We start from the raw sequence: 57,671 nt of genomic DNA on the forward strand, positions 1-57,671 counted from the left end.
CGGGGCTGGAAAAGGAGCTGGAGCAACTGGGCTTCGGCATCGTCGCCTTCGCCTGCACCACCTGCAACGGCATGTCCGGTGCGCTGGACCCGGTGATCCAGCAGGAAATCATCGACCGCGACCTGTACGCCACCGCCGTGCTGTCGGGTAACCGCAACTTCGACGGGCGTATCCACCCTTATGCCAAACAGGCGTTCCTCGCTTCGCCGCCGCTGGTGGTGGCTTACGCGATTGCTGGCACCATCCGCTTCGACATCGAAAAGGACGTGCTGGGCGTAGTCGATGGCAAGGAAATCCGCCTCAAGGACATCTGGCCGAGCGATGAGGAAATCGACGCGGTCGTGCGTGCTGCGGTCAAGCCGGAGCAGTTCCGCAAGATCTATATCCCGATGTTCGCCATCGAGGAAGACCGTGGCCCGAAAGTGGCGCCGCTTTACGAATGGCGCCCGATGAGCACCTACATTCGTCGCCCGCCTTACTGGGAAGGCGCCCTGGCCGGTGAGCGCACCCTGCGTGGCATGCGTCCGCTGGCGGTGCTGCCGGACAACATCACCACCGACCACCTGTCGCCGTCCAACGCCATCCTGCTCGACAGCGCGGCGGGTGAGTACCTGGCGAAAATGGGCCTGCCGGAGGAGGACTTCAACTCCTACGCTACCCACCGTGGCGACCACCTGACCGCCCAGCGTGCCACCTTTGCCAACCCCAAGCTGTTCAACGAGATGGTGCGCAAGGAAGACGGCAGTGTGAAGCAGGGTTCGCTGGCGCGTATCGAGCCGGAAGGCAAGGTGACTCGCATGTGGGAAGCGATCGAGACCTACATGGAGCGCAAGCAGCCGCTGATCATCGTCGCCGGGGCCGACTATGGCCAAGGCTCGTCTCGCGACTGGGCGGCCAAGGGTGTGCGTCTGGCGGGTGTCGAGGCCATTGTCGCCGAAGGTTTCGAACGTATTCACCGCACCAACCTGGTCGGCATGGGTGTGCTGCCGCTGGAGTTCAAGGCCGGCACCGATCGCAAGACCCTGGGGTTGGACGGTAGCGAGACCTATGACGTGCTCGGCCAGCGCAAGCCGCGTGCGACCTTGACGCTGGTGGTGACCCGCGCCAATGGCGAGCGCCTGGAAGTGCCGGTGACCTGCCGTCTGGATACCGCTGAAGAGGTGTCGATCTACGAAGCGGGTGGGGTGTTGCAGCGCTTTGCCCAGGATTTCCTTGAGGCCGCGACGGCCTCGTAAATTGAGTGAGTAGCGTCATGAGAGCTCGTGAAATGCTGCTTAAAAATTGTTGATGCCCGTACTGAACGCCTCGGCAGTCTTGACTTGACCTTTGGCGTTTGATGACCCAGCGATCCTCATCAGGAAACTGACCGTGTTAGAACAATACCTGAATCATGTGCGTGAACGAGCTGTAGACGGTTTGCCTCCATTGGCGCTGAACCCGATGCAAACCTCAGACCTGGTAGAGTTGTTGAAATCACCCCCTAAAGGTCTGGAGCAACAGCTACTGGATCTGATCACTCATCGAGTGCCACCAGGAGTCGATGAGGCCGCCTATGTAAAAGCTGGCTTCCTCTCGGCCATTGCGAAAGGCAAAGCGAACTCGCCGCTCATTGAGCCAAAGCGAGCAGTAGAGCTCTTGGGTACCATGCAAGGTGGCTACAACATCGAAACGCTCGTTGAGCTTCTAGATGATGGAGACCTGGCAGAGACCGCTGCTGGGCAGCTGAAGCACACCTTGCTCATGTTTGACGCATTTCATGATGTCGCCGAACGCGCGAAGGCAGGCAACCGTGCTGCGCAGGAGGTGCTTCAATCTTGGGCCGATGGCGAGTGGTTTACCAAACGTCCTTCTATCGCGGAAAAGTACACGCTGACGGTGTTCAAGGTACCTGGTGAAACTAACACCGATGATTTGTCTCCGGCCCCTGATGCTTGGTCGCGTCCTGACATCCCGTTGCATGCCCGGGCAATGCTCAAGATGAGTAGAGACGGTATTGAGCCTGAACTACCCGGCGAAGTCGGCCCTCTGCAGCAAATTGAGAGAATTCGAGCCAAAGGATATCCGGTTGCTTACGTGGGGGATGTAGTAGGTACGGGGTCCTCTCGTAAGTCCGCCACAAACTCTGTTCTTTGGTTCTTCGGCGATGACATTCCGTACGTGCCTAACAAGCGGGCAGGTGGGTTCTGCTTCGGCAACAAGATCGCTCCAATTTTCTACAACACCATGGAGGATGCTGGGGCGTTGCCGATCGAGTTTGATGTATCGGGTCTCAACATGGGAGATATCATCGACGTGTACCCGCTGGCGGGCAAAGTCTGCCAGCATGGTTCCGATGAAGTATTGGCAAAGTTTAGCCTGAAGACCCCAGTTCTGCTGGATGAGGTGCGCGCTGGAGGCCGCATTCCGTTGATCATTGGTCGAGGATTGACTGAGAAAGCGCGCGTGGAGTTGGGTCTGGATCCATCGACGCTGTTTCATATGCCAGAGCACCCTGCTGATACGGGGAGGGGTTTCACTCTCGCACAGAAAATGGTGGGACGTGCTTGTGGTGTTGTAGGCATACGGCCAGGCACGTATTGTGAACCTAAGATGACGACGGTTGGGTCGCAGGATACCACTGGCCCGATGACGCGTGACGAGCTGAAAGATCTAGCCTGCCTAGGCTTCTCAGCAGATCTCGTGATGCAGTCCTTTTGCCATACCGCAGCGTACCCCAAGCCTGTGGATGTGGTGACTCACCACACGCTCCCGGACTTCATGAAGAACCGAGGCGGCGTATCATTGCAGCCTGGTGACGGCATCATCCATAGCTGGTTGAACCGGATGCTCCTGCCCGACACTGTGGGCACGGGCGGTGACTCGCATACCCGCTTCCCCCTGGGCATTTCATTCCCAGCAGGTTCCGGCCTTGTAGCGTTTGCAGCGGCTACCGGAGTGATGCCACTGGACATGCCTGAGTCCGTCCTGGTGCGTTTCTCCGGTAAGCTTCAGCCCGGGATCACCTTGCGTGACCTCGTCCATGCCATTCCGTACTACGCAATCAAGGAAGGGCTGTTGACCGTCGAGAAGAAAGGCAAGAAGAACGTCTTCTCGGGACGCATTCTAGAGATCGAAGGGCTAGACCACCTGACCGTCGAGCAGGCATTCGAGTTGTCTGATGCCTCCGCGGAGCGCTCTGCTGCCGGCTGTACGATCAAGCTCCCCGAGAAGGCTATTTCGGAATACCTGAGCTCAAACATCACCCTGCTGCGGTGGATGATCACTGAAGGTTACGGTGATGCCCGTTCACTGGAGCGCCGGGCAAAAGCTATGGAGGAGTGGTTGCGTGCGCCTGCTCTGATGTCAGCTGACGCCGATGCCGAATACGCAGCTGTCCTCGAGATCGATCTGAACGCTATTCGAGAACCCATCCTTTGTGCCCCAAACGACCCAGACGATGCCAGGCTGCTGTCAGATGTATTTGGTGGCAGAGTTGATGAAGTGTTTATTGGTTCGTGTATGACTAATATCGGTCACTTCCGTGCCGCAGGTCGTCTATTGGATAGGGTGGTTGGCTCAATTCCGACTCGACTTTGGCTGTCGCCGCCGACCAAAATGGATCAGCATCAACTGATTCAAGAGGGTTTTTATGGGGTGTTCAAGCGTGTCGGCGCGCGCACTGAGATCCCTGGCTGCTCGCTTTGCATGGGGAACCAGGCTCGAGTTGCGTCGAACTCCACTGTGGTGTCGACCTCAACGCGCAACTTCCCGAACCGCCTCGGCGATGGGGCAAACGTATATCTGGCTTCAGCGGAGTTAGCCTCCGTTGCCGCTATTCTTGGCAAGCTACCCAGCTTGGATGAATACATGCATTACGCAGAAATGATCGAAAAAATGTCTGGTGACATCTACAAATATCTCAGCTTCGATCAGATAGCGAGCTTTAAAATCGCCGCTGAAAGGGCGCGTATCGCAGCCGTTTCGGTCTAGCTCTGGAAAAGGACGCAAGCGGCACCGCAGAAGGGGGGCCTGAAGCAGTGCCGCTTTATTACGCGCTACGTGGTGATAGGGGCGACGTCCTTTGCGTTGGTGCAGATGGATGAACTGACAGCGACTCCGGGGCTACGTGCTGTGTCCCGGCGCAATGAAATAGAACTGCAGTCGTGGAGGGGATTGTTCTGTAGCGCACGGCAGGATAGTCGTAATGAGCATCAGAAATCAGTGAATGCATGCGAGGTTTTGGTCGCGGTCACTAAGCGCCATCTCATCTGCGCCTCGGGGATGATCCGCGTTGAAAGCTAAAGCAGGTATGAAACAGGGGTTAAATAGCCTTGATTATAAAAATCAAACTGAGATCTAGTTAAGCCCCTTATAAGGTGGGATGTAGGAAGTATCAGGATTTTTCTGAAAGCATTGATGAGAAAATATCGCCGGGCAATGGTGACTCAGAATGCTCCTGGAGCGCCTCCTCGAGTGTTACTCGCGCTGTTTCTGGCATTGGGATCGATCTTCGTGTTTGAAGGTCAACGTGAACCGTAATTTGGGCATGGGTAGCCGCTAGGGTATTGTCGCTCTGGCGGATCATTTCGTAGTATGTGATCACTTTTTTATGTCTCACCTCGACTATCCTTGCGGTCACGACCAGCGGTTCACCTTCTTTAAGTTCTCGAAGAAATTGAGTTCTGAGGTCTACCGTGAAAAAACCACAGTTGGACTTTTGTTGGTAGTCTTTGCCTAGGCCGTAAAACTTAAGTAGTTTAATTGAGCAGTCATCAAACACTGTCACATAACGTGTGGCAGTCATGTGGCCGTAATTATCCATCCAGCTGGGTTCGACAAAAAAACGAAACTCTAAAAGGTTGCTCATATTGATCCGTCCTCGATCGGTTACTATGCGGATCGTGTCACGATGTGGGTACAAAGGAAAAGGCACAAGCGAATATAACTAATGAGCCTATTAGTTTTCATTAAGGGCGAATGCTGCCGCTCTGTTCGAACATGGAATTAGCACTCGAACGACATGTTGGGGTTAACGAATCAGTCAATCCTTGCCGGATTATTGGGTTTATCAAGGCCGAAAACCTGCCTTTCGAGACAACTTATGAGCACCACGGCCACCACGTTAGAAGGCTCAAGGCCACGGTTTCCGGGCTGCAGTAGCACGCTTGAACGGGTAGATGCATGGGGTATTAGTCTGGTGCTGCAAAAAATCTAATCGGTGGCGCAAAAAATATAGTGTGTCATGTCAGCACCCACTCGATACGTTTGACACAGAGACGCGGTAGCGAACCGTGAATTCAAGTAAGAGCAAACGAGTGAGGGTTTGAAATGAGCGAACAAAAAAAAGTAGCTGTACTCGTTGGAGCGGCAGGCGGTATGGGCCTTGCAACAGTAAAGCGACTGGCGGCTGACGGCTTCAAGATTGCAGCGCTTGATCTGAATACTGCCGCAGTGGAGGAGCTGATTGCTGAGGCTGGTATCGATGGGAAGGCATATCGTATCGATGCCAGCAAGCAAGAAAACTGCAATCAGGTCGTCGAGCAAGTTGTTCGTGACTTTGGAAAAATTGACGTGCTGGTCAATCTGGTTGGCTGGACGTTGACGTCTAAATTCCTCGAAGAGAAGCGGGACTACTGGGAGAAGCTTGTCGGGATTAACTTCTTCCCTGTGCTGTTCATGACGCATGCCGTGGCTCCAATCATGATTGAGAACGGCGGTGGAAAAATCATCTTCGTCACTTCCGATGCGGCAAAAGTAGGCTCGGGCGGTGAAGCTGTATATGCAGGCCTCAAGGGCGGTGTTGTGGCATTTGCGAAAAGCGTGGCGCGTGAATTTGCCCGCTACAATATTAATGTTAACTGCACTGCGCCTGGCCCTACCGATACCCCACTTGAGCATGATCAAGATCCGGAAGTAGTAGCTCGCAGGATTAAAATTATCCCGTTCCGTCGCTGGGCCAAGCCAGAAGAACAAGCAGCTGCAGTTTCTTTCTTTGCGTCCGATAGCTCGGATTATATCACTGGCCAGGTCCTGAGTGTGAGTGGCGGTCTGACGATGTCCTGAGCACCTAACAAGCTTGGTTAGTGGTCGTACATTCAGAATTAGTAATTAGGAGTCAAATAATGAGTAAGCCAATTGATATTCTGGGGCATCTGTTTACGCCTGAATCAATCCAGAAGCACTTTCTGGAGGATGAGGAGGAACGTGCAGTCTTTGAGAACGTCGGTAGGGCATCTTCTCTGAAGGGGATCACCGTAGAAGAGTTCAAAGCCTACGCGGAGCGGGTTGGTTTGGGTCGTACTCATATCGCATCGTTCTACGGTTGGAGCTACCGTAAGCAACATCCGTATTTGCACGTAACCCCTGAAGAAGTATACGAAGTTACTAAGCAACTCCCTGGCGTTGCATATGGCCTCTTCGGTGTTAACCCCTTCGATATGCTGGACGGTGTTCGTCACCTGGAGAAGGCAGTCCGTGAGTATGGGTTCATCGGTATCCATGTGCACCCGCATGGCTTCGATCTCGGCCCTGATCACGCGTTCTATTTCCCCTACTATGCCAAGTGCGTGGAACTGGGGATCCCTGCAGTGTTCTCGATGGGTCATACACTTGACTTCATGCCTATCGAAAATGGTCGTCCGGCACGGCTCGATAAGATTGCTCTCTACTTCCCTGAACTGACCATCGTTTGTACTCATACTGGCTGGCCTTGGGTGGAAGAGGCAATTGCGCTTGCTTCGAAGCACCCGAATGTCTATCTCGGCACCTCGGCTTACGCGCCGAAGTACTGGAAGCCTGAGATGGTGAAATTCATCAACTCGTGGGGCCAAGATAAAGTCCTGTGGGGCTCGGACTTCCCGCTGGTCAAACATGATGAGGCACTTCAGCAAGTAGAAGAGCTTGGGCTCAAGGAAGCTGCAAAAGAGAAGCTTCTTTGGAAAAACGCTGAAAAAATCTTTAAGTACTCGTGATGTTTGTTGGAGGAATTCGTATGTCGTCTACACAAGTAGAATTGACGTGGAAAGGCGCAATTGCCTATATAAGAATCAATAGAGAGAGCCGACGCAATTCACTTGATAATGCCACAATCATCGAGTTCCTCCGACTTTTGGAAGAGGTTCGGCGCTCTGAGACCGTTTGCTTAGTTGTGACTGGCGAGGGTGATCGAGCATTCTGCGCCGGCTCCGATATTAAAGCGCTTGCTTCTTATTCGGCCGCGGATGCGGAATACCATACGTACCTGTTCCAGAAGCTCGCTGAGACGTTGGATGAGATGCCGTGTGCAACAATCGCGGCGATCGAGGGGGCGTGTCTCGGAGGCGGTCTGGAAATCGCACTTGCGTGCGATTATCGAATTGCTGCTAGCAATGCAACCTTCGGCTTCCCTGAAATCACCGTTGGCGCGCTACCCACTGGTGGCGGCACCGTCAGGGCTCCTCGTGCAATTGGTCTGAGCCGCTCTCGTGAACTCATGTTGTTCGGTGATCGAATCCCTGCCGAGCGTGCAGAGTCGATTGGGCTCATTAGCTCTCTCGCACCACCTGGTGAGACCCGGAGTATCGCTCTGGAGCGGGCTAAGGAACTTGCGAGTAAAACCAACCGAGACAGCGTGAAGTTGTTGAAGGCCATTCTTGTTGGAGGCGCAGGAGTTTCCGCGAAAGCCGGCCATCTCATGGCCTACCTAGCCGACGTTTCACTAGTTCGCTCCGAATCGTTCAAACAAGGCGTGTCGAGTTTTGGCGAAACGCCTCAAGCCTCGACATCTCCTAAGGCATAAAGGAACTTGATCATGGCGTTTAAAGCAGTAGTAGTTAATAAATCCGAAGCAGGTTACAAAGCAAGTCTCGCCAGCTTTGATGAAGCTGATTTGATGGAAGGTGACACTCTGATTCGAGTGTCACACTCCAGCATCAACTACAAAGATGGTTTGGCCGTAACCGGTAAGGGCCCTGTGGTTCGCCGATTCCCTCTCATTCCCGGTATCGACATGGCCGGCGTGATCGAGGAGACCACTCACCCAGGCCTGCACAAGGGGCAGCAAGTCATTCTGAACGGCTGGGGTGTGGGTGAGGTTCATCATGGTGCGTTTGCTGAAAAAGCACGTGTTCGTGGTGAATGGCTACTTCCACTGCCTGAAGGTTTCAATGCTTGGGAAGCAATGGCGATTGGTACAGCTGGTTATACCGCTGCCCTCTGTGTAAATGCGCTCAACCAAGCGGGTATTCGTCCTGAATCCGGTGATGTACTGGTTACTGGCGCTGCCGGCGGAGTTGGATCGATTGCTGTAAGCCTCCTGGCGAAGGCTGGCTGGCGGGTTGTCGCATCAACTGGTCGCGCCGAAGAAGAAAGCTATCTGCGCGAACTGGGTGCCGCTGAAATCATTAGCCGCGACGAACTCGCAGCCCCTGGCAAGGCTCTCGGTAAGGAGCGTTGGGCAGCTGCGATTGATGTGGTTGGTGGGCAGACCCTGGCCAACGTTCTCGCTTCTATCAAGTATGGCGGGGCGGTCGCTGCTTGCGGCATGGCGGGTGGTATGCCTCTGCCGGCCACTGTGGCTCCGTTTATTCTTCGTGGTGTAGCGTTGCTGGGCGTTGATTCGGTAAATGCTCCCAATGCGAAGCGAATCGAAGCTTGGAAACTGCTTCGTTCTTTGGATAAAGAACTGCTGCTCAGCCTGACCAACACCTACTCCCTGTCGGACGTTTTCAGTGTTTGTGAAGACATTCTAGAAGGAAAGGTTCGCGGTCGGTCAGTTGTGACTGTATCTGACGATCTCTCCTGAGGGTGAATTGGAAATGAGCGCAGCCAGATTTTACGACCGTAACACAGAATCGCTCTCTCGCTCGGAACTCGACAAGCTGCAGCTGGAAAAGCTGAAAGCAATGTTGATCCACGTGAATGAAACAAACGAGTTCTACCGTTCAAAGTGGGAAGCTGCGGGGGTGGATGTTCAGAAAATCCAAAGTTTTGAGGATTTTCGCAAGTATGTACCAACTGTTGAAAAATCCGATTTCCTAGAAGATCAGCTAAGCTTCCCGCCTTTTGGCAAGCGGATGGCCAGCTCGTCCTTCGAGGGCGATCGTGTGGAGATCTACACCACCAGTGGCACTAGCGGCCAAGGCGTAGAAGTCCATATCCAGAGCATGCGTGAATTGGCCGTGATGGAGCAGCTGTATGGCTACTATCTGACCTGGGCAGGCTTGAAACCTGGTGACTCAACGATGCTGACACTGCCTATCACGATGCTGGCAGGGGGGCGTGCCGAGTATCAAGGCGCGGTGGCACATGGTCTCACCACCTATCCGATCGGCAATTACGCATCACAACAGAAGGTCGATCTGATCAAGCGATTCAAGCCTAAGTCGCTGTTCGGGAGCACCTCCTACTTTGCACACCTTGCTACTCAGTTGGGTGAAGATGCCAAGAAATGTGGTGTTGAGGTTCTGCTGACAGGTCTTGAAGGTGTTGGCCCTTCATTCTTTGAACGTCTGCAGGATCAGTGGGGCGCCCGAGCGGCAGATCGTTTCGGTTGCGCTCAGATGCGGGCGGACTTCATGTTCACCGATGAGCGCGGTGTAGGCACTCCGTCTGATCCAGGCGTTTTGGTTAATACGGATCCGTTTGTTTATTTGGAAGTGCTTGATGTCAACACCGGCCTGCCCGTTGCGGATGGCGAGTTTGGTGAACTGGTGGTTACGAGCCTCTATCACTTTGATAACCCGGTCATACGGAATAGGCTTAAGGATGGCGGCATCTTCCGCAAAGGCGGTATGGGTGGGGTTCAGCGCCAATTCAGTGGCATCCAAGTGGGATCGATTACTCGCATTGACGATGTAAAGAAAATCAAAGGGATCAATGTGTATCCCCAGGCAGTAGATGACATTTTGTTCTCGCTTCCTGAAGTTGAGCAGTATGAAGTGATCTTGAGTTCGACCGCAGATTTTACGGATCAGGTGCTTGTAAATATTCAATGTCGGGACTCGGTTGCTGTCATGCCCTCTGATGGCGGAGCCCGCATCAGGTCACTCTTCAAGGAGCGGCTGGGGATAAACTTTAATGTGGCTTTCGTAGACTTTATCGAGGTAAGCGATTACAAGGCTCGCCGCTGGAAAGACCTGCGTAATCGCGATTAGTTTGCTCCCTGAAGTGTTACCGCGCCGGTTACTAAGTATTATAAATATCTAAGGAATTTGTCATGGCTCTCAGCAGCGCTGATCGAAAAGCCTTCTTAGAAGGCCCTGTAGCTCGTTTTATTGCTGATCGACTCGCGCCTATCGCGGACGAGATCGATGAGAAGGGTGAGTTTCCATTAGCGCTCTATCGAGAAATTGCAGAGCTGGGAGCCCTGGGCCTGTGTTGCCCAGAGGAATACGGCGGATTCGATGATGGCGCGGTAACGATGGTGCAGTTGCTTCAAGCGATTGCCGCAGAGAGTGTTTCGTTTGCGGTGAGCATTGCTAACTGCAGCGATTGTGCCGCACCGATTCTGGCCAAAGGGTCAGAGGCGCAGAAAAGAGAGTACGTTCCCCAGATTATATCTGGGGAAATCGTTCCGGCGTTCTGTCTCTCTGAACCTTCTGGTGGCTCGGACGTTGCCGCCATTCGGACTAAAGCAGTGCGGGATGGTGATGAGTATGTGATCACCGGTCGCAAAATGTGGATTACCAGCGCCACCGTCGCGGATCTCTTTGTGGTTTTTGCAAAAACAGACTTCACTGCAGGCCATCGAGGGATTAGTGCTTTCCTGGTGCCTCGCAATACGCCTGGGCTTGAAGTTGGCAAGGCAGAAGAGCTCCTGGGTACCCGGGCCAGCCCAACTGCCGAGGTTTCCTTCAGCGGAGTGCGTGTACCAGCAAGCGCTCTGCTGGGACAAGAAGGAGAGGGGTTCAAGCTTGCCATGTCGACACTGGATGAGTCCCGTATCCAGATCGCAGCTGTAGCCTTGGGTGCGGCAAACAAGTCGATTGAAATTGCGGTAAATTATGCTAGAGAGCGAATTCAGTTTGGTAAGCCAATCATTGAGCATCAGGGCCTTGGCTTCCTGCTTTCAGAATTGCTGATCGAACTGGCCTGCGCGCAAGAGGTTGTGGCCAAGTCAGTAGAGTTGCTCGAAAGTGGTGATCTCGAAAAGTGCAGCGTTTACGCTGCCATTGCAAAGGTCAAATGTTCTGATCTTTCAATGCGAGCAGCAATTGATGCCGCTCAAGTCCTCGGTGGCTACGGTCTTACCAAAAGTTATCCGATCGAGCGGCTTATTCGAGATAGCAAGGCACTTCAGATCTTCGAGGGCACCAACGAAATTCAAAAGTGGCTGATCGCGCGTGATTTGCAGAAGCGCGGTCTCAATCTTGCTTCGCCAATTAGCAACGACTGACTAGCGTGTTCATGATCCAAATTGCGCGAAGCTTACCGTGGTAGCTCGTTGATGTGTTCACAGAACACATCTATAAAAAGAATGCGGAGTTAGAAATGGAGAGTAGAAGCTTTATTGAATTCGAGTCGGTCAAGAAAACATACGACGGCCAGAATTTCGTGGTTCGTGATCTAAACTTGAGCGTTCAAAAGGGTGAATTCCTCACCTTGCTCGGGCCTTCTGGCTCAGGAAAGACTACATCACTCATGATGCTCGCTGGTTTTGAAAACCCAACCAGTGGGGCTATTTATCTAGATGGAAAACGCATCGATAAGATGTCGCCTCATCGTCGTGGAATTGGAGTGGTATTTCAGAACTACGCACTTTTCCCACACATGTCGATAGGCGAGAATATTGCTTTCCCCTTGAAGATGCGCGGTGTTAATTCTCGTGATGCATTGAGCGCGGCTAAGAAAGCACTAGAAAACGTTCGCCTGGGCGACCTGATCGATCGTATGCCATCTCAGCTCTCGGGTGGCCAGCAACAGCGTGTGGCGCTCGCTCGAGCACTTGTTTTCGAACCACAATTGGTCTTGATGGACGAGCCCTTGGGGGCGCTGGATAAGCAGTTGCGTGAGCACATGCAGGTCGAGATCAAGCAATTGCATGCACGCTTGGGAGTAACGATTGTTTTTGTTACTCACGATCAGGATGAAGCACTGACCATGTCGGATCGAGTTGGTGTATTCCATGATGGCGTACTGCAGCAACTGGCTCCTCCGCGTGAAATATACGAATCTCCGTCCACTGCTTTCGTTGCTCAATTTATTGGTGAGAATAACTCAATTCAAGCCAGGGTTCTTGATCGCAGCGGTGCTATATGTAGAACTCTAACTGATGATGGAGTAACGATCTTTGCTACCTCCACATCTAATCTGTCCACTGGGGATCGTGTGTCTCTGTCCCTTCGACCGGAATGTATCGAGCTAGCACCGGCTGAAAATATTGGCCTGAATTTGGCCAAGGTTGTTGTGAAAGACGTGATTTATCACGGTGACCACATTCGCCTTTTGGCTCAAGGGTGTGGCAATAATAATATTATGCTGAAACTGAAGAGTGGTGCGTCCGCGCTTCCGTTGCAGCTTAATTCAGAAGTAACTGTCGGCTGGCGTCCTGAGGATTGCCGCGCCCTTGCTGTATAGAAACTGCCTGTTCGACAAATAGAAATTTCCCTTAACAAGCTGCACGAAGATTGAAAAGAGGAAAAATAAATGAGCAGATCTACTAAAGTTGCGTTCGCAGCCTCCCTGGCTATGGCCATTAACCTTTCGCAAGCACATGCGGCAAGTGATGTGGTCACTATTACAACATGGGGCGGGTCTTATACCACTGCAATGCAGAAGGCATTTTTTGAGCCCTTCGGTAAAAACTCAGATATAAAAATTCGTGAAGATCAGTGGGATGGTTCAACCGCGCGTATCCAAGCGATGGTGGACACCCAGCAAGTTACTTGGGATCTTGTGTCATCCACAACCAACGTGGCACTGCAAGGTTGTGAAGAAGGCTGGCTGGAGAAAATTGATTATTCCAAGCTCGGTGGCAAGGAAAAATTCATGCCAGGCGCCGCAATGGAGTGCGGTGTCGCAATTGATAACTATGGTATCGTCTTTGCTTACAATAAAGACAAATATCCTGGTGGTGGCCCAACCACGATGGCAGACTTTTTTGATGTTAACAAATACCCAGGCCCAAGGGCGCTATACAAAGGGCCGAAGTACACCATGGAATTCGCCCTTATTGGCGATGGTGTTAAGCCAAGTGAAGTGTACAAGGTTCTCGCGACCGAAGAGGGCGTGAATCGAGCATTCAAAAAGCTTGATAGTATCAAGCCCAGCATCAAAGTGTGGTGGACAGCCGGAGCCCAGCCGCCTCAGCTGTTGGCAGATGGTGAGGTCTCAATGGCTATTTCTTATGACGGTCGTATCCAAGCCGCAATTAAGGAATACGGAAAGAACCTTCAGATCGTACGAGATGGTCAAGCTCTCGACTTCGATATCTGGGTAATCCCTAAGGGCGCAAAAAACCTGGCCGCTGCAGAAAAGTTTCTTCAATTTACAACAACGCCTAAGGTAGCTGCTGGCCTCTCCGATTACATTGCTTATGGGCCCGCTATTCCAAGTGCCATGCCTTTCGTGAAACCTGGCATTGTCAATGACTTGCCGAATGCCCCCGAGAATATGACGAATTCGTTTACTCTCTCGGCTGAATTCTGGGCTGATCACGAACAAGAATTGACTGAGCGGTTTAACAAATGGCTAGCGAAATGATGGAGTTGCCCGCTGTGAAGGGAGACCAGGCCGTGGCGGTCTCCAATCAGGGCAGTCTGGCAGACCTAGAGGCCAAAATACGCCGAGCCAAATTGCAGCGCCAAATTATGGCTCTTCCATTAGTTGCACCTCTCTTGTTGTTACTGATTTTCGCGTTCTTGATTCCCATTGTTTTGCTCCTCGCGCGGAGTGTTGATAATAGGGAAGTGGCAGAGATCATGCCTAGGACCTCAGCGGCCATTGCGAGTTGGGGAGGGGAGACTCCTCCCGATTCTGCTCTTTTTGAAGCGCTTGCTGAGGATCTGAGGGCAGGAAAGCCCGAGCAGGTCGCGCTTGTTGCCAAAACGCTCAATTATCATAAATCAGGCTTGAGAACTGCCGTTATGGCGGCTGCAAGGTCTGCGCGAGCGAATCCTTCAGGAAACGCGCTTGATTATCTACCGAGCGCAAATGCAGCGTGGGGGAATGTAGAGACCTGGGGGGCTGTTAAGCAGGCGTTACCTCGCTTTACTGACTTCTACCTGCTTGCAGCTTTAGACCTGAAACGTAATGCAGTGGGTGACATTGTTGCCGCATCCCCTGAAAGTTCGGTGTATCGCGAGGTGCTCTATAGAACGTTCTATATTAGCTTCCTGACTACCATGATATGCCTGCTTGTGGCATACCCGCTAGCATATATAATTAGCAAAGCGACTCCGCGTGGTGCTAATTTTATTTTGCTCATGGTCCTACTGTCTTTCTGGACTCCACTGTTGGTGAGGAATACTTCCTGGCTTGTTGTATTGCAGAGTAATGGAGTATTGAACTCGTTCTTTGCATTAATAGGAATTATATCTCCCTCAGAGCCGCTAGAACTTGTGCATAATCGGGTAGGTGTACTTATTGCGATGGTGCATACGCTCTTACCGTTCATGGTCTTGCCGATTTATAGCGCAATGAGGTCGATGTCGCCGAATTACATGAGGGCAGCTTTGTCTTTGGGGGCTCCACCATTTAAGGCGTTCCTCAGGGTCTATCTGCCTCTTTCACTCCCAGGTGTGAGTGCAGGTTGTTTGTTGGTGTTCATCTTGGCCCTGGGGTACTACATTACCCCTGCGTTAGTTGGCGGGCCTAGCGATCAAATGATTGCTGGATATATCAATCAGTTTACAAGCGGAACGATAAACTGGGGTATGGCTGCAGCTCTGAGTCTAGTCCTAGTCATCTCCGTGCTTGTGCTTTATTTTCTCTATGCTCGCATAGTTGGCATCGAAAAATTGAAGATGGGTTGATTATGAACACAGTATACGATTACGTGCTTGGCCGGTTAGCAAAATGCCTGGTATGGGTGTTCTGCGGGGTAGCCATGGTGTTTCTAGTGGCTCCAATTCTTTCGGTTATTCCTCTCTCGTTTAATTCGGAACCGTTCTTCAGTTACCCTTTGGCAGGTTTCTCGTTCCGCTGGTATGAGGAGTTTTTTAACTCCCCGGAGTGGCAGTTGGCTCTGCGCAATAGTTTCATAGTTGCAGTGTTTTCGACTGTTTGTGCTTGTACGTTGGGGACTTTGGCGGCGCTTGGTGTGAACCGTCGTGACTGTCCATTCAAAAGTATATTGATGGCCGTCCTGATTTCTCCGATGATCATCCCTGTTATTGTAAGTGCGGTGGGGATGTATTATGCATTTGCCGATGTCGGATTGATCAACAGTCTTACGGGCCTGGTCGTTGCACACACGGTGTTAAGTACCCCGTTTGTGGTGGTGACTGTAATGGCAACGTTAGCCTCCTTTGATAATAATCTTCTTCGAGCGGCAGCGAGCTTGGGCGCAAGTCCTCTACGGGCTTTTCGGTTGGTAATGTTGCCTTTGATAGCTCCAGGTATTGCTTCTGGCGCACTCTTTGCGTTCGTTACTTCATTAGAAGAGGTCGTGGTTGCTCTTTACTTGGCGGGCCCTGAGCAGCGCACGCTGCCCCGAGAAATGTGGTCAGGTATCAAGCAGCAAATTACTCCAACTATCTTGGCTGTGGCAACGTGCGTTGTGGCTTTCTCGATTTTGCTTCAACTTACCGTGCAGTGGCTGAGAGGTCGTGCAGCAAGGCGGTCGGCAAAATTCGCTAGTGAGGTAATTTGATTCAGCGCTGAATAATTATTCTTTTGTTGCTCCAGAGCCTTTAGTTGCGGTGACCTTTTTCTGGGGCGGCGGCAAGTGCAGATATGCAGCGGATGCATATTTGTGCTTGCCGCCTTTTTGCGTATGACTTTATTATTTTGCCGATTGTTGGAATTCCGATATTATCCATTCCCTGAAGTCGCTGATGGATTTTTCTCTTGCGGTAGGCTTTGTGTACAGGTAATAGTAGATCTTGAAAGTAGGAAAGTCCCCAAATGGGGTGATTAACTCTCCAGATTCAATTTTTTCCCTCATGAATGAGGCGGATCCGAGAACTAGCCCGTGACCAACTAGTGCGGCTTTCTCAAGAACAACTGGGTCATCAACAACCATTCCGCGATGAGCTAAGCTTGGATCAATGTTTGCTAACCTACACCATGCCTCCCACCAGCTATGGTCGAACTCATGTACAAGGTTAAATTTTGAAAATTCGCTGAGGGCAAGAGAGGTAACGCCATGAGTCAAAGAAGCGTTGCAGGTGGGTAATAATTCGTCAGTCAAAAGTGGTTCGTAGTTGCTATCATGCAGTTGATCGGCAGAATAGAATATTTTTAGGTCAAAATCGTCTGTGTCCTTTGTTGGGGTTTTTAGTGAGTTGTGCAACACGATATCGGCGCTGGTGTGATCAGCAAGATACCTATTCAGCCTGGGTAGTAGCCAGTGTGCAGAAAGTAATGGAGTAACGCTCAGCACGATTTTTCGATTTGACTTGCTGGAAGTTATTTTGTCGAAAGTTCCAGCTAGCATGTCTAGACATTCTATGCTTGTTTTAAGTAGCTCTTCTCCTTCTGGGGTTAGTTCCACTCGCTGGTGTAGCCGTGTAAGTAGCGAGACACCTATTTTTTCTTCTAGCTGTTTTACTTGATGGCTAACTGCAGCTTGAGTGACATTCAATTCATGGGCCGCCAGCGTAAAGCTTAGATGACGTCCGACGGACTCAAAATATCGTACTGCCAAAAGCGATGGAAGCTTTCTGTTCATAGACACCTACACCATGAGCGAAGTAAATGCTTAAGCAAGTTCTGTGCCTTTAATGGTTGCTTGAAGATTTCTTTTGTAATAACGAATGGCCGCTCAAGGATGCGGCATTGATAGATGTTTGGGGTATCTTGCTGCTCGTTTCTGCGCGTAGTATTCATGCCTGCCGCTTGACTGTGAGTCGCGATCAAAACGTTACGGATCTTCCCACATTATCGGGTTATTAATCGTATCGCACAATAACTTGTAACATCAGGTGGTCCTTTGCTTGATAGCGTGAAAAGATCACTCTTATGATTTTGATAGCATTTTGCAAACCATTCTGACCTCTTTTGGTGCGCATTTGGCTATCTGAAGGCAGCATGGTGCTACTTTTATCCATTGCTGCTCGATAATGTGGCTAACCTCGTGGATTACTTGATATTGTTGAGCAGTTCTAGGGTGCATCTCGCTTGGTTAGCTAAGCTTGCGAGTTTGATGGGGCAAGGATTTCCCTGCAGGCTCGTTCGCGTAGGGTAGCATTAGGCTCTGTACGAAAAGAGATGTCGCAAACACCGCATGGAACAAGCCAGCGAGACCATGGCGGCATAGCTTTTCGCGAGCTTGTCAAAGCGTGTCACGATCCGACGGTTCTCTTTCAGCCAGCCAAACATGCGCTCGATGACGTTGCGCTGCCGATACTTGGGCCGATCAAACAGTCTGGGTAAGCCAGGCTTGGGCTTGCGCTTCATCGAGCGCATCGGGATGACGGGTTGCATTCGATATTGGTCGCAGTAGCGGCGCAGCGCTTCAGCGTCGTAGCCCTTGTCTGCAAGCAACCACTTGCAGCGTTTACGCGGGCGGCCACGTTGGGCCGATGGAATGCTGACTTCGTCCAGCAGTGGTTGCGCGTAGCTGATGTCACTGGCTTGACCGCCAGAGAGGAGGAAGCGCAACGGTGTCCCGTTGGCGTCGCAGAGCATGTGAATCTTGGTTGTCAGGCCACCGCGACTGCGGCCTAGAGCGTGATCGGCAGGCTCGTCAGGCCCCCTTTTTTCCCGGCGCCGGAAGAGGCTCGGGTTGCGCGCACAGCAGTTGAGTCGATCATCCAGGTTTGCAAATCGATCAAGCCTTGCTCATTCAATCTCAGGTGCAAGCGTTTGAGCATCTGATCGAATGTCCCCTGGTTTCGCCAACCCCGAAAGCGTTGATACACCGTTGACCACGGCCCAAAGCGCTCAGGCATATCTCGCCACGCAGCACCCGAGCAAAGCACCCAGAGCACGCCGTCGAGCATCAGGCGGTCGCTCAGGCGGGGCCGCCCCCGGCCATGTGTTTCGGTGAAGAGATCAGCAACCACAATCCAGGCCTCATCCGAGAGTTCGTAACGCTTCGCCATCACAGAATTCCTTTCCGTAGATGGCGGGGAACCCTACAGAATTTCAGCTTCCGAGGGGCGTCGATTCAGTTTCTCGGGATTTCGTACAGAACCTAGTATTGATATAGGGTTTATGCATTGACTATCGAATTTTTTTGGTGCCCGTCAACTCTGTTTGTCGCTCAGTTGTCATGCGGCTAATGCATATTAGGAATTTGTTATAAATGGTGATAGGTTGTTCGAGAATGCGTCGCAAAAAGGGTCAGTCGCCGTTTACGTTGAGTTGCAACTCCTTTAAAAAGCGTTCGAGTATCAGATTTTGTCTGCGCCCTTTTCGCGTGGCGATGGCGATCTTCGAGTCAAAATAGAGCTTGCCAGGGTCTAGGGCGGTCATTAGGCCTTTTTCCACCCATGCTGCGGCATAATGGTCAGGTAGGAACCCAATGTATGTACCTGTCAAAATCAAAAAAGCGATACCTTCTCGGTCAGTTGCTGTCGCAGCCAAACTGAGCCGTTGGTGTAGGCCAATAGCTTCGGCTGGCATTCGGTAGGCGGGTATGACTGCATCTGCCTGCGATAGTTGTTCCACTGTCACTGAGGTCGGATGCTTGTAGAGCGGGTGCTCATGGCTGCAGTACAAGCTAGACCGCTCTTCATACAGCAGGCTGTAGTCCAGGCCCGACAAAGGAGTAATGAGTGGCACGGCACCAACGTGTAATCGGCCATCCAGCAGGCCGCGTTCGATTTCTCCCGGTGTGCTCATACTAAGATTGATCCGCACACCGCTGCCTTCAGCTCGCACCGCCTTAAGGGCGTTGGTTATGCGCATTCTAGGCTGCGTGACTAGGTTATTGACGATAGCCACGTTCAGGTCGCCACGCAGTTGCTGGTGCATCTGGTTCACCTCAGTTCGAAACCCCTCAATGGCTACGAGTACGGTTTCGCTGGCACGCAGTACCTCCCGGCCTTCATCGGTCAACGCAAAGCCAGCCCGACCGCGTTGACACAAACGCATGCCCAGCCGTTTCTCCAGATCGCCCATGTGCAAGCTGATGGCCGAGCGGGTAATTCCCAGCGCGCTCTCTGCGCCGGAGAAGCTGCCGCACTCGGCTACGGTTTTGAATATGCGCAGCAATCTCAGGTCGAAATCACTCACCTGGTGAAGGTTTTTTTTCGGGCTCATGCGTGAGTTTTCCGATAACCGAATTAAAGGAAGTTCAGATTTAACGCATATGACGATTGGGTTCAAGCTAGACCTCATTAACCCAGCTCAGGATCACCGCCATGAATCAGGCCGTGCAGACAAGAACCCCCCTGGCCAGCGAACTTAAGCTTGAGTCCCACTGGATGCCGTTCTCCTCGAACCGTAATTTCCGCAAGGACCCCCGCTTTATCGTTGGCGCCAAAGGCAACTGGTTAATCGACGAGCATGGGCGCAAGGTCTTCGACAGCCTATCCGGTTTGTGGACCTGCGGAGCGGGCCATTCACGTCAGGAAATTGCCACTGCTGTAGCACAGCAGCTTATGACCTTGGACTATTCCCCGGCTTTTCAGTACGGCCATCCGCTGTCGTTCAAGCTGTCAGAGAAGCTTGCCGGCATGATGCCGGGTGATCTCAATCATGTTTTCTTCACCGGATCCGGCTCTGAGTGTGCCGATACCGCCATCAAAATGGCGCGAGCCTACTGGAGGCTGAATGGTAAGCCCCAAAAAACAAAGCTCATTGGAAGGGCTCGTGGCTATCATGGTGTGAACGTCGCAGGTACTTCATTGGGCGGCATCGGCGGCAACCGCAAGATGTTCGGGCAACTGATGGATGTCGACCACCTGTCGCACACCCTGCAACCCGACCTGGCATTCACCAAGGGCGCTGCTGAGACTGGCGGTGTAGCTCTGGCCAACGAGCTGCTGAAACTGATTGAACTCCACGACGCCTCGAACATCGCGGCAGTCATCGTCGAGCCTATGTCCGGCTCGGCAGGGGTGTTAGTGCCACCTCAAGGATATCTGGAGCGACTGCGTGAAATCTGCAACCAGCACGACATACTGCTGATCTTTGACGAAGTTATCACTGCTTTCGGCCGGATGGGCACCGTCACCGGTGCCGATTACTTCGGAGTCACTCCAGACCTGATGAACGTCGCGAAGCAGATCACCAACGGTGCCATCCCAATGGGGGCAGTGATTGCCAGCAGCAGAATTTATGATGCGTTCATGTACCAGGCCGCACCTGAATATGCGGTCGAATTCGCCCATGGTTATACCTACTCTGCCCATCCAGTCGCTTGTGCAGCCGCGTTAGCCAACCTGGAACTGTTAGAGAAGGAACACCTTATTCAGCAATCCGCGGAGCTGGCTCCTCACTTTGAAAATGCCATACACGGCCTCAAAGGTGCGAAGCACATCGTCGATATACGCAATTGCGGGTTGGCTGGTGCGCTGCAGATCGCACCTCGTGACGGCGATGGCATGGTCCGCCCCTTTGAGGCCGGCATGGCGCTTTGGAAGGCCGGTTTCTATGTCCGCTTCGGTGGTGACACCCTTCAGTTCGGCCCAACTTTCAACACAAAAATCCAGGATCTGGATCGCCTGTTCGATGCCGTCGGGGAGGTACTGCAGGGTATCAGCTGATCGGCTCACCGCCTTTGAACTTCATATCAATCCGCAGCTTTAGATAATGCTTTGAGGAAAGAAGATGACCAGTATTAAGCACTTGATCCATGGTGAACACGTCGCAGACGATGCTCGCACCACTGACGTATTCAACCCTTCCACCGGTCAAGCGATTCACAAGCTTGGTTTGGCAAGTCGTGCCACGGTGCAGAAGGCCATCGAATCTGCTCAAGCTGCTTTTCCTGCTTGGCGCAACACTCCTCCAGCTAAGCGTGCTCAAGTGATGTTCCGCTTCAAACAACTGCTGGAGGCTAATGAGCTTCGTATCGCCAAGCTCATCAGTGAAGAGCACGGTAAGACTATCGAAGATGCCGTCGGCGAGCTTAAGCGTGGTATTGACAACGTAGAGTTCGCGTCAGCTGCGCCAGAGTTGCTCAAGGGTGATTACAGTCGCAACGTCGGTCCAAATATTGACGCCTGGAGTGATCTACAGCCAATCGGCGTTGTCGCCGGCATTACCCCTTTCAACTTCCCGGCCATGGTGCCACTGTGGATGTACCCGCTTGCTATCGCCTGCGGCAATTGCTTCATTCTCAAACCGTCAGAGCGTGACCCGAGCTCCACGCTGCTGATTGCCGAACTGCTTCACGAAGCTGGCCTGCCTAAAGGCGTGCTAAATGTGGTGCATGGCGACAAGGAAGCTGTGGATGCTCTGATCGAAGCGCCGGAAGTGAAAGCATTGAGCTTTGTTGGTTCGACTCCGATCGCTGAGTACATTTATTCTGAGGGCACTAAGCGTGGCAAGCGGGTCCAGGCCCTGGGCGGCGCGAAGAACCACGCGGTACTGATGCCGGATGCGGAACTGGACAATGCCGTCAGCGCGTTGATGGGCGCTGCCTACGGTTCATGCGGCGAACGCTGCATGGCTATCTCTGTGTCGGTATGCGTTGGTGACCAAGTGGCCGATGCGTTGATTGCGAAGCTGGAGCCGCAAATCAAAGCGCTGAAGATTGGCGCCGGTACAGAAACCGGATTGGACATGGGCCCGCTTGTCACCGCTGCCGCCCGTGACAAGGTGCTGGGTTATATCGATGACGGTGTTGCTGCAGGTGCCAAGGTCGTCGTGGATGGTCGTGGCTTCATGGTTCGTGGCAATGAGGATGGCTTCTTCGTCGGTGGCACCTTGTTCGACCACGTCACTCCAGAGATGCGTATCTATAAGGAAGAGATCTTTGGCCCAGTGCTGTGCGTAGTTCGCGTGAACAGCCTGGAAGAAGCGATCAAGCTGATCAACGACCACGAGTACGGCAATGGCACCTGCATCTTCACCCGTGACGGCGAGTCAGCACGTCTGTTCTGCGACGAGATCGAAGTGGGGATGGTTGGTGTCAACGTACCGCTGCCAGTGCCAGTGAGCTACCACAGTTTTGGCGGCTGGAAGCGTTCGCTGTTTGGGGATCTACATGCTTATGGTCCTGATGGCGTCCGATTTTACACCCGCAAGAAAGCCATCACCCAGCGTTGGCCGAAGCGCACTAGCCATGAAGCTGCGCAGTTCGCATTCCCGAGCAATAGTTAACTAACTATCTCTGCTCAGGCGGCAGCGTCATCGACCCTTAAGTAGCTGTAAGAGTCGATGCCGCTGTGGCAGGAAAATCACGTATGTAAAGAATTCGATTTCTCACCACTTGTCGAAAGCGCATGCTGGAGACCTCGCCACCATCTCACTGGTGGCATTTCTTTTCAAACTCGCGCAAGCATTTTCTCTGCAAGCTCTGGATGAAGTTTCAGTTATTGGCTAATAAAGAGGTCTTTGATAATCATGGCAATTACAAACGAATACGTTAAAGGTCTTGATCGCGAATATGTGTTTCACTCATGGTCGACTCAAGGTTTGCTCAATCCTCTGGTTATCGCAGGAGGGGAAGGGTGCACAGTATGGGATTACGACGGAAAACGTTATCTGGATTTTTCTAGCCAGCTAGTCAATACCAACTTGGGTCACCAGCATCCTGCTGTCATCGCTGCGATTCAAGAGCAAGCAGCTACGCTGGCCACTATCGCTCCAGCGACAGCTAACTTGATGCGAGGCGAAGCCGCCAAGCGGATCATCGAGCAGGCACCGAAGGGCTTCAAGAAAGTTTTCTTTACTAACGGCGGTGCTGACGCGAACGAAAACGCGATTCGTATGGCAAGGATTTTCACCGGGCGAGATAAGGTGCTGTCGTCTTACCGGTCGTACCATGGCAATACTGGCTCTGCGATTGTCGCCACTGGTGATCCGCGTCGTGTGCCGAATGAATATGCACGTGGTCACGTACATTTCTTTACGCCCTATCTGTATCGCAGCGAGTTTAGTGCTCAGACTGAGCTCGAAGAAACAGAACGCGCGTTGCGCCATCTTCGTCGGGTCATCGAGAGTGAAGGTTCAAACTCGATTGCAGCTATTCTGCTCGAAAGCCTGCCTGGTACTGCCGGTATCCTGATGCCATCTGCCTCTTATATCCAGGGCGTTCGCCAGTTGGCGGATGAGTTTGGGATCCTGCTCATTCTCGACGAAGTCATGTCTGGTTTCGGTAGGACCGGCAAGTGGTTCGCTCTAGAGCATTATGGCGTGGTGCCTGATCTGATCACTTTTGCCAAGGGCGTGAACTCGGGCTATGTACCTGTTGGTGGCGTGGTGATTTCGGAGAGACTCAGTGCTTACTTTGATACTCATTTCTTCCCAGGTGGTTTGACTTACTCTGGGCATCCGCTTGCTATGGCCTCGATTGTCGCTGCAATTGACGCTATGCGTAAAGAGCGTGTCGTAGAGAATGCGCTAGATATTGGGATTAACTGCCTGGGCCCACGTCTAAGGGAGCTCCAGAAACGTCATTCAGTCATTGGTCAGGTACGTGGTGCTGGCGTCTTCTGGGCTATGGAATTTGTCGAAGATAGGGAAACTCGGGCGCCGCTTGCCGCAGGCAAGATGCAGTTGTTGAAATCCAAGCTCATCGAACGTGGACTACTGCCGTTTGTTGTCGAGAATCGCATCCATGTGGTACCGCCTTGCATAGTCAGCGCTGAAGAGGTGGAAGCGGGTATTGCAATTCTCGACGAAGTGATTGAAGCGGTGTTGGGCTGATACGATCGATATAATTAGGTGCAGGAAGGCGCTGCAGATTTTGCAGCGCTTGGAGGCAGATCTCACTACAAATTTTTCCCCCGTATTATTTTTCTATGTAGGCGTAAACTATTACGATTGAGGTTTAAGTCAAGTTTTCAGCCAGGTTTAGATGTGTGGGCTGCGAGTCTTGGGCTTAATGGAAGCTGATTTATTTGTGTCGTGTTTTGGTTGCTAAACATTTTTATTGGATACCCAGTTTTTGTGGGGCGGTAGAACAGTTTATTAGTTTGCTTTCTTAGGGTTGGCTGGCTTGAGCGCGTATGGTCAGTACTTCCGGCAGCGGTTCGCCACTGAGTAATCGCGCCATCAACTCAGGCTCGTAAAGGTCCGATTGCAACGCTTTGTCGATCACCGTTGTGAGTTCTTGTGCCGGCAAGATCAAGATGCCGTTGTCATCGGCCAGGACAAAATCTTCGGGGTGCACCTCTACTCCAGCGCAATTCACGGGCACGTTCACCTGACTTGTTTGGCCGCCGATCAGCTTGGTCGTCAGCTGAGTGGTGCCACGAGCGAACACCGGCAACTGGCAGGTACGCAGTTCGTTGATGTCGGTTACTACGCCGTCGACGATGATGCCGGCGGCACCCGCGCAGCGAGCCGCAAACTGCGTGACCGCCCCGACACAAGCGTGGGCATGGTCACCCGCCATGTCGATCACCAGGACATCGCCTGGCTGAAGGGCGATAAGGGCGCGGTTGACGGCGATGGCATCGGGCTCGGCCAGGCGAAGCGTCACGGCGCGCCCAATAATGCGACCGCCAGGCACCATTGCGCGGACTTCATGGCTGACGAACCCGCGCTCGAGGAAGTGGCCCAGCGTGGCGAAGCTCACCTTCTGTAGTTTTGCGATCAGGTCGTCGTTCATTTCCCTACCTCCATGTCAATCAGCTCGGCCACACAGTCGATTTCCAAGCTCACGCCCCACAGCTGCACGCAGACGGTTGTACGAGCGGGTGGTGCATGGCCGAGGATTTCCTTGTATGCCTCGTTGAAGGGCACCAGTTGATCGGGGTCTGTCAGGTAGGCGTTGACCTTGACGATGTGGGAAAGGCTGGAGCCCGCCGCTTCGAGGATCGCGGCCAGGTTCGCGAACGTCTGCCTGACCTGGTCTTTGAAATTGTCGGGCTGCTCTTCCAGGCTGCCCAGCGATGGGATCTGGCCGGCGGTGAACACCAGGTGGCCGCTGACCACGGCTTGAGAATACGGGCCTACTGGGCTGATGGTGCCAGGGGCGCTGTGGATGCGTTTCATTGAGAGCTCCTTGAAGCGAAGATGTGCCACCGGCTCGCCGGCAGCACGTGGTCAGAGATCAGAAGAGCGCCAGGGTGTAGCTGGCGATGAGTCGGTTCTGCTCTTGGTTGGGGTCGATTTCGGAGTGCAGCAATCCATGGCGCCAAGACAGGCCGAGGCCTTTGAGCGCACCGTCCTGCACGACATAGTCCAGGCCCACATCCCGTTCCCACTCGGACGCGTCATTGCCGCTGGTGGTGCGGATGTCTTCACCCTTCAGGTACATCAGGGAGAATTTCAGGCCAGGTACGCCGGCAGCGGCGAAGTCATAGCTGTACTGGGCAAACGCGGTACGCTCGCCCGCTCGGTTGAAGCTCGCGAGCATCCGGTCGGTGTAGAGGTAGACACTGGCACCACCTGCGCCCTTGCCGCTGAGGGAGCCCTGGTTCGGTTGGACGAAGTTGCTTCCATCCGACACCTCCTGATAGCCGGCCATGAGCGCGTGGCCCTGGACGGAATAGGTCAGCGCTGCGCTCCAGGTGTGGTTATCGATCTTGCCGTCACCGTCCTCGGTGTAACCGCCCACGCGGTATCCACTTGCGCGACCAGCAGCAGAGTCGTTGGCTCCATCGGCGAAGGTGCGGAAGTAGCGCAGATCAGTTCGCAGCGATTGCCCTTCGGAGAGTGGAAGCGTGTGGGTGAGACCAACGAAGTGCTGGGTGTAATAGTCCTCGAGGTTGGCAACGTAGTATTGCGCCGTGAGTTGTTTGCCGATCCGGTAGTCGCCACCCGCGAAGAGGAACTGGTCGCTCTCACGGGTGCCGCCGGCTACGGCCAATCCAGTACGGTCACTGGAGGCACGGCCCGTAGCACGATTGAGGCGCCCGCCGGTAAGGGTCAGGCCATCCAGGTCGGTTGAGGTGATCTGGGCCCCCTCGAACGTTTGGGGCAGCAGGCGACCATCGTTGTAGGTCAGCACCGGCAGCTTGGGCATCAGCGTGCCGTATCGCAGTTCGGTGTTGGCGACTTTCAGCTTAGGTGTCAGGCCCAGGCGGCTCCACTGTTGGGACGCGCCACTGCCTTCGTCGGGGATCATGCTGCTGCCCCGGTGGCGACCATCGCCGCTATCAAGCGTCACGCCCATCAAGCCTAGGGCATCCAGGCCGACTCCGATTGGCCCTTCGGTGTAGCCGGATTTGAAGTCGAGCACGAAGGCCTGGGCCCACTCTTCGGTTTTGCTTTGGCCGAGGCTACCGGCTTGGTCGCGAAAGTCGTTGTTGAAGTAAAAATTGCGCAGGCCAAGGTTCGCATGGCTGTCGCCCACCAGATCGGCTTGAGCGAAAGGGGACAAGGCGAAAACGCCTGCACTCATCAGGTATTTTTTCATCTGGAAACTCTTCAAACGGAAGTAGGAAACACTCGCCTGGTTGGCGAGAGAAACTCGGGGGTACAGCACGGAATTACTGCCGTGCTTGGTCGATATCCCGTTTGAAGGTCTCAGTGAGTAGCAGCAGCGCGATCAGAGAAACAACGGCTGAGCCGATCATGTACCAGGCAATCGATGAGCCTTTGCCAGTCCACGACAGCAATGCGGTGGTAACCAGAGGCGTTGCGGCGCTTCCGAGCAGGCCGGAAAGCATGTAGCTGATCGACAGGCCCGAGTAGCGAACTCGAGTGCCGAATAACTCCGCGAGGAATGTGGCAATGGGGCCGTAGTTGGCCGCGAATGCCGTCATCATCAGCATGTAACCGGCAAACGCCAGGCCGAGAGCTTTGGAATCCATCAGCCAGAACATCGGGAAGGCTACGAGTGCCTCGGCGATGATCCCGCCGATAATGATCGGCTTGCGGCCAACCTTGTCGGAGAGGGCGCCGAAGAACGGCAGCATAGCGATACAGGCAGCGCAGGAAACCAGCACTACCGTGAGCATTTCTCCACGTGTGAAGCCCAAGGTCTGGGTGCCATAGGTCAGGCCAAAGGCCACGATGAGGTTGTAGGAGGTGCCAGTGGACATAGTTGCCACACCACCCAGGACTACCTGCTTCCAGTATTTGCGGAACACTTCGAACAGCGGCACTTTGACCTGCGTGCCTTTATTTTCCACCGCTTTGAACGACGGTGTCTCATGGATGTTGAGGCGGATGTACAAGCCCAATCCGATCAGCAGAACGCTGAGCAGGAACGGCACACGCCAGCCCCAGTCCAGCAACTGCTCGTTGGTCAGCGTGGTGGCGAACATCAGGAACACGAGGTTGGCCAGCATCGTCCCCGCCGGTACGCCGATCTGAACCCACGAGCCATAGAGTCCGCGTTGATGCTTTGGCGCATGTTCCACCGCCATCAGCACGGCGCCGCCCCATTCTCCGCCCAGAGCCAGGCCCTGGATGATGCGCAGTGTAAGCAGCATGATCGGTGCCCAGATGCCGACCGACTCATAGCTCGGCAACAGGCCGATGGCGAAGGTGGCCGCACCCATGGTCAGCAACGAGATGAGCAGCATCGACTTTCGGCCCAGGCGGTCACCGAAGTGACCGAAAAGCGCGGCGCCGATCATCCGGGCGCCATAGGCTGAAGCAAAGGTGCCGAAAGCGAGGAGGGTGCCTACCAGGGGATCAAAGCCTGGGAAGAAGATCTTGTTGAATACCAGGGCCGAGGCCGTGGCGAAGAGGAACAGGTCATACCACTCAACGGTGGTGCCGATCACACTGGCGACCGCGACTTTTTTCATGTCGGCGGTGCGTTGTGGTTGCGCGCTGGCAACCTCAGTGTACGCAGGGCTGGTCATTGCCATTTTCTCCCGAAAGATGGGTTCTGGTTGTTGTTGGCAGCTGAAGGCGGAGCGGCTATTTCTTGTTTTTGGGCAAAGCGTTCCCGTGGGCCCAGCTTTCTTGAATTGGCTGGGCGCCTGGGTGGATCGGGTTAAGTCAGCGTCTGTCGGCGCGGGTCAGCACGGCGTTGAGCAGTACGTCGCAGCCCATGGTCACGTCGTGGGGCAAGGCGTCTTCGGCTTCGTTATGGCTCAGGCCGCCGACGCAGGGGATGAACACCATGGTGGTCGGGCAGTGGCGGGCGAGATGAATCGCATCATGGCCGGCGCCGCTGACGATTGGCTGGTACGGGTAGCCCAGGCCTTCGATGGCTTTGCGTACTGCATCGATGCAGGCCGGGTCGAAAGGCGTGGCCGGGCTCAGCCAGTGACGATTGATCTGGACTTCCAAGCCACGCTTGGTGGCGATTTGGTCGATGAGTGCACGGGCGCTGGCTTCCATGTCTGCGATGGCGGCATCTTCGTGGTGGCGAAGATCGAGGGTAAACGCCACGTGGCCAGGGATGGTGTTGCGGGAAGAGCGAGCGATCTGCAATTGGCCAACGGTAACAAGGCCTTTGGGCGCGAAGTCGCGTGACAGTTGTTCCAGTGCGGTGATCATTTCCCCTACGCCGAACAAGGAGTCGCGGCGTAGAGGCATTGGCGTGGTGCCTGCGTGAGCGGCCTGGCCACTGATCTCGATGTCCAGCCAGCAGATCGCTTGCCCACCCGTGACCAACCCTACGGGCAGGCCGGCGTCTTCCAGGATTGGGCCTTGCTCGATGTGTGCTTCGAAGTACGCGTCGAACTCACGGCCCAGAGGTAGCTCACCTGCGTAGCCGGTTTGCTCCAACGCTTCGGCAACGCTGACGCCTTCAGCATCGCGGCTGGACAGCGCTTGCTCGAGGGGCAGCTCGCCCGTGAACACCGCCGATCCGAGCATGGCAGGAGTGAAACGAGCGCCTTCTTCGTTCGTCCAGACCGCGATTTCCAATGGGCGCTCGAGCTGCAGGCCTTTGTCCTGAAGGCTACGTACCACTTCCAGGCCGGCAAGTACGCCGTAGATGCCATCGAAGCGACCGCCCTTCGGCTGGGTGTCCAAATGGCTGCCCATGACCACCGGGGGCAGGGCGTCATTCCGACCTGGCAGGCGTGCGAATAGGTTGCCGATGGCATCAACATGGATGCTCATTCCGGCCTCGCGACACCAGCTTGCGAACAGCTCGCGTCCGTCTCGGTCTTCTTTCGACAGTGCCAAGCGGCAGTTGCCGCCTTTGGCGGTTGGGCCGACCTTGGCCATGTCCATGAGGCTGTCCCACAGCCGTGTGCCATTGCATGTATGCATGATGTGAATCCTCAAACAGGCGGTGGGATCAGTATCCGAGCGCGGGGTCTACTTGGTTCAGGAGTGGTTCAGCACAGGCCAGACGTCGAGCGTTCTCGGCTACTTGCTGGGCAATACAGTCGTGGGAAGCGCATGAGGCCATGTGGGGTGTGACGACGATTCCCGGCGTGTTCCAGAGGCGGCTGTCCAATGGCAGCGGCTCTTTCTCGAACACATCGAGAAGCGCACCGCGCAGTCGGCCACTGTTGACGGCGTTGACCAGATCATCCACCTGCAGGTGCTGCCCGCGTCCGCAGTTGATCACTGCCGCGTTTGGCGCCAAGGCTTCAAAGGTCTTCTGGCAGAGGATGCCGCGAGTGGCATCGGTCAATGGCAGCAGGTTGATCAACAGGTCGAGGCCATCCAGGAACTGATCGAACTCCGCTGGGCCCGAGAATGTGCGCACGCCGCTCAGCTGCCTGGCACTCCTCGACCAACCTCGGACAGCATATCCGGCCTCGGCCAACTCGCCGGCAATAGCCCCTCCAAGGGAGCCGAGCCCCATGACGCCGATGCGGTATTCACCAGCGAGGCGTTGAGGATGACGTTGCCATACCTGTTGCTGCTGTTGGGCAAGTGCTCGGTCGAAGTCCCGGTGGTAATGGATGACCGCCCAGCGAACATACTCCGCCATGCCTTGGCGGTGAGCTGGGTCTACGACTCTGCACACTGGCAATGCTGGCTGGCTCGGGTCGTTGGCCAGGTGATCAACACCAGCAGCCACTGAGTGGATCAGCTTCAGGTTGGGTAATGCGCTGAGGCTGCCTACGGGAGGGAACCAGCAAGCGGCTACCTGTGCCTCCTGAGCTGCGGGATCGTTGGCCAGCACTACGCGTAACTGGGGAGCACTGCGAGCGAAGGCAGACTGCAGTTGGCCCAGAAGTGCCTGGTCGGTTGAAAGTAGTACCAGCGGTTTCATGAGCAGTACGACTCGCGTTGGTGTTCGATCAAGGTCAGGGCGGCGTTCCAGCTCAGGCTGATGATTTGCGCTGACTCGTCGCGTTGGAACTGCGCGGCGGTGTGGCGGCAGACTTCTTCGCTGGGGTAGATGAGCTTGCTGCCGCTGGCCAATGCCTGTACTTGCGCCTGGCAGGCGCGCTCCAGGAAGTGAATCTCGTGGAAGGCCTCGGCAACACTGGCTCCGCCGGCCAGCAGGCCGTGGTTTCGCAGGATCATTGCTTTGTGCGTGCCGAGGTCGGCGATGAGGCGCTCGCGTTCATCCAGAGACAGGGCGATGCCTTCGTACTGGTGGTAGGCCAGCTTGCCGTAGAACTTCAGCGCGTGCTGGCTGATCGGCAGCAACCCGTGCTCCTGAGCCGAGACGGCGATGCCGGCTGCGGTGTGGGTGTGGATCACGCAGTGCATGTCCGGTCGTGCCATGTGGATCGCCGAGTGGATTACGAAGCCAGCTGCGTTCACCCGGCGCTCGCCATTGGCCTGGTCGACCACATTGCCATGTTGGTCGATGCGTACCAGATCACTGGCGCGCATCCGGTCGAAGATCACGCCGTATTGGTTGATCAGGAAGTGATGCTCAGGCCCAGGAATACGCAGGGTGATGTGGGTGTCGATCAAATCGGTCATGCGGAAGTGTGCAACCATCCGGTACAGCGCGGCCAGTTCGCAGCGTGCCTGCCATTCGACATCGCTAATGTTGTGCGGCTTGCTCATGAAAACTCCTGATTTAACGAGCGATGGCGGGGGTGGGTTGCTGCTGCTCGCCACGCAGGCGAGAGAGGCCACAGACGCCGATCAAGGAAAGCGTGGAGAGCGCGGTGAAGAACACGGCGAGTGGCAGCCACTGGCCGGCGAAGCGGTCGGCCAGCAACGTGCCGATGATCGGCGTGCTGCCCCCCGCGATGGCGCAAATCAACTGGTAGGCCAGAGAGATCCCGGAGTAGCGCAAGTGAGCAGGGAAGGCCTGGGTCATGTAGCCGGCGATCACCGCATACAGTGCCGAGAGCGTGACCACTGCCATCGCGATGCCGGCTGTCATCAACACCAGGTTATGGGTGCCGACCAGCATGAACATGGGGTAGGGCACAGCCATGCACAGCAGGGCTACCAGCTTGAGGAAGCGGCCTTCGCCAATGCGTTCAGCCAGCAGCGCGGCCAGTGGCTGGGTCAGGAACTGCAGGATGGTCACCAGGAACAGGCAGTCGAGGATGGTTGCTCGAGGGATACCCTGGTAGGTGGTGACGTAGGTGATCATGAAGGTGTTCGTGAAGAAGAAGCCGGCGGAGCCGATGGTCACCGCCAGGGCGGCGAACAGGATCTGTCTCCAGCAGTCACGTACCACTTCCAGCACCGGGTATTTGACGACCTCTTGCTTGGCCTTGGCTGCCTGGAACTCAGGGCTTTCCTCGACCCCGAAGCGGATAGCCAGACCTACCAGCATCAGGATGCCGCTGGCCAGGAACGGCAGACGCCAACCCCAGCTCAGGAACTCTTCGGGCTCTAAGGAAGACACTAGGCGGAATGCGATCAGCGCGAGCAGCAGGCCAGCCGGGCTGCCGAGCTGAGCGAACGAGGCGTAGAACACTTTGCGTTTGGCCGGCGCATGCTCACTGGCCATCAGGACGGCACCTCCCCACTCACCACCGACGGAGATCCCCTGGACAATCCGCAGGGCAATCAGTCCGATGGGGGCCCAGATACCAGCAGTGGCGTAGCTGGGCAGCAGGCCAATGCCTGTGGTGGCCAGGCCCATCAGCACCATGGTGACCAGCAGCATTTTTTTGCGACCCAGACGGTCGCCCAGATGGCCGAAGACCATGCCTGCCATTGGTCGGGCAACGAAGCCTACGGCGAACGTGCCGAATGCCGCCAAGGTGCTGAGCAAGGGGTTGCTGCTCGGGAAAAACACCTGACCCAGTGCGAGTGCAGCCGCCGTGGCGTAGATGTAGAAGTCGTAGAACTCGATGGTGGTGCCGACAAATGCGGCAGCCGCAGCACGACGCGGCTGGTTTGACGTATGCATGCAAGGCCCTTCTTAGAGTTATAGGCAGGTGGGCAGGGTTGGCTAAACCGGTCGCGCTCTGTTCGGCGCTTTCGAGATTTATCGCCTTGGGGCTATGATTAGTCAATTTGCTAATTCTTATCCGTCGTATTAGCAGCGCTACTAATGGGCCCGTAAATGAATCCGCCAACTTCAAGATCTGATGCTTTGGTCAACAAATGGGAAGGGCGTCGATTTCTGAACGACCGCCTGGACTGGAACCTGCTGCGTACCTACCTTGCGATTGGCCAAGAGGGCAGCATCAGCAGGGCTGCAGCAAGGTTGCACGTGACCCAGTCAGCGGTTAGCCAGGCGCTCAGGCGTCTTGAAGAGCAGCTTGGCTGTGCCCTCATTCTTCGAGGTGGCCCGCGCTTCGACCTGACGGCTGCCGGGGAGGAGGTGCTGCGTATCGCCATCGATATCTATGGCGACGTGTCGCGCATCAGTGCGGCTGTTGAAAAAGAGAGCGATGAGGTCGTCGGGAAGGTGCGGATCCTGAGCGTCAGTCGCGTGCAGTCGCGGGTATATGACGATTTTCTGGGGGATTTCCACGAGGCCCACCCACGAGTCGAGCTGGAGATTGATGTCATGCGCAGTGCCGACATCATCAGTTCTCTGCTGCAGAAGACCGCCACGGCAGGTGTTGGCCTGTGTCGTATACCCCAGCCCAAGCTGGAGCAGCGCCTGTTGCTCAATCAGCGCTATGCGTTCTTCTGTGGTGTGCGACATCGGCTGTTCGGGCGCACCGATGTCAGCCTCGAGTCTCTGCGTGGGGAGAACTTTGTGAGCTTCGTAAGCGACCAATTGGGCGGCAACCTTTCGCCGCTTGCGATGTTCCGCGATCAGCATGGTTTCACCGGGCGCATCGTTGCTTCCTCGCCGAGCGTTGAGGAAGTCCAGAGGCTGGTGTGTGCCGGCTACGGAGTGGGTTGCATGCCTGAGCACCTTCTCCATGAGGATCTGGAGAAAGGCTTGCTCTGGCGGCTGCCGCCCTACGAAGGGATTGTCGATGTGGACTTGCACCTGCTCTGGAACAGGGAGCAAAGGATGACCATGGCGGAGACGGTGTTCTTGGAGAGCTTTCAGCACTGTCTCGCTCAGGCCTCGCTCGTTTGAGGGGTCCAAGTGAGACGACCGCAGCACTGGCTGCGGTCGTTACCTTTTGCTAGTCGGCGTTCAGCAATCGCTGCCGGGTCAGTACGCTGTTCAGCCGATGATCGTCCTTGAGCTCGACCTCGTTCAGCATGTCAGCAACGCTGGCTCCTGCTTCAACTCGCTCCAGCCAGTACATCACGGCCTTTTTCATGAACCAGTGAGGCGTCCGGTCAAGCGAGCCTGCTGCTTCCCTGATGCGCTCCTTGGTCGGCGCGTCAAGTTTGATGCCTGTAGTCGAACTCACGGGCGCCCCCTCACAACGCCGATACGGCTACAGGGCCGGATGCCTTCGCGCTGCGCTGATAGGCCAGCAGCAAGCCGATGTACCAGACAGGCATCACATACAGGGCGGTGCGGGTATCTGCTTCAAGTGCCAGCAGACACAGGACGAACATCAGGAACACCAGTGACGTCACCGCAGTGAGCTTACCGCCGGGGAGCTTGAAGGTTGATCGCTGATGGGCTTCAGGGCTGCTGCGGCGGTAGGCGAGGTACGACAGCAAGATTAATGACCAGGTCACGATCACCATGACCGCCGAGATGGTAGAGACCAGGGTGAAGACCGCCATGACGTCAGGGATCACGAACAGCAACGTCAGCGCGATAGTCATGCACAGGCCGGAGAACATCAGTGCCCGGATGGGAGTGCCAGAACCTGACAAACGTCCGAAGGACTGGGGAGCCTGCTTGTTGTGCGACAGGCCGTAGAGCATGCGAGAACCTGAGTATACGCCGCTGTTGGCCGAGGAGGCCGCAGATGTCATCACCACGAAGTTGATCATCCCGGCTGCAGCTGGCAAGCCACCCAGCAGAAACAGCTCGACGAAAGGGCTTCGGTTCGCAGGTACGTGGGCCCAAGAGATCACGCTGATGATGCAGGCGAGCGCAGCGACGTAGAACAGCAGGATCCGCAGCGGGATGGTGTTTATGGCCTTGGGGAGCGTTTTCTCGGGGTTGTGGGCCTCAGCTGCAGCAGTACCGATGAGCTCGGTGCCTACAAACGAGAAGATGGCGATCTGGAAACCGGCCAGGAAGCCCAGCACGCCGTGCGGCATCATCACGCCCGGCTCAATCAGGTGGCTGAACGACGCAGTCACACCGCCTGGAGAGGTGTAGGAGGTGGCAACCATGTAGAGACCGGTGAGCACGAGGGCAACGATGGCGATGATCTTGATCAGGCCGAACCAGAACTCCACCTCGCCAAATGCTTTGACGGCGAGCATGTTGAGCGCCAAGAGCATGAACATCGCGCCGAATGCCGGAATCCAGGTGGGAAGATCTGGATACCAGTATTGAAGAAATCCGGCGACCACCACCACATCACCGACTGCGGTGACCACCCAGCTGAGCCAGTATGACCAGGCGAGGATGAAGCCGGCGCGTGGGCCCAGGTGGTGGTGGACGAGCTCAGCGAAGGAGCCCATTTCAAGATTGGCGAGGAGCATCTCGCCCATCGCTCGCATGATGCAGAAAACGAAGAATCCAATGATCGCGTAGACCAGGATGATTGACGATCCGGAGAGGGCAATCATCTTCCCGGATCCCATGAACAGGCCTGTGCCGATGGCGCCGCTGATGGCAATCAGCTGGATGTGTCTGTTTTCCAGCCGTCGCTTAAGTGTTCGACCGTCGCCATGAGTCGCGTCTTGCGAGTTGCACGATTGATTCATAAATGACCTCTTATTCTTTTTCTGTGAAACCTGTCCCATCCCTCCTAATGGTAGGTTGTTTATAGGCACGAGGCGGATGGGTCGGTTGATACGCAGACGAGGAAAAGTAAATCCAGAAAGAATAATCTGACCAAGTTGTCAGATAATAAATTTGGAAGCGCTATATGGTTGTCTTTCTTGTTGGCATCCACCTTGGCGGTATGGAAGTTGCCATTTTGCCAGCCGTAGTTGTCAACAGGAACGTTACAAAATGTCAGCCATCAGGGCATCTTTTAGCACTTTGCGCACCCTATGGAGCATTTTGATTGGGTGCACAGTCATGGTGCAAAAGCCAGGTCTTTCCCCTACATCTTGAAGGTCGACAGCAGGATGCTGGTCTCGGTGTTCTCGATGTGTGGGATGGATCGGATGGTGTTCAGCGCTTTGTCAAAGGCCTCGAGCGTCTCGGCGCGAAGCTCTGCCATGAGATCCCAGCGGCCATTGGTGGTGTGGATGGCGACCACGTTGGGATGCCCGCGCAGCGCGTGCTTGACCTCGGAAGCATGGTGGCCACTGATACCGATACTTGTGATTGCCCTGACCCCGCGCTCAATCGCATCTGACTGCAGGCGAATCGTATAGCCCATGATAATACCGCTCTCTTCCAGTCTGGTGAGGCGGTTTTGAACAGTCGCGCGAGCGACCTTGAGTTTCTTGGCCAAGGTCATGACGGGGGTTCGAGCGTTGTCCCTCAGGAGGGCGATGAGCTCTCGATCAATGCTATCCATAATACTACGCTATCCATACTGCTAGATTGGGTGAGCAAAGTGTCTAAAAAACCGATAAATATGGCAACCTGTATGCTTCAATTTGTACCACTATTTCATCAGACTTTTGGAGGTGGCAAGAATTTACACTCGACGCTCGCTATGCACTGATTGAAAGCGGGCGCACTCACAAGGTGCATAACAATGACGCATTTCATCGACGTTCCAACGATGTCAGACCTGGTTCATGACATTGGCGTAGTCCAGTTTCTGGGAGAGCTTTCCGAGGTTATCCGCGACGATTTCAAGCGTTGGCCGGACTTTGATAAATCTGCCCGTGTCGCCAGCCACTCTGATGTTGGGGTGATCGAGTTGATGCCTGTGGCTGATACCAGCCAATATGCCTTCAAGTATGTGAATGGGCACCCATCCAACACGTTCAAGGATCTCCACACGGTGATGGCATTCGGGGTGCTGGCCGATGTCGATACGGGGTATCCGGTGTTGCTGTCCGAGCTGACGATTGCAACGGCTCTGCGTACCGCTGCGACCTCGCTGATGGCGGCCAAGGCTCTCGCTCGCCCGAACGCTCGCAAGATGGCGTTGATCGGGAATGGTGCCCAGAGCGAATTCCAGGCCTTGGCGTTCCATAAGCATCTCGGCATCCAGGAGATCGTCGCCTTCGACACCGACCCTCTCGCCACCGCGAAGCTGATTCGCAACCTTCAGGAATACCCAGAGCTCAAAATCACGCGTGCCCAGAGCGTTGCTGAAGCAGTGCGGGGTGCGGACATCGTCACCACTGTGACTGCAGATAAGGCCTATGCAACAATCATCACGCCGGAGATGCTTGAACCGGGCATGCACCTGAACGCCGTAGGTGGTGACTGCCCCGGTAAGACCGAGCTCCATGCCGACGTTTTGCGCAAGGCCAGGGTTTTTGTGGAGTACGAGCCCCAGACCCGTATCGAAGGCGATATCCAGCAACTTGAAGCGGACTCGCCTGTCGTCGACCTGTGGCGAGTGCTAACGGGCGAACAGGAAGGGCGCCAGAGCGCTGAACAGGTGACGGTGTTCGACTCCGTGGGCTTTGCGCTCGAGGACTATTCGGTACTGCGCTACGTGCTGCAGCAGGCTGAGCAGCGTGGTGCGGGAGCGAAGATCGATCTCGTGCCTTGGGTTGAGGATGACCCCAAGGATCTGTTCAGCCACACCCGCGGTCGCGCTGCCAAGAAACGCATCCGACGCGTTGCATAACTCCAAGATCAGACACACATCGGAATTTCGAGATGGCATTTCCTACGCGTTCGATTCAAGCACCTGCAGCGGTGGTGATGGTCAGGCCACATGCCTTCACCCCCAACCCGGAAACGGCAGCAGATAACTCGTTCCAGAGCATCAACTCAGATATCGCCGCTCAAACACTCTCCGAGATCGCTCGGGACGAAGTCACGCAGGCCGCTCGCCGACTTGAAGCTGAGGGTGTGCGGGTTCACCTGTTTGATGACTTTGGCGAGAACGACACCCCTGACTCCGTGTTCCCGAACAACTGGTTCTCGACCCACCCAGGCGGCCATGTGGCGATTTACTCCATGTACTCCCCGAATCGTCGAAGGGAAAGACGAGTGGACGTCATTGAGATGCTCAAGCAGGAGTACCGGGTTCAGGATGTGATCGACTACTCGGGGCTTGAGCAGGATGAACTGTTCCTTGAGGGCACTGGGGCCATGGTGTTCGACCACATGTCCAGGGTCGCTTACACTGCTCGCTCGAACCGAGCTGACCCGATTGCCTTGGAACGGTTCAGCACCCACTTCAATTTCGAGCCGATGGTGTTCGATACCGCGGACGTGAAGGGGGCGCCGATCTACCACACCAACGTGCTGATGTGCGTGGCGACCGAGTTCGCGCTGGTGGGCTTCGAGACGTTCACAAACAAAGCACGTGCTGAAGAAGTGCGCATGCGACTGATGGAATCAGGGCGAGATGTCATCGACCTGACTCACCAGCAGATCGGCGAGTTTGCTGGTAACGCTATCGAGCTTTCAGGGCGTGACGGCCGAATCCTGGCTCTGTCACGCAGGGCGTTCAACAGCCTCACGCATGCACAGAAGCAGCGAATCGAACACTCGGCCAGGTTGGTTCCCTTACAAGTGCCTACCATCGAGATGGCTGGCGGCTCGGTACGATGCATGATCGCTGGAATTCATCTTTCTCCTCGTGACTAATCCACAAAAAACGCCGAGGTGGTTTTTTGAGCGCCGCACTAGGTTTTCGTAGCCCTGAAGTGGGCTGTCGCCAAAACTCTCCGAAATTGGGGCGGAACTCCGGAGTCCAAGCAGCCATTGTGCGGTTCATTCAATCTGACTGAGCATCGGCACCGACACTGGTGCCGATATGGGCCTTTATACCGAAATAGTACTGCCTGCCCTAATCCGATGGTCAGTACGGTGCGAGAAAAGGCTCGATGCGTAGAAGGTTATTCTGCAGGGATCTCTGCCTACATCCCAACCGACTGGCAACCCCAAAAAGCGAATCGTGGTAAACTACGCGTTTTTTCCACCGTATAGGCTCTTTTTAATGCAACAGCGCGATATCGCCACCTACATGTTCCTAGCCATCGCCTGGGGACTTTCCTTTCTGGTTATATTGAAGGTCGTGCATGCGTTCGGATGGGTTGGTGCGGTCAGTTTACGTGCGCTGATTGCCGGCAGCACTTTGGCGATCATCGGGTTCCTATTTGGACGAGCATTGCGCCTGCGAGCGCTGCTCAAACCCTTGCTGGTAGTCGGAGCAACCACTGTGGCAGGGCAACTGATCGGCCTGTCCTATGGTACTCCACGTGTTGGTACAGCCATGGCGGCAATCTTTGTGGCAACCATTCCGCTATTCTCGATGATCATCGGCCGCATATGGGGGTTGGAGAAGATTTCTTCCCAAGGCCTAGTAGGGTTGCTTTTGGGTTTAGTAGGAATCGTCATGCTGGTCGGTTTTCCGGCCCAAGCAGTCACCGCTGATTTCATTCACGGCTGCATTGCTTTACTTCTCGGTTGTGTCAGCGCGGCATACGGTAGTAACTATGCAAGCCTGCACTTGCGGGGTGATGACCCGTGGACGGTGACGGGCGGAGCTTTCCTCTGCGGAGGGGTTTTGACGCTGCCACTATTACTGTTGGTGCCCATTACGCAGGTGCCTCAGACTATTGACTGGCTGTATCTATTGGTCAGTGGCTGCTTGATGAGTGCCACCACTTATGTGCTGTATTTCGGATTGGTAGAGCGCATCGGCGCCACCCGGGCAATCAGCGTCGAGTTCGTTGTAACACTGGTTGCGGTCGTGGTTGGTGCACTGTTCCTCAACGAAGCACTGAACCTGCTTCAAATGGTAGGCGGCCTAGTAATTCTGCTGGGCTGTGTTCTGGTTCTGGGGTTGGTACCTGGTCGAAAGCGCCGTTTGCCAAGTTGAGGCTGAACTTACGGCAGCTTGACTCTGTTAGGGTTTCAAGGCCATGGTCATCTATTGTCGTTGGGAACTTCGGCATATCCTTCGTATACATGCTCGCCAATGCGGTGAAGCTTTCCAAACCCTAATGTGGTGTTTCAGAAATACTGCTGAAAATTTTTAGCTGGGCTCTGTAGATAATAATTCATCAAGATTTGTGTATCGACATGGGTCGACCAGCAATTGTTATTGTTCTTTCTAAATCCGAAAAAGCGGACCTGTTACGCCGGGTAAAGCTCCGCAGGGGCGCCCAAGATACTCGCCTGCGTGCTGAGATAATCCTTGCGTATGCGGCTGGCAGGTCAGACAAAGACATTGCTCAGCGCTTGGGTGCCAGCAAGGATGTGGTGTTACGCTGATGACAATGCTTCTCAATATAGGGACTGCTACGTTTGAACGATGAGCCGCGTTCTAGCCGTCCTTGCACTATGTCGGATGAGTTGGTTCAGCAAGTGATAAATCAGTTATTGCAGGGTATCCGATGATTCCAGTCACTGGGGTAAGCGCCCTTTGAGCCGTGAGACGGGTATTCAGTCCTGAGCTTCCCCTGCACCATATGCGCTCCCGTTGCAACCCTTAAAGAATGAGTCCAGAATTAAGGCCATTCCCAATTTTGGGATGGCTGAAAGCTCTTAGATTTCAACAGCTCGCAAGCCCGATGCGAGTCTCGTTTCCCGATTCGCATTCATCGTTTTCAACGGTGATTCAACCCCCGCATGCGCACCTGAACTTACTCAGTCAGTGCAGCATTCTTGCGTAACCGATCTAAGTAATCCGTCCATTGCTGTGCGGCTTCCCGACGCTGCGGCAGCAATTGCGCGCGGGCATACACGGCACCCAATGCACCTGGCATGCGGTGCGATAACGACAACTCCAGTACAATCGGATCGATACCTAAATGCTCGTGAGCGATAGTGCGGTAGGTGGCGCGGAAGCCGTGCGCAGTGATGCGGTATTCCGGCCAGATCCGCTGGTAGGCCTTGGCCAGGGATGTGGCATCAACTGGATAGCCTGGGTAGACCGGCGAGACAAAGACCCAGCCATTGCCCGCTTCATCCACCACCCGCCGTTCATGTAGTTCACGCAACAGCACAAGGGCTTGCTCCGGCAGTGGCACGATGTGTTTGCTCTTATCCAGATGACGTGTTTTCCCTACTACATAGCGCCAGTCGGCGCTGACCAGGTCGATGTCTTCCCAACGCATTTTCACCAGCTCGCCGGGACGAACCGGCAGCATGACCAGCAAGCGCATCGCAGTGCTCACGCTGCTCGGGCTGAGCTCATCCAGACGAAGCAGAAGGTGACCCAAATCGGCTGGTCGTTCGATCGCTGGATTACTGGTCACCACATGGCGAACCTTGAGCTCTTCGGTGTTGCTCAGGGCCACGTTACGCTCCACCCAGCCACGGCCCTCAGCGAAACCGAGCACGGCACGGATGATGGTACGCACGCGCTTGGCCATGGCCAATGTGCGTGCTCGGCGCAGGCTAGCGATGATCTCGATGATGTGGTCCAGTTTGATCTCGCTGACGGGAATGTTGCCGATCGTGGGCAGGATGTGATTGTTCAAAGCGCCGCGAAAGCCCGCGAGGGATTTGCTCACGAGGTCATGCGACTTGAAGGTCAGCCACTGTTCGGCGACGTAACTGAATGTGCGTTCCTCATTCAGTAGCTGATCGGCGATTTTCTTGCGTTTGGCCTTCAGCGGGGCGACGTGATGAGCTACGTTCTGGCGCGCGGCTCGGGCCAGGTCGCGAGCGTCTTTCAAGCCAATGTCGGGATAACGGCCGATCGCGTACACGTTTTCCTTGCCGTTCAGGCGATACCTCATTCGCCAGTATTTCGCGGCAGGCTTGTTCGACTTCTGCGAGGCCTGAACATGCAGGTAAAGACCGGGTACCTCGCCGTCGGCGTACTTGCCGGGTTCAGCAATGGCACGCAAGAAGGCATCGCTGAGTTTACGCCGCAATGCAGGCGTGCGGAGGGAAGTCGTCATGTGCGGGTACTTTTTTTCGAAATGGAAAAAGTACCCAAAAATATACCCGCAAGCGTATTGGAAATGAGCGGAATACGACGGACGGCCTTGGACGTAGTGTCAGGCTAAGATACTGATTCTATTGGAATTTATGGATCTTAATGGACGTCAGTCACAAGCTATCGGGATCCCCGAAGAACATTTGTATCCTCGACCTCAACCAGCGTTCCGCCGGGTCGTTGTCCTGCGCCCCGCGCCAAGCCATATGCAGTTCGAACGAGCGCACTTCCAGCGGCAGGTCCTCAGCCCGCAAGCCTCCCGCCGAGGTCAAGGCATCGGCCGTATAGTCCGGCACCGTGGCGACGATATCGGTCCCCGCCAGCAAACTCCCCAGGCCATTGAACTGCGGTACCGCCAGCACCACATGACGCTTGCGGCCGATCTCTTCCAGCGCCTCGTCGATGAAACCCGACAGGTCCCCGGCAAACGACACCAGCGCATGCGGCCGTGCGCAGAAGTCGTCGAGGGTGATGCTGCCCGGCACGCTGTCGGCGCGCAGCAGCTTGGGCTTGCTGCGCCGCAGCACCTTGCGCTTGGCGTTGGCCGGCAGTTCGCTGGTGTAGCTGACGCCCACGGAAATCTCGCCCGAGGCCAGCAGGGTCGGCATCAACAGGTAATTGACCCGGCGCACCACCAGGACGATGCCGGGGGCTTCGGCGCGGATGCGCTTGAGCAACTGTGGCAGCAGGGCGAATTCGGCGTCGTCCGAGAGGCCGATACGGAACACCGCGTTGCTGGTAGCCGGGTCGAACTCGGCGGCGCGGCTGACGGCGGTGGAGATCGAATCCAGCGCCGGTGACAGCAGGGCGAAAATTTCATGGGCGCGTGCCGACGGCTCCATGCTGCGGCCGGTACGCACGAACAGCGGGTCGTCGAACAGGTTGCGCAGGCGCGACAGGGCCGCGCTGATCGCCGGCTGGCCGAGGAACAGCTTCTCGGCAGCACGGGTCACGCTACGCTCATGCATGAGGGTTTCGAACACGATCAGCAGGTTGAGGTCTACGCGACGCAGGTCGTTTCGATTCATCGGTGCGCTTCGCCTAAAGTGGGGCAGGGGTGAATCTTAAGGCCAAAGGCTGTTACCCTGCACCGTTTTCCGGGGGCCAATGCACAGGAAAGTCAGGTGCCCAATCAATGACAGGCATGTCGACTATTAATAGCCACTGATGGTCTAACGGCAAAAGCCCGGATAAAGTCCGTGGTAATACGAGATTCACACAGGCGAGGTATGCGATGTCCCGCATGATCCGTTTCCACAAGTTCGGCGCTGCCGATGTGCTCCGTTGCGAGGAGCAGCCCGAACCGTCACCTGCCGTCGGCGAGGTGCAGATCCGCGTCGAGGCAATCGGCGTGAGCTGGTATGACGTGCTCTGGCGGCAGAACCTGGCGCCCTCTCAGGCCCGTCTGCCCGCAGGGATCGGCCACGAGATGGCCGGTGTGGTGACGGCAGTCGGCGAAGGCGTCGATGACATCGCGGTGGGCGACCGGGTTGCCAGCTTCCCGGCCACCAGCGCCAACGATCACCCGGTGTATGGCGACGTCATCGTCCTGCCGCGCATTGCCATTACCCGCTACCCCGACATCCTCACGCCGATCGAGGCCAGCGTGCATTACACGCCGCTGCTGATCGCCTATTTCGCCTACGTCGACCTGGCGCGCGCCAAGGCCGGGCAGACTGCGCTGGTCACCGATGCCAGCCATTGCGCAGGGCCGGCCTTCGTGCAACTGGGCAAGGCGCTCGGCCTCAAGGTGTTCGCCGCCACCAAGGAGCCCGAGCAGCGTGAATACCTGCTGGGCCTGGGGGCCGACAAGGTGATCGTCACCGAAGAGCAGGACCTGCTCATGCAGGTTGGCAAGTACACCGATGGCCGCGGCGTGGACATGGTCCTCGATGGCATGGGCGGGCCGCAGATGTCGCTGCTCGGCGATGTGCTGGCGCCGCGTGGCAGCCTGGTGCTGTATGGCCTGCAGGGCGGCAACCAGACGCCGTTCCCGGCCTGTGCGGCATTCCAGAAGAACATCCAGTTCTACGTGCACTGTATCGGCAACTTCACCGGCAAGCCGGAGCTGGGCATCAGCCAGGACCAGGTAGCACTGCAACGGGCCTTGCGCGATATCAACCAGTTCACCGCCGATCAGTTGCTGACGCCGCAGATCATCAAGGTGTATCCATTCGCCGAGGTGGTCGAGGCCCATCGGTACATGGACGAATGCCCCTGTGGTGGACGGGTGGTGCTGGACATGGCGTCGGCCTGACAGCATGTCAAACAACGAAAAACCGGGCTGATGCCCGGTTTTTTGCATTATGGCGGGCTATATTCCAGGGGCGGGATTTATGAGGTTTGTAAGTTGATGTTGCCAGAGAGCCCTTGCAAGATTTTCAAATGACGTTTTTGCTCTGCGGATGGTGTGTTTGCCGATTTCTGAATGGTTTTTTCATCAGGATCTGTATCTTTTAATCCTTATTCAACGCTCGATAATGGCGCATTGATAGTTGGCGCAAGGAGCGTGCGGTGGAGAAGAGCAGGCGCAGCAGTGCGCGGTTGAAGACGTTGGTAAGTTCATGGGCGGGCTCATATTTTTCGATGGTTTGGCGACAGCGTTTTGCAACTTCTAAGTTTCCCGGTTTGTTGTAGGAGATTTCTTCAAATTAAATCCGCTGCGTTAATTCATGTGCGGCGAATTTTTGCAGTGAATGAAGTTGTGAGGTGATGCCGTGAGTATTGTTCACGACCAGGCTATGCACTTTATCTATCAACAGGTGCTGGAGCGCCTGTTGAGTCATATGTCCAAGGAGCAACGCGCTTCCCTGCAGTTGTTGATACAGCGTTTGCTGGTGGCCGCGGGTGGGCCGGAATATATCGGTACGTTCAGGTTGCTGGTGGTTCAGGGGGCGGATCGCCATAGCGCCCGGCTATTGGCGATGTTGCGGGCCGCTCAGTTGAGCATCGCCTTGCGAGCACCGGTGACCTTCAAGTTACGCGTGCTGGTGACCTGTTTGCCGATCACCAGCAGTGCGCTGCTGGAGCAGCATGAGCGCGCCTTCAGCGCCTTGTTCATGCATGATGATCCACGGGTGCTGCTGCAGATGGTCGAGGGTGCTGAAGTGGTGCCTTTCTGTCGCCGCGCCGATACCACCGCGCGGCAGTTGCCATTGACAGGTGGTGAAGCCTTGCTCCTGTTCGGCCACCTCGTCGATGCGCGCCCGCAAGCACTGCTGGGCAGTCGCACGCACCTGGCGCTGGCCGATGCCGTTCGCCGGGCGCTGGCCGAGTACCCGGGAGCCGATGCGTTGGTAACCGCCGTGCCCGCGCGCCAGCGCCGGCGCTTTGTGGCCTGGGCCCGGCGCAGCCTGCGCCTGGCAGGTGTCGTCAGCCCTGACTCGCTGCATCACTGCGTCGATAGCCTGGCCAGATGGCTGGGCCATTTGCATGCCGTTGCCGATTTACCGGGTGGAGCAGGCGCTGCGCCGGATAGCACCCGCACACGGGCATTGCCGCTGCGGGTCATCGCGATCGATGATCTACTGGCCCAGTTGCTCAGTGACAGCCATCTGGACCTGGTCATGGGGTGGAGCTTCGAGGCGGCGCGAGAAGGCTCGCCGTTGACGGCGTTTGTCGACCCTGTGGCGCTGGCGCAATTAGATGAAACAAGGGGTCGCAGCGAGTCGCCTGCTGCACCCGCGCATGCCTTGCGCCTGGTCAGCCAGAATGGTCCAGCCAGCAGGTCGCAGGCGCCGCAGGCGGGGCGCCTCGCCAAGGCCTACGGGCTTGAGCAGACCCAGCTTGCCTGCATGTTGTACCGGCCGTTTTGCAACCAGGGCGCGGAGCTGGAGCGGTTTCTGCAATCGTGTCACGCCGACATGCTGGTTGCGCTGCCATACCTGCATCGGGCCTTGCAGGGCAAATCCTGCCCGGACGCAGTCAAGGACTGGATGGTCAACACCAGCGGCCTGCCGCTGGCACAGCTACGGATGGTCTACAAGGGGCGGCTGGCGCCGGGGGTACGGCGTTTGCTCGCCAACCTGGCGCGGCGCGATGTGCAGTTGCGGTTGCTGGGCCGCACTGCGCCATGCAAGGCCCCATCCTGATGGGGCGTGAGTTTGCCTATCAGGTGGTGTACCGCTACCTGGTCGCCTTGATCGAGGAAGCCGAGCGGGGCGGGCAGCCACGTTTGCCTTCGCTGAGGGCCTTGTCCAGGCGCCTGCGTGTTTCGTTGGCCACGGTGCAGGCCGCCTACAGCCTGCTCGAGCATGAAGGGCGAGTGCAGTCGGTGCCAAAGTCGGGCTACTTCGCCCAGGTTGGCCTGCAAGCAGGCCGGGCCGATGTGGCCCGTGCACTGCCCGCGCAGCCGTTGCTGGAGCGTGCACTGTTCGCCCATGAGCGGCGCCTGGGCCGGCTGCGTATGCAGCTGGCGCGGGGGCTGGGCGTGCCGCGCCTGCGGGATGCCCTGGCCGAGCGCTACACGCGCTCTTCGCATCAGTATTGGCGACCTGAGGATGTGCACCTGGGCCCGGATGTGCAGGCACTGCTGGAAACGCTGCTGCTGGCACTGGCGCTGCGTGGCAGTACCGTACTGGTCGCTTCACCGTGCTGTTGGCGGATCTTGCGGGTATTGCAACGTTGTGACATGCGGGTCCTCGAGTTGCCGCTGGACAGCGGCGGCAGCCCGGATATCGGCACCCTGACCAGGCTGTTGGGCTGTGAGCCGGTGCGCATGATGATCATGCCTTCTTGCCTGGGTTTTCCTGTGGGGCGCCTGATGCCCGCGCGAGCCCAGCAGCAGATCGCTGACCTGCTGGCCTTGCACCCGGTCTGGCTGTTGGAGAACGATCTGGACAGCGAACTGTGTTTTTCCACGCCGGCGGGGTCTCGGTTACGCGACCGGGTAGACCCGCGCTGGCTGCTGGTACTGGGCTCGCTGGAGGCGACAGTCGGGGCCGAGGCACCTTATGCCTACCTGCTGGGGGGCCATCCGGCGTTAACAGATGCGTTCGCCCTGCGTGCATTCCAGCTTGCCCCGACGCGTCAGCAGGCATTGGCTCAGATGATCACTTCAGGCGAAATCGACGAGCACCTGGGGCAGATGCGGGCGGCACTGCGTGGGCGGATGGTGCAACTTTGCCAGCATCTGGACGCGGTGTTGGGTGGGCAGGTGGACTTTGACATGCCTGAGGGCGGGTGCGCCTTGTGGGTGCGCCTGTCACCGGAAATGCTGGGTGCTCAAGCCGTGGTGGCGACAGCGGGCTCGGCATTGCAGGTGCTGGCGGGTGAGCAATTCAGCGTACACGGGCGTTATCGGCAATGTCTGGCGCTGACCTGGTTGGGTGACCAGCCCGGAGCGCTGATCGAGGCGCTGAAAAGCCTGGCGCGGGCCTTGGCGTTTGATGCCATTCGTCGGTAGCCCGGCGCAACGGCCCAGGGTACTTGCCTGAGTGTGCGGTCTGTATGTATAAACAGTGCTCACTCTTGCTGCCCGACCCCCTCTTGTGATCGCCCACTCTGTCGATGACCCGCTGTATTACCTGCACAACTTCCGCCAGGTGCTGCTGTGGGTCGAGTCACGTTACGCCGACCTGCTCGACGAGCAGGAGCTGGCCTTTCTTCATGCCTTTGCCGAACTGGCGCAGCCGTCCCAGGCGCTGATGGTGCGCATGGTGATGCGCAAGGGCGAGCTGTTTCGCTGTGACCGCCTGGACTATGCCGAAATCGGTGACAGCCTGGCTGCCCTGCAACCGCTGATGGCATTGGGTTGGGTGCGCGAGCCCGAGGCCCTGAGCCTTGAGCAACTGTTCGCGCTGTTGCGCAAGGATGAGCTCGCGGTGGGTTTCGCTGGGCAGTTGAGCCGCCCGCGGGCGGCCAAGGGCGACCTGTACGAACAACTGCGGCCCCTGTCGCTGGGCCCCAGGCCTTTGCGCGAGTGGTTTGCCCAGGCCCCGGTGGGGATCGTGCAATGGTGCCTGCAACCGCTGTGCGATCGCATGCGCCTGTTGTTTTTCGGCAACCTGTACCAGGACTGGTCGGACTTCGTGCTGGCCGACTTGGGCCTGCTGCGTTTCGAGCAGGTAGCGTTCAGCCCCGACTCCCGTGCCCTGCAGCAGCGCGGTGAGGTCAACCAGGCCATGGCGCTGCACCAGTGTGCCGAGCGTCTGGAACTGGGTGAGGATCCCGCATCGATCCTGGCGACACTGGCCGGCTTGAGTATCGACAACCCATGGCTGGCGCGGCGCCATGGGCGGCTGCTGTTCGCCGTCGGCCAGCAGTGCGAGCGCCTGGGCGACTGGGACCAGGCCCTGGCGGTGTATGCCCGCAGCAGCCATGCGCAAGCGCGTATCCGCCAGGTTCGCGTGTTCGAGCGTAGCGCGCGTTGGGAGCAGGCCCACGCATTTGCCCGGGAGCTGGCGAGCGCACCGGCCAACGCCCTGGAGGTGCAGGCCCTGGAGCGCATGTTGCCGCGGTTGGCCCGCAAGCTCGGCGGGCCCGCACAGCGCCGACGGCGCGCAGCCCCCCTGGAGCTGATCGAACTGGAGCTGCCGCGCGAGCAGGCAGCGCTGGGTGTCGAGGAGGCCGTGCGCCAACACTTGGCGCAAGCGGGAGGGCAGGCGCATTACGTGGAAAACACGCTGCTCAACAGCCTGTTTGGTCTGCTGTGCTGGGAGGCAATCTTCGCCCCGGTTCCGGGGGCCTTTTTCAACCCGTTCCAGGCGGCGCCCCAGGACTTGCACGACTGCGATTTCCAGCAACGGCGGGCGGCGCAGTTCGCGGCCTGCCTGGGCCGTCTGGACGATGGTTCCCACCGCCAGGCCATCCTCGACTGCTACGCGGCCAAGCAAGGCCTGCAATCGCCGTTCGTGTTCTGGACCATGCTCAGCCAAGCGCTGCTCGATCAGGCCCTGGCCTGCCTGCCCGCCGCGCACTTGAAGCAGTGCTTCCTGCGCCTGTTGCAGGATATCCGCAACAACCGCGCCGGCATGCCCGACCTGATCCAGTTCTGGCCGGAGCAGCAGCGCTATCGGATGGTCGAGGTCAAGGGCCCGGGTGACCGCTTGCAGGACAACCAGCTGCGCTGGCTGGAATTCTGCGCCGAGCATGGCTTGCCGGTGGCGGTCTGCCATGTGCGCTGGAGCGACTCACCGTGAGCTATCGCGTGGCGGTGCGGGCCTTGTGCGAATTCAGCGCCAAGGTCGGCGACCTGGACCTGCGCTTTACCCCATCCCCCACGGCCCAGGAAGGTATCGAAGGGCATCGCCGGGTGGTTGCCCGGCGCGCAGCAGGCTACGAGGCGGAAATTGCCCTTGAGGGCGAGTATCAGGGCCTGCAGGTGCGCGGGCGTGCCGATGGCTATGACCCGGCCGCCAATCGCCTGGAAGAGATCAAGACCTATCGCGGCGACCTGGCACGCCAGCCGGCCAATCACCGCCAGCTGCACTGGGCCCAGGCCAAGGTCTATGCCTGGCTGCTGTGCCAGGCGCGGCAGTTGCCGGCCATCGAGGTGGCGCTGGTTTACCTGGATGTCGACAACGACAGCCAGACGCTGTTCAGCGAGCACTGTTGCGCCGAAGCACTGCAGGGCTTTTTCGAAACCCAGTGCCAGCGGTTTCTCGCCTGGGCCCAGGCCCAGCAACAGCGCCTTGCCGAGCGCGACCTGGGCTTGCAGGCCTTGGGCTTTCCTTACCCGCAGTTTCGCCAGGGCCAGCGGCAACTGGCCGAAACCTTGTACAAGGCTGTCAGTACCGGCCGCTGCCTGATGGCCCAGGCCAGTACCGGCATCGGCAAGACCCTCGGCACGTTGTTCCCGTTGCTCAAGGCCATGGTCCCGCAGCAACTGGACAAGGTGTTCTTCCTCACGGCCAAGACCCCCGGCCGGGCGCTGGCGCTGGACGCGCTGGGCCAGATCAGCGCAGGTACGCCGCAGCCGGCCTTGCGCACCCTCGAGTTGATTGCCCGGGACAAGGCCTGCGAATACCCGGACAAAGCCTGCCATGGCGAGTCCTGCCCGTTGGCCCAGGGGTTCTACGACCGCCTGCCAGCCGCTCGCGAGGCAGCGGCCTTGCGGCCCATGCTCGACCGCGCCAGCTTGCGCGAGGTAGCCTTGGCGCATCAGGTGTGCCCGTACTACCTCGGCCAGGAAATGGCCCGCTGGGTGGACGTGCTGGTGGCCGACTACAACTACTATTTCGACGCCCACGCCTTGCTGTTCAGCCTGACCCAGCTCAACCAGTGGCGGGTCGCGGTGCTGGTGGACGAGGCGCACAACCTGGTCGAGCGTGGCCGTGGCATGTACAGCGCCAGCCTCGACCAGGGCCAGTTGCTCGCCTTGCGGCAGAGCAAGCCGCACGGGCTCGGCAGTGCCCTGGACCGGCTGAATCGGCAGTGGAATGCGCTGTACAAGGCGCAGCACGCGCCGTACCAGGCCAGCGACCAGTTGCCGGAGGCCTTCCTGCGTGCCCTGCAGCAATGCATCGGGTTGATCCAGGAACGCATGAATGAGAAGCCTGCCGAGGTCGATGCCCAGGTGCTGCAGTTCTTCTACCAGGCGCTACAGTTCAGCCGGGTGGCGGAACTGTTCGACGAGCATTTCCTGTTCGACATCAGCCTGCGCGAGGGCCCGCGCAAGCGGCGCCTAGCCAGCCTGTGCCTGCGCAATGTCACCCCGGCCCGGCTGCTTGCCCCGCGCATGCAGGCCGCGCGCAGTGTGACGCTGTTTTCCGCGACCTTGAGCCCGCGGCCTTTTTACACCGACCTGCTTGGCATGCCGGCCGATACCGCCTGGCTGGAAGTGGCGGCGCCGTTCCGCGCCGAGCAACTCGAGGTGCGCATCGCCAGCCAGGTCTCGACCCGCTACCGCGAACGCCAGGCTTCACTGGCGCCGATCAGCGAACTGATTGCCGACCAGTATCAGCGCCAGCCAGGCAACTACCTGGCGTTCTTCAGCAGTTTCGAATACCTGCAGCAGGTGGCAAGCCTGGTCGCCGAACGCTATCCGGGCATCCCGCTCTGGGCCCAGGCCCCGGGCATGGACGAAGGTGCACGCCAGGCCTTTCTTGATCGTTTCGTGGCGGACGGGCAGGGGGTGGGCTTTGCCGTGCTTGGCGGGGCGTTCGGTGAGGGCGTCGACTTGCCTGGCACGCGCCTGATCGGGGCTTTCGTCGCCACCCTCGGCCTGCCCCAGGTCAACCCGGTCAACGAACAGTTCAAGCAGCGCCTGGGCCGGCAGTTTGGCGCCGGTTTCGACTACGCCTACCTGTACCCCGGTGTGCGCAAGGTCATCCAGGCCGCCGGGCGGGTCATTCGTGGCGACCAGGACCGCGGCGTGCTGGTGCTGATCGACGAACGTTTTGCCGAACCACGGGTGCAGCAGATGTTTCCCGCATGGTGGCAGGTGGCCGTTAAATAATCCTCGGTGGCCCCATCGCACGGCATTGCAACTCCCAGTACACTGCGTGTTCCAACACCAACATCTGTTGAACTCGAGGTTTTTGCATGACGCTCAGTCCTTTGGCAGGCAAGCCGGCTCCGGCCAGCGTGCTGGTCGATATTCCCCGCCTGCTCACCGCCTACTACACCGGCCGCCCCGATGCCGCCGTGGCGGCCCAGCGCGTGGCCTTCGGCACCTCGGGGCACCGGGGCAGCTCGTTCGACCTGAGCTTCAACGAGCACCATGTGCTGGCGATCACCCAGGCCATTTGCCTGTACCGCCAGGAAAAAGGCATCGACGGCCCGCTGTTCATCGGCGCCGACACCCACGCGCTGTCCGCGCCGGCCGCGGCCAGTGCGCTGGAAGTGCTGGCTGCCAATGGCGTGCAGGTGATGCTGTCCAAGGACGACGAATACACCCCGACGCCAGCGGTGTCCCATGCCATCCTCTGCTACAACCGTGGCCGCAGCCAGGGCCTGGCCGATGGCATCGTCATTACCCCGTCGCACAACCCGCCACAGAGCGGTGGCTTCAAGTACAACCCGCCCAACGGCGGCCCGGCCGACAGCGATGTGACCAAGTGGATCGAGGCCAAAGCCAACGAACTGCTGGCCGCAGGCCTTGCCGGGGTCAAGCGCATGGAGCATGCCCAGGCGCTGCAGGCGGCCACCACCCAGCGCCATGACTACGTGGCCAACTACGTGGCCGACCTGGAAAACGTCATCGACTTCGACGTCATTCGTGGCGCCAACCTGCGCCTGGGCGTCGATCCGCTGGGCGGGGCAGGGGTGCGCTACTGGTCGGCGATCGCCGAGCACTATCAGTTGAACCTGGAGGTGGTGAACAGCGAGGTCGACCCGACCTTCCGCTTCATGTGCGTGGACTGGGACGGGCAGATCCGCATGGACCCATCCTCGCCTTACGCCATGCAAGGCCTGATCGGCCTGCGCGATCGCTTCGACGTGGCCTTCGCCTGTGACCCGGACCATGACCGCCACGGCATCGTCACCGCCGATGGCCTGCTGCAGCCGAACAACTACCTGGCCGTGGCCATCGACTACCTGTACCGCAACCGTCCGCAATGGCGCAGCGACGCCGCCGTGGGCAAGACCGTGGTGTCCAGCGGCCTGATCGACCGTGTCACCGAGCGCCTGGGCCGTGAGTTGTACGAAGTGCCGGTGGGCTTCAAGTTCTTCGCCCAGGGGCTGTTCGACGGCTCGCTCGGCTTCGGTGGTGAGGAGAGTGCCGGTGCCTCGTTCCTGCGCAAGGACGGCACGGTCTGGGCCACCGACAAGGACGGCCTGATTCCGGCGCTGCTGGCGGCCGAGATGACTGCCCGCACCGGTCGTAACCCGAGCCAGGCTTACAACGACCTGACTGCCGCGCTGGGCAAGCCATACGCCACCCGCGTCGAGGCCAAGGCCGATGCCCGGCAGAAGGCGGCCCTGAGCAAGCTGGCACCGGAGCAGGTGAAGTCGACCGAACTGGCGGGTGAGCCGATCGTACAGATCCTCAGCCAGGCGCCGGGTAATGGCCAGGCGATTGGTGGCTTGAAGGTGATGACAGCCAATGGCTGGTTTGCCGCGCGGCCTTCGGGCACTGAAGACATCTACAAGATCTACGCCGAGAGCTTTGTCGACGAGGCGCACCTCAAGCGCCTGGTGGAAGAGGCGCAGGTGCTGGTGGATGCGGCGATTGCCTGATTGACATGAGGGGGGCCGCAGTGCGGCCCCTTTCACTTATGCAACATCGACCAGGACGATCTCGCTGTCCTCGATCGCGGTCACTCGCAGCACTGCTTCCTGCTCGATCGCCACGCCATCCCGGCCCTTGGCACGCAGGCCATTGACCTCCACCAGCCCCTTGGCCGGCACCAGGTAACCCCGGCGCCCGGCTTCGAAGCGGTACTCGGCGGTTTCACCGGCACGCAAGGTGGCTGCCAGCAAGCGCGCATCGGCGCGGATCTGCAGGCTGTCCTCATCCCCCGCACGGCCGCTGGCCAGGGTCACGAAGCCTTCGCCACGTTCACCTTTGGGGAATGGGCGGACACCCCACGACGGCGCATCGCCAACTTTCTCCGGCACGATCCAGATCTGGAAAATGCGGGTATCGACCTCTTCCAGGTTGTACTCGCTGTGCACGATGCCGCTACCGGCACTCATCACCTGCACGTCGCCCGCTTCGGTACGGCCTTTGTTGCCCAGGCTGTCCTGGTGGGTAATGGCGCCTTCACGCACATAGGTGATGATTTCCATGTCGCGGTGCGGGTGCGGCGGGAAGCCGCTGCCGGCGGCGATCAGGTCGTCGTTCCAGACCCGCAGGTTGCCCCAGTGCATGCGCGCCGGGTCGTAGTACTCGGCAAACGAGAAGTGGTGATGAGCGTCGAGCCAGCCGTGGTTGGCGTGGCCGAGGCCTTCGAAGGGTCGCAGTTGCAGCATGGTCGTGCTCCTTGAATCAGTGGAATGAAGCCATGATGCGGCAAAAATAGATCGAAAATAAGCGTAAATATCGACTGATTATGATCAGGAAAATAGATTGAAGCTGGCGATGTGGATTATGCGATTCATCGCCTAATCCACTGATCTGCAAGCATTCGCTGGCGATTTTCGGCAGATGCGGCGAACATGGCCCGCTGATTTGATTTTCAACGGAGTGACCGTGGCCCACGAGCAACCCCAGGCCCCCGCCGAACTGACCCCGCCCGCCCAGCTGCCCTGGTTGCGCCGCCTGGCTGCCCGCCTGCTGGGCCGTGGCCTGACCCAACTGCAGGCCCAACACCGCGACTCCTGGTTCCTTGGCCACGTCACCGGCCAGCGCAGCGGCCATGCCGATGGCCTGCGCGAAGGCTTCGAGCGTGGCCGAGTGGAAGGCTACGAGGCCGGGCGCCAGGTGCTGGTGATCCGCGACGCCCGCCCGGCCACCGCCGCCGTGCCCGGGCAGGACGACAACCTGTTCGACGATTGGCGCCTGCCGTTGAGCGCCGAGCTGAAAAAACGCTTCAAGGCCGACGTTGCCCAGCGCATGCCCGCCGAGGCCCAACCCAGCGCGGCGCAGTGGAAGCTGATCTTCAGCGACACGCCGTCCACCTGCGTGGTGGCCGGGGCCGGGGCGGGCAAGTCGACCTCGCTGGTGCTGCGCATCCTGCTGCTGCGTCACTACCTGGGCTACGAGCTGGACGCGATGACCGTGGTCACCTTCACCCGCGAATCGCGCAAGGACTTCATCAAGCGCCTGGTGCAGGTATTCGCCCTGTGGCAGCTCGACCTGCAACCGGCCAAGGCCCGCGAGCTGGTGCGGACCTTCCATTCGCGGATCCTGCCGCTGGTGCGCAGCTTGCCGGGCTTCGGCCAGGTGCGCGCGTTCGAGACCCTGGGCAACGAGATGCCGGCTGGCCGCGAGGCGGAGGCCGACAGCAACCCGTTCGACCTGCGCCTGAACGATGCCCAGCGCCAACAGCTCAACCAGTGCTACAGCCAGTTGCTCGGCGCCAGCCCGCGCTTCGCCGAGATTGTCGCCACCTTGCGCCGCGAGGCCCTGCAACTCAAGCCACTGGACCCGGACCACCCGGATGTGCAAAAGCGGGTGCAGGTCACCCAGCTGGCCGCCCAGCGTGACGAAGAATTGTGCGACGTGATCGAAGACCTGTGGTTCGCCGCTGGCGCCTGGCCGATCAAGGGTATCGAGCCCTGCCGCGAAACCGTCGAGATCCGTGGTAGCCGGTTCCATGTGCATGGCCGCCTGCAAGGCCTTGATGCCTGGGTGGTGCTGGGCTTCGACCCGGCGGAAAGCGCCCAGTACCAACGCCCCGGCGCCAAGCTGGCAGTGCGAGCCGAGTGGGCGGTCAAGCGCACCTTGTTGCAGGCGTTCTGCGACAAACCGTTGATCTGGCTCGACAACTACGCCATGGCCCGGCGCCTGGCGGCATCGCTGGCCGGCGATGCCGTGGCCGGGCCCGGTTTCGAGTACAAGGTCAAAGGTGAGCTGGCCGCGGCGCCGCTGCTCGACGCCTTCGTCGGCGCCGCCAACTTCATCGAGAACCTTGGCCTGGAGGTAAACCCGGCCGTGGCGGCCATGAGCTTCCCGGCCGGCGACACCGACGCGCTGTTCTTCGAGGCCTTGGCCCTGTACTGGAAAGCCCTGGAAGCGCACCTGCTCGACCAGTCGCCACCGGTGATGAGCTACAACCGCATGTTCGCCCTGTTCGGCGAGAACAACCCGGAGAACCTGCGGCTGCTGCCCGACCCGTTGCTGCGGCCACTGGCGCACTTGATGATCGACGAGTTCCAGGACGTTTCGCCGCAGATCGTCAGCTGGCTGCGCGCCAGCCTCGCGGAAATCCGCCGCCGTGGCCCGGCCATGCACACCGGGCGCAATGCCCAGCATGCCTCGCTGATGTGCGTGGGCGACGACTGGCAGTCGATCTATGGCTGGCGCGGCAGTTCGCCGAAGTACTTCATGGAGTTCACCAAGGCCTTCCCGTCACCGGCCAATACCCGGGTGATGCTGGTCGACAACTACCGCTGCCAGCAGCAGGTCATCGATGCCGCCGAGCACCTGGTCAAAGGCACACCGGCCATTGCCGGCAAGAAGGCCCGCGCCAGTGGGCCGGCCGCCGAGCTGCCGGGTGCCCCGGTGCGGGTCTTCGACCGGGATGAGGCGGCGCTGGGCGAGACGCTGATCGAGCATTACCAGCGCGGGGAGTCGGTGATGATGCTGTACCGCAAGGGCAGCGACAAAGCCCTGATGAGCGAGCACCTGCAAAGCGTACTGCACGCCGAAGCCCAGTTGCCTGCCGAGCAACGGCGCCTGCGCCAGCTGACCTACCACAGTGCCAAGGGCTTGCAGGCCGATGCGGTGTTCATGCTAGGCGATTGCCAGTACCTGACCAGCTCGCCGTACAAGAACCAGGTGTACCGCCAGGCTGGCCTGGGCAAGGCCGGCGATGCCCAGCCGTTCGACACGGCGCAGAAGGAAGAGGTGCAGCGCCTGGCCTATGTCGCGGTGACCCGTGCGGTCAGGCACTGCTATTGGCATGTGGAGGCGGCCAACGCAGAAGCGATGGGCGTGCCGCGGGCGTCGAGCCAGGTGGATGGGCGGCAGGCCTTCTTCGAAGACCTGCGCGGCCAGTGATCACGCGTCCAAAGTTTCCACTTGCCGGGTAAGGCTCAGCAGCAGGCCGTCCTCGACCTCTTGCTGCGCGCGCGTCAAGGCGTCCATGGCATCCTTGAACGCTGCCTCCTCGAGTGGCACGCGCCGTAGCATGCCGCTTGCGTCCAAAGGCGAATCCGGCATGGCTGCGCTCAGCACCCGGGTTATGGCGCTGTCAAGTCGGGGGACGGGGTCGTATTGTTCATCCCAGCAATGGAACAGGTAGTCGACGCCGGGCCGCCAGAAATCGGTTATAGCTTCGAACTGGCTGGCATATCTGGCTTTTAGGTAGTCAACCCAGACCGGTTCCCCGATCATCCAACGCTGCCGGGCCGCAACGTCGGCATCGCGTTCGAGCACGGCCGCGCCTACGTTGTCGATGATCGTCTGGTTGATCCTTGCAGCACTTCGATAAAGCATGCCGCGGCTGGGCTCGGGAAAGTCGAGGTGCTCGGCCAGGGACTGTCGCAGGGCGAGGCGGACCTCAATGTCATCGACCGCGCCCGTTTGCAGGTCCACATCAGGGTAGGCTGCAGGGTAGTCCAACGCGTCGTAGGGCGGTAATTCATCGTCCAGGGCCTTGTTCAACAGCGCCTGTTTGCGCAGATTGCGCTGGAGGCTGATGCGATCTGCCAGGTGGTTGACCTGTTCCCGGCGATACAGCTGGCGATACAGGTCGACAAGCGGTTTGGCGCTGCCCTGTGCCTGGCCCGCTGCCCGATCGGCCAGCAATTCGACCTCCAAAGCGCTGAAGGCATCGGCGCCGGCATCGCCACAGGTGGGAGGGAAGAGTCTCGCCACCGCCGTCAGGCGCTCTCGCAGCGCAGTGTCTTCACCGGCTTGCTCCAGCAGTGACCATACCCGCGTGCGCAGGCCGTGTGGATCGCGTTGCGCTTCCTTCGAGTAGGTCAGGCGTTCGAACACGGCTTGCAGGTCACCATTTTCGTCCTCGTCGAACAGGTCGGCCCAGAGCTGATCCTGCTGGCTGCTCGCCGAGTCTCGCCAAAACCCCTGCCATTCAGGCCGCTCGGGCGTGTGCTCGAAGGCGTTCACACCGCTGGCGCGCAAGCGCCTTAATGATTCGGCCTCGATATTGTTGTAGTTGAACAGCCAGTTGCGTTCAGGCAGCCGGGCGGCGACATCGCGTGCATACGGGCTGCGGAGTATGTTGGCGAGGTCCTGGATATGGTGGATGCGGTTGAACGACAGGTCCAGATAACGCAACTGATACTGTGGCTGGCTCATCAAGGTGGTGAGGCCCTTGGGCCATGCCTGCAACTCGCTGTTGTTCAAGTTCAGATGCCGGAGCCGAGCCATGAAACTGACATCGGGTGCGTGTTGCAAGGGATTGAAGTCCAGGTCCAGCTGTTGCGGATGGACCAGATCCTGGAACTTTGCAGCCAGACCTTCATCGAGTGTGATGCGGTTGCTCCCCAGCCTCAGCACATCCAGCGGCAACTTGCTCAGGAAGGCCAATGTGTCTTCGTCAAGTGTCAGCCGGTTGCGACGCAGGTTCAGCTGGCGCAGGTCCGGCATCGCGGCCAGCACCCGCTGCGCAGTGGGTGAAAGGGATTGCAGGGCATTGCTGGTCAGGTCCAGCGAGCGCAATTTGTGCACTGACCCGAGCACCTGATACAGCGCCTCTGCATTTATTT

Annotated in this window: 46 protein-coding genes (1 of these 46 running past the window's edge); 27 read left to right on the plus strand and 19 right to left on the minus strand. The window is 57.5% G+C overall.

The genetic code is table 11. The annotated features are described in order from the left end of the window. Positions 1-1,235, plus strand: a 1,235-nt coding sequence (locus tag F6X59_RS13245) for an aconitase family protein (RefSeq protein WP_256669282.1), incomplete at its 5' end; no start/stop codon positions are given. Positions 1,236-1,368: 133 nt separating this feature from the next. Further along, complete coding sequence (gene acnB, locus F6X59_RS13250; protein WP_038410410.1) at positions 1,369-3,969, plus strand: bifunctional aconitate hydratase 2/2-methylisocitrate dehydratase; 2,601 nt, start codon at positions 1,369-1,371, stop codon at positions 3,967-3,969. A gap of 403 nt (positions 3,970-4,372) precedes the next feature. On the opposite strand, the gene F6X59_RS13255 is transcribed toward acnB, so the two are convergent. Next, positions 4,373-4,846, minus strand: a complete 474-nt coding sequence (locus F6X59_RS13255) for a thioesterase family protein (protein WP_152956616.1) — start codon at positions 4,844-4,846, stop codon at positions 4,373-4,375. Positions 4,847-5,307: 461 nt separating this feature from the next. Between F6X59_RS13255 and F6X59_RS13260 the strand changes: the two genes are divergently transcribed. From F6X59_RS13260 to F6X59_RS13305, 10 genes are all read left to right on the plus strand, one after another. After that, a complete protein-coding gene (locus F6X59_RS13260; RefSeq protein ID WP_013972337.1) occupies positions 5,308-6,042 on the plus strand; it encodes an SDR family NAD(P)-dependent oxidoreductase in 735 nt (244 codons plus the stop codon). 59 nt (positions 6,043-6,101) lie between these two features. After that, positions 6,102-6,950: an amidohydrolase family protein gene (locus F6X59_RS13265; RefSeq protein ID WP_049798444.1), complete on the plus strand. Its 849-nt coding sequence runs from the start codon at positions 6,102-6,104 to the stop codon at positions 6,948-6,950. A gap of 20 nt (positions 6,951-6,970) precedes the next feature. Beyond that, the gene (locus tag F6X59_RS13270; RefSeq protein WP_049798445.1) at positions 6,971-7,756 is read left to right on the plus strand and encodes an enoyl-CoA hydratase/isomerase family protein; all 786 of its coding nucleotides are present in this window, start codon (positions 6,971-6,973) and stop codon (positions 7,754-7,756) included. A gap of 12 nt (positions 7,757-7,768) precedes the next feature. After that, complete coding sequence (locus F6X59_RS13275) at positions 7,769-8,761, plus strand: MDR family oxidoreductase (RefSeq protein ID WP_013972339.1); 993 nt, start codon at positions 7,769-7,771, stop codon at positions 8,759-8,761. Positions 8,762-8,774: 13 nt separating this feature from the next. Beyond that, a complete protein-coding gene (locus F6X59_RS13280; protein ID WP_038409449.1) occupies positions 8,775-10,112 on the plus strand; it encodes a phenylacetate--CoA ligase family protein in 1,338 nt (445 codons plus the stop codon). A gap of 62 nt (positions 10,113-10,174) precedes the next feature. Next, entirely contained in the window at positions 10,175-11,353 is a 1,179-nt protein-coding gene (locus F6X59_RS13285) for an acyl-CoA dehydrogenase family protein (RefSeq protein ID WP_013972341.1), read from the plus strand. 95 nt (positions 11,354-11,448) lie between these two features. Beyond that, positions 11,449-12,534 (plus strand): ABC transporter ATP-binding protein, encoded by a 1,086-nt coding sequence (locus F6X59_RS13290; RefSeq protein ID WP_080563775.1) that lies wholly within the window; start codon positions 11,449-11,451, stop codon positions 12,532-12,534. A gap of 69 nt (positions 12,535-12,603) precedes the next feature. Further along, positions 12,604-13,659 (plus strand): polyamine ABC transporter substrate-binding protein, encoded by a 1,056-nt coding sequence (locus F6X59_RS13295; protein ID WP_038409451.1) that lies wholly within the window; start codon positions 12,604-12,606, stop codon positions 13,657-13,659. 32 nt (positions 13,660-13,691) lie between these two features. Continuing rightward, positions 13,692-14,930: an ABC transporter permease gene (locus F6X59_RS28970; RefSeq protein WP_044047249.1), complete on the plus strand. Its 1,239-nt coding sequence runs from the start codon at positions 13,692-13,694 to the stop codon at positions 14,928-14,930. Between the two features lie 2 nt (positions 14,931-14,932). Next, on the plus strand, positions 14,933-15,769 hold the full coding sequence (locus tag F6X59_RS13305) for an ABC transporter permease (protein ID WP_044047000.1): 837 nt from the start codon (positions 14,933-14,935) through the stop codon (positions 15,767-15,769). 132 nt (positions 15,770-15,901) lie between these two features. On the opposite strand, the gene F6X59_RS13310 is transcribed toward F6X59_RS13305, so the two are convergent. From F6X59_RS13310 to F6X59_RS13320, 3 genes are all read right to left on the minus strand, one after another. Next, positions 15,902-16,789, minus strand: a complete 888-nt coding sequence (locus F6X59_RS13310; RefSeq protein WP_080563776.1) for a LysR family transcriptional regulator — start codon at positions 16,787-16,789, stop codon at positions 15,902-15,904. A 518-nt stretch (positions 16,790-17,307) separates the two neighbouring features. Continuing rightward, positions 17,308-18,164, minus strand: a protein-coding gene (locus tag F6X59_RS13315; RefSeq protein WP_085982917.1) for an IS5 family transposase whose coding sequence is annotated in 2 segments (ribosomal slippage) — positions 17,308-17,820 and positions 17,823-18,164 — 855 coding nt in all. Because the reading frame shifts where the segments join, the coding sequence is not laid out codon by codon here. Between the two features lie 241 nt (positions 18,165-18,405). Continuing rightward, positions 18,406-19,326 carry a LysR family transcriptional regulator gene (locus tag F6X59_RS13320; protein ID WP_013972347.1) on the minus strand — a complete coding sequence of 307 codons (921 nt, stop codon included), beginning with the start codon at positions 19,324-19,326 and terminating at the stop codon, positions 18,406-18,408. Between the two features lie 101 nt (positions 19,327-19,427). On the opposite strand from F6X59_RS13320, the gene F6X59_RS13325 reads away from it, so the two are divergent. From F6X59_RS13325 to F6X59_RS13335, 3 genes are all read left to right on the plus strand, one after another. Continuing rightward, positions 19,428-20,774 carry an aspartate aminotransferase family protein gene (locus tag F6X59_RS13325; RefSeq protein ID WP_013972348.1) on the plus strand — a complete coding sequence of 449 codons (1,347 nt, stop codon included), beginning with the start codon at positions 19,428-19,430 and terminating at the stop codon, positions 20,772-20,774. Positions 20,775-20,838: 64 nt separating this feature from the next. Beyond that, entirely contained in the window at positions 20,839-22,335 is a 1,497-nt protein-coding gene (locus F6X59_RS13330; RefSeq protein WP_038409454.1) for a CoA-acylating methylmalonate-semialdehyde dehydrogenase, read from the plus strand. 243 nt (positions 22,336-22,578) lie between these two features. After that, the gene (locus F6X59_RS13335) at positions 22,579-23,883 is read left to right on the plus strand and encodes an aspartate aminotransferase family protein (RefSeq protein WP_038409455.1); all 1,305 of its coding nucleotides are present in this window, start codon (positions 22,579-22,581) and stop codon (positions 23,881-23,883) included. A 277-nt stretch (positions 23,884-24,160) separates the two neighbouring features. Here the strand turns inward: F6X59_RS13335 and F6X59_RS13340 are convergent, their stop codons facing one another. The 8 genes from F6X59_RS13340 to F6X59_RS13375 form a co-directional block, all read right to left on the minus strand. Next, complete coding sequence (locus F6X59_RS13340; protein WP_013972351.1) at positions 24,161-24,790, minus strand: RraA family protein; 630 nt, start codon at positions 24,788-24,790, stop codon at positions 24,161-24,163. Next, the gene (locus F6X59_RS13345; RefSeq protein WP_038409457.1) at positions 24,787-25,176 is read right to left on the minus strand and encodes a RidA family protein; all 390 of its coding nucleotides are present in this window, start codon (positions 25,174-25,176) and stop codon (positions 24,787-24,789) included. Before F6X59_RS13345 ends, F6X59_RS13340 begins: the two co-directional genes overlap by 4 nt. Before the next feature lie 58 nt (positions 25,177-25,234). After that, the gene (locus tag F6X59_RS13350) at positions 25,235-26,542 is read right to left on the minus strand and encodes an OprD family porin (protein ID WP_038409458.1); all 1,308 of its coding nucleotides are present in this window, start codon (positions 26,540-26,542) and stop codon (positions 25,235-25,237) included. 73 nt (positions 26,543-26,615) lie between these two features. Then, positions 26,616-27,941, minus strand: a complete 1,326-nt coding sequence (locus F6X59_RS13355) for an MFS transporter (RefSeq protein ID WP_152956617.1) — start codon at positions 27,939-27,941, stop codon at positions 26,616-26,618. A 139-nt stretch (positions 27,942-28,080) separates the two neighbouring features. Next, positions 28,081-29,307, minus strand: coding sequence for a Zn-dependent hydrolase (locus F6X59_RS13360; protein WP_038409460.1), 1,227 nt, complete (start codon positions 29,305-29,307; stop codon positions 28,081-28,083). Positions 29,308-29,335: 28 nt separating this feature from the next. Further along, a complete protein-coding gene (locus F6X59_RS13365) occupies positions 29,336-30,265 on the minus strand; it encodes a glyoxylate/hydroxypyruvate reductase A (RefSeq protein WP_038409461.1) in 930 nt (309 codons plus the stop codon). Then, the gene (locus F6X59_RS13370) at positions 30,262-31,017 is read right to left on the minus strand and encodes a class II aldolase/adducin family protein (RefSeq protein WP_013972357.1); all 756 of its coding nucleotides are present in this window, start codon (positions 31,015-31,017) and stop codon (positions 30,262-30,264) included. Before F6X59_RS13370 ends, F6X59_RS13365 begins: the two co-directional genes overlap by 4 nt. 13 nt (positions 31,018-31,030) lie before the next feature. Beyond that, complete coding sequence (locus tag F6X59_RS13375) at positions 31,031-32,326, minus strand: MFS transporter (RefSeq protein ID WP_038409462.1); 1,296 nt, start codon at positions 32,324-32,326, stop codon at positions 31,031-31,033. Positions 32,327-32,482: 156 nt separating this feature from the next. Here F6X59_RS13375 and F6X59_RS13380 point away from each other — a divergent pair, with 156 nt between their 5' ends. Beyond that, a complete protein-coding gene (locus tag F6X59_RS13380; RefSeq protein WP_013972359.1) occupies positions 32,483-33,460 on the plus strand; it encodes a LysR family transcriptional regulator in 978 nt (325 codons plus the stop codon). A 49-nt stretch (positions 33,461-33,509) separates the two neighbouring features. Here F6X59_RS13380 and F6X59_RS13385 read toward each other — a convergent pair whose 3' ends face one another. The 3 genes from F6X59_RS13385 to F6X59_RS13395 form a co-directional block, all read right to left on the minus strand. Continuing rightward, positions 33,510-33,743 (minus strand): ribbon-helix-helix protein, CopG family, encoded by a 234-nt coding sequence (locus F6X59_RS13385; RefSeq protein WP_038409464.1) that lies wholly within the window; start codon positions 33,741-33,743, stop codon positions 33,510-33,512. A 10-nt stretch (positions 33,744-33,753) separates the two neighbouring features. Then, positions 33,754-35,169 carry an amino acid permease gene (locus F6X59_RS13390; protein ID WP_013972360.1) on the minus strand — a complete coding sequence of 472 codons (1,416 nt, stop codon included), beginning with the start codon at positions 35,167-35,169 and terminating at the stop codon, positions 33,754-33,756. Between the two features lie 344 nt (positions 35,170-35,513). Next, a complete protein-coding gene (locus F6X59_RS13395) occupies positions 35,514-35,936 on the minus strand; it encodes an Lrp/AsnC family transcriptional regulator (protein ID WP_038409465.1) in 423 nt (140 codons plus the stop codon). A gap of 183 nt (positions 35,937-36,119) precedes the next feature. On the opposite strand from F6X59_RS13395, the gene F6X59_RS13400 reads away from it, so the two are divergent. The 4 genes from F6X59_RS13400 to F6X59_RS13415 all read left to right on the plus strand — a co-directional run bounded on the left by F6X59_RS13400 (position 36,120) and on the right by F6X59_RS13415 (position 39,775). Beyond that, the gene (locus F6X59_RS13400) at positions 36,120-37,172 is read left to right on the plus strand and encodes an ornithine cyclodeaminase (RefSeq protein ID WP_013972362.1); all 1,053 of its coding nucleotides are present in this window, start codon (positions 36,120-36,122) and stop codon (positions 37,170-37,172) included. Between the two features lie 32 nt (positions 37,173-37,204). Then, positions 37,205-38,143 carry a citrulline utilization hydrolase CtlX gene (gene ctlX, locus F6X59_RS13405; RefSeq protein WP_013972363.1) on the plus strand — a complete coding sequence of 313 codons (939 nt, stop codon included), beginning with the start codon at positions 37,205-37,207 and terminating at the stop codon, positions 38,141-38,143. A gap of 352 nt (positions 38,144-38,495) precedes the next feature. Then, entirely contained in the window at positions 38,496-39,380 is an 885-nt protein-coding gene (locus tag F6X59_RS13410) for a DMT family transporter (protein WP_038409466.1), read from the plus strand. A gap of 203 nt (positions 39,381-39,583) precedes the next feature. After that, complete coding sequence (locus F6X59_RS13415) at positions 39,584-39,775, plus strand: helix-turn-helix domain-containing protein (protein WP_148265637.1); 192 nt, start codon at positions 39,584-39,586, stop codon at positions 39,773-39,775. A 371-nt stretch (positions 39,776-40,146) separates the two neighbouring features. Here the strand turns inward: F6X59_RS13415 and F6X59_RS13420 are convergent, their stop codons facing one another. Continuing rightward, a complete protein-coding gene (locus F6X59_RS13420) occupies positions 40,147-41,412 on the minus strand; it encodes an integrase arm-type DNA-binding domain-containing protein (RefSeq protein WP_152956618.1) in 1,266 nt (421 codons plus the stop codon). A 151-nt stretch (positions 41,413-41,563) separates the two neighbouring features. After that, positions 41,564-42,478, minus strand: a complete 915-nt coding sequence (locus F6X59_RS13425; RefSeq protein WP_152956619.1) for a LysR family transcriptional regulator — start codon at positions 42,476-42,478, stop codon at positions 41,564-41,566. A 206-nt stretch (positions 42,479-42,684) separates the two neighbouring features. Between F6X59_RS13425 and F6X59_RS13430 the strand changes: the two genes are divergently transcribed. The 6 genes from F6X59_RS13430 (at position 42,685) to pgm (ending at position 52,571) form a co-directional block, all read left to right on the plus strand. Continuing rightward, complete coding sequence (locus tag F6X59_RS13430; protein ID WP_152956620.1) at positions 42,685-43,707, plus strand: zinc-dependent alcohol dehydrogenase family protein; 1,023 nt, start codon at positions 42,685-42,687, stop codon at positions 43,705-43,707. Between the two features lie 460 nt (positions 43,708-44,167). Next, positions 44,168-45,541: a hypothetical protein gene (locus F6X59_RS13435; RefSeq protein WP_372240379.1), complete on the plus strand. Its 1,374-nt coding sequence runs from the start codon at positions 44,168-44,170 to the stop codon at positions 45,539-45,541. Beyond that, a complete protein-coding gene (locus tag F6X59_RS13440; protein ID WP_152956670.1) occupies positions 45,541-46,854 on the plus strand; it encodes an aminotransferase class I/II-fold pyridoxal phosphate-dependent enzyme in 1,314 nt (437 codons plus the stop codon). Before F6X59_RS13435 ends, F6X59_RS13440 begins: the two co-directional genes overlap by 1 nt. An 85-nt stretch (positions 46,855-46,939) precedes the next feature. Then, a complete protein-coding gene (locus tag F6X59_RS13445; protein ID WP_346652205.1) occupies positions 46,940-48,589 on the plus strand; it encodes a VRR-NUC domain-containing protein in 1,650 nt (549 codons plus the stop codon). Continuing rightward, entirely contained in the window at positions 48,586-50,847 is a 2,262-nt protein-coding gene (locus tag F6X59_RS13450; protein ID WP_372240380.1) for an ATP-dependent DNA helicase, read from the plus strand. The genes F6X59_RS13445 and F6X59_RS13450 overlap by 4 nt, the downstream gene beginning before the upstream one ends. A gap of 86 nt (positions 50,848-50,933) precedes the next feature. Continuing rightward, positions 50,934-52,571 (plus strand): phosphoglucomutase (alpha-D-glucose-1,6-bisphosphate-dependent), encoded by a 1,638-nt coding sequence (gene pgm, locus F6X59_RS13455; RefSeq protein ID WP_152956622.1) that lies wholly within the window; start codon positions 50,934-50,936, stop codon positions 52,569-52,571. A 36-nt stretch (positions 52,572-52,607) separates the two neighbouring features. On the opposite strand, the gene F6X59_RS13460 is transcribed toward pgm, so the two are convergent. Beyond that, positions 52,608-53,306, minus strand: a complete 699-nt coding sequence (locus tag F6X59_RS13460; protein ID WP_152956623.1) for a pirin family protein — start codon at positions 53,304-53,306, stop codon at positions 52,608-52,610. Between the two features lie 175 nt (positions 53,307-53,481). Between F6X59_RS13460 and F6X59_RS13465 the strand changes: the two genes are divergently transcribed. Then, on the plus strand, positions 53,482-55,998 hold the full coding sequence (locus tag F6X59_RS13465) for a UvrD-helicase domain-containing protein (RefSeq protein WP_152956624.1): 2,517 nt from the start codon (positions 53,482-53,484) through the stop codon (positions 55,996-55,998). On the opposite strand, the gene F6X59_RS13470 is transcribed toward F6X59_RS13465, so the two are convergent. Beyond that, on the minus strand, positions 55,999-57,671 hold the final stretch of the coding sequence (locus tag F6X59_RS13470; protein WP_372240381.1) for an NEL-type E3 ubiquitin ligase domain-containing protein. 3,202 nt of this gene lie beyond the right edge of the window; only the last 1,673 of its 4,875 coding nucleotides appear in the window; its start codon lies beyond the right edge, outside the window; its stop codon occupies positions 55,999-56,001.

Source organism: Pseudomonas sp. MN1F (assembly GCF_009391885.1).
In the GTDB taxonomy this organism is placed as follows: domain Bacteria; phylum Pseudomonadota; class Gammaproteobacteria; order Pseudomonadales; family Pseudomonadaceae; genus Aquipseudomonas.

Coding starts and splice junctions, on each gene's coding strand:
- F6X59_RS13255 (WP_152956616.1), bottom strand. CDS start 4,846: ATGAGCAACCTTTTAGAGTTTCGTTTTTTTGTCGAACCCAGCTGGATG.
- F6X59_RS13260 (WP_013972337.1), top strand. CDS start 5,308: ATGAGCGAACAAAAAAAAGTAGCTGTACTCGTTGGAGCGGCAGGCGGT.
- F6X59_RS13265 (WP_049798444.1), top strand. CDS start 6,102: ATGAGTAAGCCAATTGATATTCTGGGGCATCTGTTTACGCCTGAATCA.
- F6X59_RS13270 (WP_049798445.1), top strand. CDS start 6,971: ATGTCGTCTACACAAGTAGAATTGACGTGGAAAGGCGCAATTGCCTAT.
- F6X59_RS13275 (WP_013972339.1), top strand. CDS start 7,769: ATGGCGTTTAAAGCAGTAGTAGTTAATAAATCCGAAGCAGGTTACAAA.
- F6X59_RS13280 (WP_038409449.1), top strand. CDS start 8,775: ATGAGCGCAGCCAGATTTTACGACCGTAACACAGAATCGCTCTCTCGC.
- F6X59_RS13285 (WP_013972341.1), top strand. CDS start 10,175: ATGGCTCTCAGCAGCGCTGATCGAAAAGCCTTCTTAGAAGGCCCTGTA.
- F6X59_RS13290 (WP_080563775.1), top strand. CDS start 11,449: ATGGAGAGTAGAAGCTTTATTGAATTCGAGTCGGTCAAGAAAACATAC.
- F6X59_RS13295 (WP_038409451.1), top strand. CDS start 12,604: ATGAGCAGATCTACTAAAGTTGCGTTCGCAGCCTCCCTGGCTATGGCC.
- F6X59_RS13305 (WP_044047000.1), top strand. CDS start 14,933: ATGAACACAGTATACGATTACGTGCTTGGCCGGTTAGCAAAATGCCTG.
- F6X59_RS13310 (WP_080563776.1), bottom strand. CDS start 16,789: ATGAACAGAAAGCTTCCATCGCTTTTGGCAGTACGATATTTTGAGTCC.
- F6X59_RS13320 (WP_013972347.1), bottom strand. CDS start 19,326: ATGAGCCCGAAAAAAAACCTTCACCAGGTGAGTGATTTCGACCTGAGA.
- F6X59_RS13325 (WP_013972348.1), top strand. CDS start 19,428: ATGAATCAGGCCGTGCAGACAAGAACCCCCCTGGCCAGCGAACTTAAG.
- F6X59_RS13330 (WP_038409454.1), top strand. CDS start 20,839: ATGACCAGTATTAAGCACTTGATCCATGGTGAACACGTCGCAGACGAT.
- F6X59_RS13335 (WP_038409455.1), top strand. CDS start 22,579: ATGGCAATTACAAACGAATACGTTAAAGGTCTTGATCGCGAATATGTG.
- F6X59_RS13340 (WP_013972351.1), bottom strand. CDS start 24,790: ATGAACGACGACCTGATCGCAAAACTACAGAAGGTGAGCTTCGCCACG.
- F6X59_RS13345 (WP_038409457.1), bottom strand. CDS start 25,176: ATGAAACGCATCCACAGCGCCCCTGGCACCATCAGCCCAGTAGGCCCG.
- F6X59_RS13350 (WP_038409458.1), bottom strand. CDS start 26,542: ATGAAAAAATACCTGATGAGTGCAGGCGTTTTCGCCTTGTCCCCTTTC.
- F6X59_RS13355 (WP_152956617.1), bottom strand. CDS start 27,941: ATGACCAGCCCTGCGTACACTGAGGTTGCCAGCGCGCAACCACAACGC.
- F6X59_RS13360 (WP_038409460.1), bottom strand. CDS start 29,307: ATGCATACATGCAATGGCACACGGCTGTGGGACAGCCTCATGGACATG.
- F6X59_RS13365 (WP_038409461.1), bottom strand. CDS start 30,265: ATGAAACCGCTGGTACTACTTTCAACCGACCAGGCACTTCTGGGCCAA.
- F6X59_RS13370 (WP_013972357.1), bottom strand. CDS start 31,017: ATGAGCAAGCCGCACAACATTAGCGATGTCGAATGGCAGGCACGCTGC.
- F6X59_RS13375 (WP_038409462.1), bottom strand. CDS start 32,326: ATGCATACGTCAAACCAGCCGCGTCGTGCTGCGGCTGCCGCATTTGTC.
- F6X59_RS13380 (WP_013972359.1), top strand. CDS start 32,483: ATGAATCCGCCAACTTCAAGATCTGATGCTTTGGTCAACAAATGGGAA.
- F6X59_RS13390 (WP_013972360.1), bottom strand. CDS start 35,169: ATGAATCAATCGTGCAACTCGCAAGACGCGACTCATGGCGACGGTCGA.
- F6X59_RS13395 (WP_038409465.1), bottom strand. CDS start 35,936: ATGGATAGCATTGATCGAGAGCTCATCGCCCTCCTGAGGGACAACGCT.
- F6X59_RS13400 (WP_013972362.1), top strand. CDS start 36,120: ATGACGCATTTCATCGACGTTCCAACGATGTCAGACCTGGTTCATGAC.
- ctlX (WP_013972363.1), top strand. CDS start 37,205: ATGGCATTTCCTACGCGTTCGATTCAAGCACCTGCAGCGGTGGTGATG.
- F6X59_RS13410 (WP_038409466.1), top strand. CDS start 38,496: ATGCAACAGCGCGATATCGCCACCTACATGTTCCTAGCCATCGCCTGG.
- F6X59_RS13415 (WP_148265637.1), top strand. CDS start 39,584: ATGGGTCGACCAGCAATTGTTATTGTTCTTTCTAAATCCGAAAAAGCG.
- F6X59_RS13420 (WP_152956618.1), bottom strand. CDS start 41,412: ATGACGACTTCCCTCCGCACGCCTGCATTGCGGCGTAAACTCAGCGAT.
- F6X59_RS13425 (WP_152956619.1), bottom strand. CDS start 42,478: ATGAATCGAAACGACCTGCGTCGCGTAGACCTCAACCTGCTGATCGTG.
- F6X59_RS13430 (WP_152956620.1), top strand. CDS start 42,685: ATGTCCCGCATGATCCGTTTCCACAAGTTCGGCGCTGCCGATGTGCTC.
- F6X59_RS13440 (WP_152956670.1), top strand. CDS start 45,541: ATGGGGCGTGAGTTTGCCTATCAGGTGGTGTACCGCTACCTGGTCGCC.
- pgm (WP_152956622.1), top strand. CDS start 50,934: ATGACGCTCAGTCCTTTGGCAGGCAAGCCGGCTCCGGCCAGCGTGCTG.
- F6X59_RS13460 (WP_152956623.1), bottom strand. CDS start 53,306: ATGCTGCAACTGCGACCCTTCGAAGGCCTCGGCCACGCCAACCACGGC.
- F6X59_RS13465 (WP_152956624.1), top strand. CDS start 53,482: ATGCGGCGAACATGGCCCGCTGATTTGATTTTCAACGGAGTGACCGTG.